Below are 54,534 nucleotides of genomic sequence, written 5' to 3' on the forward strand. Positions count from 1 at the left end.
GGCTGGATGACCAGTGCGTCAACCGGACTGCCGACCTGGGTGGTCCTCCTGCTGGCCACCATCATCGCGATGGTGGTCTGCGCCACGCTCAACTTCACCATCGAGAAACTGGCCTACCGGCCGCTGCGCAATTCCAACCGACTCGCGCCCCTGATCACCGCCATCGGCATGTCGCTGCTCTTGCAGACCTTCGCCATGATCATCTGGGCGCCGAACCCGAAGTCCTATCCCTCCATGCTGTCGCGCGAACCGATCGCGTTCGGTGGCGCGGTGATTTCGGTGACGCAGGTCGTCATCCTGGCCACCACGGCGGTCACGCTGGCCTTCCTGATGTGGCTGGTCAACCGCACCAATCTGGGCCGAGCCATGCGGGCCACGGCCGAGAACCCGCGTGTGGCCGCGCTCATGGGCATCAAGCCCGACGTGGTCATCTCCGCCACCTTCATCATCGGCGCCATGCTCGCGGCCATTGCCGGCGTGATGTGGGCCTCCAACTACGGCACCGTGCAGCACGCCATGGGCTTCATGCCCGGCCTCAAGGCCTTCGTGGCCGCGGTGATGGGCGGCATCGGCAACCTCGCCGGTGCGGTGGTCGGGGGCATTGCGCTCGGCCTGATCGAATCCCTGGGCGCCGGCTACCTCGGCAAGCTCACCGGTGGGGTGCTGGGCAGCCAGTACACCGACATCTTCGCCTTCATCGTGCTGGCCATCGTGCTCACGCTGCGTCCCTCGGGGCTGCTGGGTGAACGTGTGGCGGACCGTGCCTGACCGTCCGGGAGAAACACCATGATGAACACCAAAACCGGCAAGCTGATCGTCTTCCTGATCGCGGCGGTGGCTTTGCTGCTGCTGCCCATCATCCTGCAGTCCACCGGCAGCAACTCCTGGGTGCGCATTGTCGATATCGCGCTCATGTACGTGCTGCTGGCCCTCGGCCTGAACATCGTGGTCGGCTACGCCGGCCTGCTGGACCTGGGCTACATCGCGTTCTTCGCGGTGGGGGCCTATGTGTTTGCCTTGCTGGGCTCGCCCCACCTCGCCGACACCTTCCCGGCCATCAAGGCCATGTTCCCCAACGGCCTGCACTACAACATCTGGCTGGTGATGATCCTGGCGGCGGCGATTGCGGGGGTGGTTGGCATGATCCTGGGGGCACCCACGCTCAAGCTGCGTGGCGACTACCTCGCCATCATCACCCTGGGCTTCGGCGAGATCATCCGCATCTTCCTGCTGAACATGGACCGCCCGTTGAACATCACCAACGGTCCCAAGGGCATCAGCCAGATCGACACCATCTCGGTGTTCGGCCTCGACCTCGGCAAGCGCCTGACCATCGGTGACTACACCTTCCAGCCGGTCACGCTGTACTACTACCTGTTCCTGTTCTTCGTGGTGCTGGCCATCGTCATCTCCTACCGCTTGCAGGATTCGCGCATCGGCCGCGCCTGGATGGCCATTCGTGAAGACGAGATCGCCGCCAAGGCCATGGGCCTGAACACCCGCAACCTCAAGCTGCTGGCCTTCGGCATGGGCGCGTCCTTCGGTGGCGTGTCCGGCGTGTTGTTCGCCTCGTTCCAGCGCTTCGTTTCGCCCGAGTCCTTCTCGCTGATGGAGTCGGTGATGGTGGTGGCCATGGTGGTGCTGGGCGGCATCGGGCACATCCCCGGGGTGGTGCTGGGTGCCCTGTTGCTGGCGGGCCTGCCCGAGGTGTTGCGCCATGTGGCACACCCGCTGACCGAACTGACGGGTGGTCGCCTTGGCCCCGAGATCCTGCGCCAACTGCTCATCGCGCTGGCCATGGTGGTCGTGATGCTGCTGCGCCCCAGAGGCTTGTGGCCCTCGCCCGAGCACGGCAAGTCCCTGACCAAGTAAGCGGAGCATTCACATGAGCGACACCATTCTCAAAGTGGCGAATGTTTCCAAGCGCTTCGGGGGCCTGCAGGCCCTGAGCGATGTGGGCATCGAAATCAAGCGCGGTCAGGTCTATGGCCTGATCGGCCCCAACGGCGCCGGCAAGACGACCTTCTTCAACGTGCTGACCGGGTTGTACACGCCCGACAGCGGTTCCTTCGAACTCGCGGGCAAGCCCTACACGCCCAGCGCGGTGCACGAGGTGGCCAAGGCCGGCATCGCCCGCACCTTCCAGAACATCCGGCTGTTCGCCGAGATGACCGCGCTGGAAAACGTCATGGTCGGGCGCCACGTGCGCACCCATTCGGGCCTGATCGGCGCCGTGCTGCGCACGCCCGGTTTCAAGCGCGAAGAGGCCGCGATCACGGCGCGCGCGCGCGAGCTGCTGGCCTACGTGGGCATCGAGAAGTTCGCCGACTACAAGTCACGCACGCTGAGCTACGGCGACCAGCGCCGCCTGGAAATCGCGCGCGCCCTGGCGACCGACCCGCAGCTGATCGCGCTGGACGAACCGGCCGCCGGCATGAACGCCACCGAAAAGGTGCAGCTGCGCGAGCTGATCGACCGCATCCGCAAGGACAACCGAACCATCCTGCTGATCGAACACGACGTGAAACTGGTGATGGGCCTGTGCGACCGCGTGACCGTGCTCGACTACGGCAAGCAGCTCGCCTCCGGCTCACCGGCCGACGTGCAGAAGGACCCCAAGGTGATCGAGGCCTACCTCGGCACCGGCGGCCACTGATCAAGGATTGACGCAAATGGCAAACACACTCCTCAAAGTCAGCGGTCTGAAGGTCGCGTACGGCGGCATCAAGGCCGTCAAGGGCATCGATCTCGAGGTGCGCGAGGGCGAGCTGATCTCGCTCATCGGCTCCAACGGCGCCGGCAAGACCACCACCATGAAAGCCGTCACCGGTTCGCTCGCCTACGAGGCCGGCGACATCGAGTACCTGGGCCAGAGCATCAAGGGCAAGGGCGCCTGGGATCTCGTGAAGCAGGGCCTGGCCATGGTGCCGGAAGGCCGTGGCGTGTTCACCCGCATGACCATCACCGAGAACCTGCAGATGGGTGCCTACATCCGCAAGGACAAGGCCGGCATCGCGCAGGACATCGAGAAGATGTTCGGCATCTTCCCGCGCCTGCGCGAACGCAAGGACCAGCTGGCCGGCACCATGAGCGGTGGCGAGCAGCAGATGCTGGCCATGGCGCGCGCGCTCATGAGTCAGCCCAAGGTGCTGCTGCTCGACGAGCCGTCCATGGGCCTGTCGCCCATCATGGTGGACAAGATCTTCGAGGTCGTGCGCGACGTCTCCGCCCAAGGCGTGACCATCCTGCTGGTGGAGCAGAACGCCCGCCGCGCGCTGCAGATCGCCGACCGCGGCTACGTGATGGATTCGGGCGAAATCATCATGACCGGCGTGGGCCGCGACATGCTCGACGACCCCAAGGTGCGCGCCGCCTACCTCGGCGAATAACGAGAATTCGGCCCCGATCGGGCCGAAAACTACAATCATGGGTTGCGCACCTCGGTGCCCAACCCATTTTTCATTCATGACCCAAGCCCAAACCCCCCCCACCGCCGAGACCGGTGCGCCTGCGGCGCACGACGACAACCAGCTCATCGCCGAACGCCGCGAGAAGCTCAAGGCGCTGCGCGAGGCGCAGAAACAGGGCCAGGGGGTGGCGTTTCCCAACGACTTCAAACCCGCCGACAAGGCTGCCGACCTGTTCGCCCGCTATGGCGAGACCACCAAGGAAGCGCTGGAAGCCGAGCCGGTGCGCGCCAGCGTGGCCGGGCGCATGATGCTCAAGCGCGTGATGGGCAAGGCCAGCTTCGCCACGCTGCAGGACGCGTCCTTCGGCCCCTCGGGCGGCCGCATCCAGATCTACCTGAACAACGACGGCGTGGGCGAGGCGCAGCACAGCGCCTTCAAGCACTGGGACCTGGGCGACATCATCGCGGTCGAGGGCGTGCTCATGCGCACGCGCACCGGCGAACTCACCATCCAGGCCGACCGCATCCGCCTGATCACCAAGAGCCTGCGCCCGCTGCCCGACAAGTTCCACGGCATCGCCGACCAGGAAATCAAGTACCGCCAGCGCTACGTGGACCTGATGACCGACGAAACCGCCCGCAAGCGTTTCGTCGCGCGCAGCCAGGCCCTGGCCAGCATCCGCGACTTCATGGTGAGCCACGGCTTCCTCGAGGTGGAAACGCCCATGCTGCACCCGATCCCGGGCGGTGCCAACGCCAAGCCGTTCAAGACCCACCACAACGCGCTGGACCAGGAGATGTTCCTGCGCATCGCGCCCGAGCTCTACCTCAAGCGCCTGCTGGTGGGCGGTTTCGACCGTGTGTTCGAGATCAACCGCAACTTCCGCAACGAAGGCATCAGCGTCCGCCACAACCCCGAGTTCACCATGATGGAGTTCTACGCGGCGTACTGGAACTACCAGGACCTGATGGACTTCAACGAGGAACTCATTCGCCACGTGGTGCGCCGGGTGCGCGGTGACGAGCCGCTGACCTACCAGGGCCAGCCGGTGGACATCCTGTCGCCCTTCGAACGCCTGACGATCCGCGAAGCCATCGTCAAGTACACCGAGGCGGGCGACAGCGTGGACGATGCCGCCTGGCTGCTCGCGCAGCTCAAGAAGCTCGGCCTGAGCGAGGAGAAGCACCAGCTCTCCAGCCGCAGCCTGCCCAGCCTGCAAGTGCTGTACTTCGAAGAGAAGGTCGAAGACAAGCTCTGGAACCCGACCTTCATCATGGACCACCCGACCGAGATCTCGCCGCTGGCGCGCGCCAACGACGCGAACCCCGCGGTCACCGAGCGCTTCGAGCTCTACATCACCGGGCGCGAATTCGGCAACGCCTTCTCCGAGCTCAACGATGCGGAGGACCAGGCCGCGCGCTTCCAGGCGCAGGCCTCGGCCAAGGACGGGGGTGACGAGGAGGCCATGTTCTACGACGCGGACTACATCCGCGCGCTGGAGTACGGCATGCCGCCCGCCGGTGGTTGCGGCATCGGCATCGACCGCCTGATGATGCTGCTGACCGACAGCCCCAGCATCCGCGACGTGATCCTCTTCCCTGCGCTGCGCCGCGAGGGCTGATCAGAAGTTCAGTTTCAGGATCGCCTTGCGCGGGTCCTTGCGCAGGGCGTCCAGCGCCTGGCGCAGCCAGTCCAGGTGCGCCTGGGCGTCCTGCTGAAGTTCGGGCGTGGGATCGGGCAGCAGCGCCACGACGATCTTGAACTTCAGCGTGGTGCCCACGGGCAGTTGCACCGAAGGGCGCAGGCCGCCCGCGACGATGCTGGTGGCCGCGGCCAGGGCCTGCGCCTCGCGCACCGGCCCTTCCATCAACAGCGCCAGGGTGCTGTCGTCGACCCGGCTTGCCGTGTCCACGTCGCGCGCCACCGAGCGCAGCAGCGAGCCGGTGATCACCAGCGCGCGGTCGGCCACCTCGCGGCCGTGCTGCTCGGCAAACCAGCCGTGGTTGTCCAGGCCGATCAGCAGCAGCGCGCTCTGGTGCCCGTAGCGCTGGGCCCGCACCACGCTGTCGTGCAGCCGCAGCATGAAGTTGTGCCGGTTCGTGAGGCCGGTGAGCGGTTCGGTCAGGGCCAGTGCGCGGGCGCGGGCCTGGGCCTCGTGCTGCAGGGACGAGCGTTGCAGCAGGCCGTAGATCAGCAAGGGCGCCTCGAGGGCGGCGGCGATCACCATGCCGTACTGCGACAGGAAACCCGATGAGATCAGGCCGAAGTTGCGCATCACCGGCAGCGCCCCGGCCAGCAGCACCGGCAGCATGCCTAGCGCGATCCAGCGCACCCAGCGGTCCCCCGTGCGCCAGGCCGCCCAGAGCATGGCGTAGACCAACGCGAGCGTGGCCGCGGAGGCGGCCGTCACGGCCTGCAGGCTGCCATGGGTGGGGTACAGCGTGTCCCACAGAATCAGGCCCGCCAGAACCGCGGGCAGCGCCAGGGCGGAACGGTCCAGCCAGCGACCGATGCGCCTGGGTTGAACCACCTGCCGCACAAACAGCAGACCGAACACCGCCGCCATCGGCATCAGCACGAATTCGGCCAATCCGTTCCACTGCGCCGAGTTCGGCCAGAGGAACTGGCCGGCCACACCCAGCGACGCGGCCATGGCCAGCCCGAGGACTGTGATGTAGATGGCATAGGCGGCAAAGCTGGTGTCCCGGAACACCAGCGCATTGGCCACCGCGGTCGCGGTGAGCAGCAACGCCATGCCGAAGTAGGCGCCCAGCAGAAACTGCTGGTGGATGCGCAGCTCGCGCAAGGTGTGGTGGTCGTGAATCTGCAGCGTGCCGGAGAACGGCACGCGAGCGTGTTCGATGCGCACCCAGTAGGTCACTACAGCGTCGGTGCGGGGGTCGAGCGAGAACACCGGGTAGCGGTCGGGAAAGGCCCAGTGGCTCACCGCGAGGCGGTCGCCAGCGTGTTGCGCTTTCCATTCGCCATTGGACAGCCGGTGGTAGAGGCTGATGCGGTCGGTGCCCGAGCGCGCCAGTTCCAGCTCCCAGCGCGAATGGTCGTCGCGGGCCTGGGCATCGAAGCGAATCCACAGCGCGCCGCCGTCCGGAAGGAGGAGGCGGTGTTCGGCGCTGCGCACCGCAAACGGCAGTTGGTCCTGTTGGGCTTCCACCTCCTGCACCGTCAGCTGGCCGCCGGTATCCACCCAGTACAGGCTGCGCTGGGCCAGGGGCACGCTGGGTTGTGTGCCGTCGAGCACCACAGGCGGCAGCTCGGCGGCCACTCCGCGCAGGACAGGAAAAAGGGAGAAGAAGGCCAGCGCCAGCCAGGCGGCCAGCCTGCGAGCGCGACGGATCCCGGGCGTCGCGCCCTTCCACAAAACGTCAGACATCCCCCGATTGTGTCGCCTGTGACATTGGCCGGGCGTGACGCAGGTCCGGCGACGGGCACCGTTCGTAAAAAAGAAGCCCCGGGGTCGCGAAACCGCCGGGGCCGTGGTGGCAATGGGGGTCGTGGATCAGGCGTAAGCGGCCAGCGCCTTGCGCATCTTCTTCATGGCCGCCACCTCGATCTGGCGCACGCGTTCGGCGCTCACGCCGTACTCGGCCGCCAGTTCGTGCAGCGTCATGCCGCCCGAACCGTCGTCGTTCACCTTGAGCCAGCGCTCGCTCACGATGCGGCGCGAGCGTTCGTCGAGTTCGCTCATGGCGCGCGCCACGCCTTCGGTGGCCAGCGCATCGCGCTGGGCCGATTCGAGCACCGCGGTGGGTTCGTGGGTGGCGTCCGCAAGGTAAGCGATGGGGCCGAAGCTGTCTTCGCCGTCGTCGCCCGGGGCCGGGTCCAGCACCACGTCGCCGCCGGAGAGGCGCGTTTCCATTTCGCGCACTTCTTCGGGTTTCACGTTGAGTTCGCGGGCCATCACGCCCACTTCGCTGTCGGACAGCACCTCGCGGTGGGTGTCGCCATCGACCGCATCGGCACGGAAGCCCTGCTTGCGCGAGCGCAGGTTGAAGAACAGCTTGCGCTGGGCCTTGGTGGTGGCCAGCTTGACCATGCGCCAGTTCTTCAGGATGTATTCGTGGATCTCGGCCTTGATCCAGTGCATGGCGTAGCTCACCAGGCGCACGCCTTGGTCGGGGTCGAAGCGCTTGACGGCCTTCATCAGGCCGACATTGCCTTCCTGGATCAGGTCGCCATGGGGCAGGCCGTAGCCCAGGTACTGGCGCGAGATCGACACCACCAGGCGCAGGTGGGACATCACCAGCTGGCCGGCGGCGTCCAGGTCGTTGTCGTCGCGCAGGCGGCGGGCGGCCTGCTGCTCCTGCTCCAGCGTGAGCAGCGGCAGGCGGTTGACCGCGGAAATGTAGGCGTCCAGGTTGCCCAGGGGCGGCACGAGCGCCCACGGATTCGCCACGGCGATCGAGCCGGTGGTGGCGGTGGCAACAGGAGCAAGCGTGTGGGACATGTGAACCCTCCTCAGGTGTCTGCTAAGAATATTAGCACTCTCTAGGAGCGAGTGCTAAAGCAGAAGTTCCTTGCCCTTGGCCGGGTGCGGTTTTGCATTCACCGCCATTTAGTTGGTAAAAAGGTATTCATTTTTGGAGGTTGCGCCACGGCGACTGCAGGCCTTGGCCCATGCACCGACAATCGGGCCATGCCCATTGCCATCAATTCCGACGAAGTGCTCACCCCGCCCGTGGCCGCTGCCACCGTGATGGTGGTGCGCGACGGGCCCGCTGGCCTGGAGGTGCTGCTTGTGCGCCGGCATGGCAATTCGGGCGTGCTCGGCGGCGTGCATGTCTTCCCGGGTGGCAAGCTGGACGCGGCCGACCGGCAGACCGACCCAGCGGCGCTGGACCGCCCCGCCACCACCTGCCTCGCTGGGCTGGGCGAACTCGGCCTGGATGTGGACACGGCCCTGGGCCTGCACGTGGCGGCGTTGCGCGAGACCTTCGAGGAATGCGGCCTGCTGCTGGGCCAGGCGAACGGCGCCAGGCACGTGCAGCCCGTGCGCGAGCAGACGGCCACCGGCATCGCGTTCGCCGCCGCCCTGCAGGCCCAGGGCCTGCCCATTCCCACCGCCTGTGTGCTGCCCTGGTCGCGCTGGGTCACGCCGCGCGTGCCTTCGGTGACCAACAAGCGCTTCGACACGCGCTTCTTCGTGGCCGTGGCACCCGATGACCAGACGGTGGAGCACTGCGCCCACGAAGCGACGGAAGCCGTGTGGCTCTCGCCGCGCACTGGCCTGGAGCGCTACTGGGCCGGCGAGATCGACCTGGCGCCGCCGCAGATCATGAGCCTGAGCGAGCTCAGCCGCCTGGCCGACGTGGCGCAGGTGCTGGCCACGGCGCGCAGCCGCCCGCCCTCGCTGATCGAGCCCGAGCCGTTCGACGAGGACGGCCGGCGCGTGATCTGTTATCCCGGCGACCCCAGGCACAGCATCGCCACCCGGGTCTGGCCCGGTCCGACGCGCCTGCTGCACCGCAACCACCGCTTCGAGCCCGAGAACGGCCTGGCCGCGCTGCTGGGCTGAACGGCAGGAACTCGCCTCCCTGAAAACCATCGAAATGGCTTGAGCCACCGAACAGGAGCTGTCCATGCGTTTGCGCTTGTGGTGTTTGATCGGTGCGACCTTCCTGAGCGCGTGCGCCGGCTACGGACCGACGGCCGACATGGCCGGCCAGAACCGCGACCAGGTCGTGGCGCGGATGGGTCCGCCGGAAACCACGCGCCGGATCGACGGGGGCACCCGGCTGGAATATCCCCGGGGTCCTTATGGCCTGCACACCTGGTTCGTGGACCTCGATGCCTCGGGCCGCGTGGTCCGCTCGGAGCAGGTGCTGACCGAGGCACGTTTCACCCAGATCAACCCCGGCATGAGCGCCGACGAGGTTCGCGCCAGGCTGGGGCGCCCGGGCGAGGTGCAAGGGCTGGGGCGGGAGCGGGGCATGGTCTGGAGCTACCGCTTCGTGAACCCGTTCTGCCGCTGGTTCCAGGTCGAGATCTCCCTGGAGAACGTGGTGCGCTCAGCGGGTTATGGCGAGCCGCCGGAGTGCGTCCGACGGGAGCCGGTGTTCAATCGTTGACCGTGCCGAAACGATAGACCGTGGTGGCGCGGTAAGGCCGGCCGGGCGCCACGGTGTTCTGCGGCAGCGCCGGGCAGTTGGGGGCGTTGGGAAAATGCTGGGGCTCCAGGCAGACGGCCGAGCGGGGCCGGTGCCGCACGCCCCACTTGCCGAGGTCGGGGCGCTCCGCCACCCCGAGCTGGCCGGCGGTGTACACCTGCAGCAGCGGTTCGGTGGTCCACACGGCCAGGGTGCGGCCGCTGGTGTCGCTGCGCAGTTGCGCGCACGGGCGTGCGGCGGATGTGGGCAGGGGTTCCAGCACGTAGCTCAGGTCGATGTCGGGCAAATCACCCAGCACCTGAGCCGTGCGCAGGTCCTGCGGGTGGCCGTCGAGCGAGACCAGGGCCCCCGTGGCGATGCCGTCGGCCCCCGTCGCCAGCACCTCGCGCGAGCCGGGCACCTGCAGCACGTGGCCGTCGATGCGCTGGCCCTGGCCCACACCATCGAGGTTGAAGTAGATGTGGCTGGTGAAGCTCGCGGGGCCTGGTGCGTCGAGCGCGGTGGCCGTGTGTTCGAGCACCAGGGCGTTGTCGTCGTCGAGCCGGTACGTGAGCTGCAGGTCCAGCGTGCCGGGGAAGCCGTCTTCGGCGGTGAGAAAGCGGTGGTGCAGCTGCAGGGTCTGGGCGTCGGTCTGCGTGGCGTCGAACACGCGGTGGCGCGAGCCGCGTGGCCCGCCGTGGATGCAGTGCGCGCCCGCGTTGGGCGTGAGGTGGTGCTCGTGCCCATCGAGGGTGAAGCGCGCGCCGCCGATGCGCCCGGCGTAGCGGCCCACGAAAGCGCCCATGGAGGGTGAGCCGGTGATCACGTCGGCCAGCTGGTCGTAGCCCAGCGCCACGTCGTCCAGCGCGCCCGAGCGGTCGGGCACGACGATCTGCAGCACCTTGGCCCCGAGGTTGGTGATGGCCACCACCATGCCGCGCGCGTTGCGCAGGAAGAAGAGGGCGGTGGGCCGGCCGTCCACTTCGCCTTGGAAGCGCGCCGGGTCGAGCAGATAAGGGAATGCGGCAGGGTTCATCGGCCCTATTGTGGGCCGAGCGCGTGAATCAGCTCGCCCAGGCGCTCGCGCTCGGCGGGCTGCAGGTCGGTGAGCGGCGCGCGCACCGGGCCGGCGCCGCGGCCCACGAGCTGAGCGCCGGCTTTCACGATGCTCACCGCGTAGCCAGCGCCCTTGTTGCGGATGTCGAGGTAGGGCATGAAGAAGGACTTCAGCAGGCGGTGCTGCGTGGCGTGGTCGTCGCGGCGCACCGCCTCGTAGAAGGCCATCGCCGTCTTCGGGATAAAGTTGAACACCGCCGACGAGTACACCGGGGTGCCCAGCGCCTTGTAGGCCGCCGCGTACACCTCGGCCGTGGGCAGGCCGCCCAGGTAGGAGAAACGATCGCCCATCTTCAGGTAGATCGACATCATGAGCTCGATGTCACCGATGCCGTCCTTGAAGCCGATCAGGTTGGGGCAGCGCTCGGCCAGGATGGCGAGCGAGTCGGGCGTGAGCTTGCAGACGTTGCGGTTGTAGACGATCACGCCGAAGTCCACGCTCTTGCAGACCTGCTCCACGTGGGCGATCAGGCCGGCCTGGCTGGCTTCGGTGAGGTAGTGCGGCAACAGCAGCACGCCGTGCGCGCCCAGGCGCTCGGCCTCCTGCGCGTGCGCGATGGCGGTGCGGGTGGGCCCGCCCGCGCCCGCGATGATGGGCACCTTGCCGCGGCAGGTGGTCACCGCGGTGCCCACCACCTCGCTGTACTCGGCGCCCGAGAGCGAGAAGTACTCGCCGGTGCCACCCGCGGCGAACAGCGCGCTGGCCCCGTAGGGCGCGAGCCACTCCAGGCGCTCGGCATAGCCTCGGGCGTTGAAGTCGCCCTGCGCATCGAAGTCGGTCAAGGGGAAGGACAGCAGGCCGCTGCCGACGATGGATTGGAGTTCCTGGGGGTTCACGGGGCAGCTCAGTCCAGTTTGATGTTGGCCTCGGCGACGACCGCGCCCCAGCGCTTGCGTTCGGCGTCGAAGAAGCGGTCCTGCTCGGCCGACTGCATGGTCACCACCTCGGCGCCCTGGCCGGTCAGGCGGGCGCGCACGTCGGGGCTGCGGATGGCCTTGATCAGCTCGGCGTTCAGGCGCGCGATGAGCGCGGCCGGTGTGCCGTTGGCCACCAGCACGCCCTGCCAGGTGCCGGACTCGAAGTCCTTGACGCCCTGTTCGGCCAGCGTCGGCACCTCGCCCACCAGCGGCATGCGCGTCTTCTTGGAGATGCCCAGCACCTTGAGCCGGCCGCTCTGCACGTGCGGCAGCGTGGCCAGCATCCCGTTCATGATGACCTGGGTCTGGCCGGCCACCGTGTCGGTCACGGCCTGCGAGCCGCCCTTGTAGGGCACGTAGGTCCACTTGGCGCCGGTGGCGCGCTCCACGGCCACGCCGGCCACGTGCGGTGCGCTGCCCACGGCCGTCACCGCGAAGTTCAGGTCGGTGGTCTTGGACAGGGCCACCAGTTCCTTAAGGTTGTTGGCCTTGACGGAGGGGTGCACGGCCAGCATGTGCGGCGAGTACGCCAGCATGGTCACGCCGCGCAGGTCCTTGCTCGGGTCGAACGAGAGCTTGGTGTAGACCGCCGGGCTGATGGCCAGCGCGCCCACGTCGCACAGCAGCACGGTGTGGCCGTCGGGCGCGGATTTCGCCACCAGATCGGCCCCCAGGTTGCCGTTGGCGCCGGGCCGGTTCTCCACGATCACCGGCTGCCCCAGGCTGTCGGACAGCGGCTGGCTGATGGCGCGCGCGATGATGTCCGAGGAGCCGCCCGGCGGGTAGGGCACGATGATCTTCAGCGGCTTGTTCGGAAAGCCCTGCGCGTGCGCGGCGGGCAGGCCGGTCACGGCGAGCGCGGCGGACGAGGCGAGCAGCTGTCGGCGGTTGATGGACATGGTGATCTCTCCTTGAAGGGGCTTACTTGACCAGGCCGGGCAGCCAGAGCGAGAACGCGGGCACGTAGGTGACCAGCATCAGGCAGATGCCCAGCGCGCCGTAGAACGGTGCGATGGTGCGCATCACCTGGCCGACCGAGATGCCGCCGATGGCGCAGCCCACGAACTGCACCGAACCCACGGGCGGGGTGTTGAGACCGAGCGCGCAGTTGATCAGCATCACGATGCCGAACTGCGTCGGGTCCATGCCGAACTGCATCGCGATCGGCATGAAGATCGGCGTGCAGATCAGGATGGTGGCCGCCATGTCCAGGAAGGTGCCGAGCACGAACAGCAGCAGGTTGATCATGAGGAAGATCACCCAGGGCTTGTCCGACACCGACTTCATGAGTTCGCCGGTGAGCTGCGGCACTTCGTAGAGCGCCATGAAGTAGCCGAAGGCGGCCGAGATGCCGATCAGCAGCAGCACCACGCCGGTGGTCTTGCAGGCCTTGGCGCAGGCTTTCAGGAAGTTGTGCCAGGACAGCGTGCGGTACACCAGCACGGTGATGGCCAATGCCCAGGCCACCGCGATGGAGGCCGACTCGGTGGCGGTGAACGCGCCCGAGAGAATGCCGGCGAGGATGATCACGATCACCAGCAGGCCCGGCAGCGCGGCGCCGAAGGCGCGCAGCACCTCGCCCCAGCCGGGGAACTTGCCGTGCGTGGGGTAGCCGCGCTTGACGGCCACGTAGTAGGCCGCGCCCAGGTTGCAGATCGTGAGGATCAGCGCCGGGATCAGGCCGGCCAGGATCAGGCTGAGCACGCTCACCGAGGCGATGCCCGAGGTGGCCAGCGTGAAGATGATCATGTTGTGCGAGGTCGGCATGATGGCGCCGACCAGCGAGGCGTGGGTGGTGACGTTGACCGCGTAGTCCGCGTCGTAACCCTCCTTCTTCATCAGCGGGATCATCACCGAGCCGATGGCCGAGACGTCGGCCAGCGGCGAGCCGGCCACGCCGCCGAACAGCGTGCAGCCCACCACGTTGCTCATGCCCAGGCCGCCGCGCACGTGGCCCACCAAGCTGTTGGCGAAGCGCACGATGCGGTCGGCGATGCCGCCGTACAGCATCAGCTCACCGGCGAACACGAAGAAGGGGATGGCCAGGAAGCTGAACACCTGCATGCCGCCGACCATCTTCTGGAACACCACCGCCACCGGCAGGCCGGCCACGAGGATGGTGGCGACCGAGGACAGGCCGATGGCGAAGGCCACCGGCACGCCGAGGATCAGGAACAGGGTGAAGCTCAACCCCAGGACAGTCAGTTCCATGCGGGCTCCACGAGGGTGCCGCGGATCAGCGCGACGATGTGTTCGATCGAGAACAGCACGATGAGCGCGCCGGCGATCACGATGGGCAGGTAGTCGATGCCGTCGGGCACCGGCAGCATGGGCTTCTTCTCGCCCCACTTGGCGGTCATCCACAGCCAGCCGCTCTGCACCATGAGCGCGCCGAAGATCGCCACCAGGGCGTGGATCACGTACTCGATGCGGCGCTGCCAGCGCAGGGGCAGCAGGCTTACCAGCGACTCCAGGCCGATGTGGCCCGCGTCGCGCACGCCCACGGCCAGGCCGAAGGCGGTGACGAAGAGCACCAGCAGCATGGCCAGGGCCTCGGCCCAGGTGGGCGTGTCGTTGAAGACGTAGCGGCCGATCACCTGCCACTGCACGCACAGGACGACCGCGATCAGCCCGGCCACGGCCAGCATCAGGCACAGCTTGGACAAGCCGGCACACAATTTGGTGAACATGGGAAACCTTGCTCCCCCGCCCGCCGGAGCGGACGAGGGCTGGAGGAGGGGGATGGAAAAAGAGGACGCCGTTTACTTGGTGTCCTGGATCGCCTTGACCAGGCGCTTCATGTCCGGCGTGGTCATGAACTTCTCGTACACCGGGCCCATCACGGCCTGGAAGGACTTCTTGTCGACCTCGACGATCTCGGCGCCGGCGGCCTTCACGTTGGCGAGCGACTTGGCTTCCTGCTCGTCCCACTTCTGGCGCTCGAACGCGACCGACTCCTTGGCGGCGGCGCGGATCATGTCCTGCTCGGCCTTGGGCAGCTTGTCGTAGACCACCTTGGACATCACCAGGATCTCGGGCGCCATCGAGTGCTCGGTCTTGGAATAGATCTTCACGGCCTCGACGTGCTTGGCGGTGTCGAACGAGGGGATGTTGTTCTCGGCGGCGTCGATCAGGCCGGTCTTCAGGCCGGTGTAGACCTCGCCATACGGCATGGGCGTGGCGTTGGCGCCCATGGCGCTGACCAGCGCGACCCACAGGTCGGACTGCTGCACGCGGATCTTCAGGCCCTTGGCATCGGCCACGGTCTTGATCGGCTTCTTGGCGTAGATGGAGCGCGCGCCGCTGTCGTAGAAGGCCAGGCCGATGAAGCCGGCCGACTCGCAGCTCTTGAGGATCTCGTCGCCCACCGGGCCGTCCAGCGACTTGCGCATGTGCGCGATGGAGCTGAACAGGAAGGGCATGGTCGGCACCTGGGTCAGCGGGCAGATGGCGTTCATCGGGCCCACGTTGACGCGCGTGAAGTCCAGCGCGCCGATCTTCACCTGGTCGATCGTTTCCTTCTCGCTGCCCAGTGCCTGCTTGTTGAAGACCTTGATCTTGTGCTTGCCGCCGCTCTTCTTCTCCAGCAGCTCGCTCATGTGTTTCACGGCGGCCACGGTGGGGTAGTCGTCGGCGTTGTGCGTGTCGGCCGAGCGGAACTCGGTGGCCTGGGCCGCGAGGGCGGCACAGGCGGCCACGATGGTCAGGAGGGGTTTGATGTTCATGTCGTCCTCAGCGCTTTCGGTTGGGTGGTTGAAAACAGGGGCTTGGGCCTGGGGCCTCTTGTGGGAATGCAGGGCTCAGAAAATCGTGCAGGTGGGTTCGGGCAGCCCGCGCACGCCGGGGCGTAGCGCGAACACGCCGCCCGCCAGCGGTTGGTCGGACAGGTCGCCACCGGGCCGGATGGAGGTGACGAACAAGGTGTCGAGCCCGCTGCCGCCGAAGGCGCACATGGCTGGCTTCTTCACCGGCACGGCGAGCGATCGGTCGAGCCGGCCGTCGGGTGTGAAGCGGTGCACCAGGCCGGCGTCGTTGCCGCAAATCCAGTAGCCGCCGTCTTCGTCCACCGCCGCGCCATCGGGCCGGCCGGGCAGGGCCTTCATGTCGACCCAGGCGCGCGGGTGGTGCGGCGTGCCGCTGTCGGTGTCGTACTCGTAGGCCCAGATGGTCTGCACGCTGGGGTGCGAGTCCGAGAGGTACATGGTCTTGCCATCGGGGCTGAAGGCCATGCCGTTGGGCGTGATGAAACCGCCCTGCAGCGCGCGCAGCGCGGCGCCGTCGAAGGCGTACAGGCTGCCCGCGGGCGCGGCCAGCGACATGTCCATCACCATGGTGCCGGCGCGCAGCCGGCCCTGGCGGTCGCAGCGGCCGTCGTTGAAGCGCATGCCGCCCTGCGGGTGCCGCACGCGGGCGCGCGCTTCCTGGGTGAGCGTGCCGTCGTCCTGCGGCGTGAGCACCGCCACGCCGGTTTCCATGGCGGCCACCCAGCGGCCGTGCGGCGTCGCTTCGCTGCCGGCGGCCAACGCCATGCAACCGGCCATCTCGGGCGTGGCCCACTGGCGCGATTGCCCGGTGGCCGCGTTCCAGCACCAGAGCGCGCGGCCGGGAATGTCCAGCCAGAACAGGGATTGGCGCTGCGCGTCCCACACCGGGCTCTCGCCCACGCCGTTGCGCGCGTCGAGCACCAGTTCGGCCTGCGTGGTCATGGTGGGCGTGCCGTTCAGAACGGGCCGGCCTTGACGAAGCCACCGCCCTGGTAGATCGCGGCGGGGTCGTTCAGGTCGGGTGCGCTGGTGCGCGCGAAGACGGCCTCGCGGAACACGTCCGAGGTGTCCCGGGGCACGTAGCCCACGTGGCGCGCGCGGCTGTTGTCCCACCAGGTCACGGCGTTGTCGGACATGCCGAACACGATGCTGTGGCCCAGCACCGGCGTGCTCAGGCAGGCGCTGATGAGGCGGTGCAGGTCGTCGAAGCTCAGCCAGGTGGCGAGCATGCGGCGGTCCCTGGGCTCGGCGAACGAGGAGCCGATGCGCACGCAGGCGGTCTCGATGCCGTGGCGGTCGTAGTACAGGCGCGCCAAGTCCTCGCCGAAAGCCTTGCTCAGGCCGTAGAAGCCGTCGGGCCGGGCCGGGTGGTCGGCGTGGATGGTCTCGCTTTGCTTGTAGAAGCCGGTCACGTGGTTGGAGCTGGCGAACACGATGCGCTTGACACCGTGCCGCCGCGCGGCCTCGTACAGGTGGTACGCGCCCAGGATGTTGGCCTGCAGGATGGCGGCGAAGGGCGCCTCCACCGAGATGCCGCCCATGTGCACGATGGCGTCGCAGCCGCTCACCATGGCGTCGACCTCTTCCGCGTTGGCCAGGTCGGCCAGCGCGATTTCCTCGCCGGCCTGTGCCGAGCCCAGGTCGGCGCGGTCCGAGAGGCGCAGCACTTCGCAATTGCGCTTGAGGCGATTGCGCAGGGCGGTGCCCAGGCCGCCGGCGGCGCCGGTGAGCAGCAGGCGGTGGTGGGTTTTGAGAATGACGTCCATGGTGTGTGCGGTCTTGTCTCGAAGGGCTTGGACTTTCGCGAGGGGTTTGCTACAGTCCGTCCATCTTGTTGTCTGTTGTCGGTTGTCAGACAACTTGGGCGAATTGTGTGAACGCCACAATGGCGTGTCAAGGAAAAAACAATGCTCCCCGTGAAAACCCTAGGAGACGAGGCGATGCCGATGGCAGCGCCGCCACCGCGCCCCCGCCGGCAGCGCGGCCTGGTGCCCGAAATCGTCGATACGCTGACGGCCGATGTGCGCGAAGGCCGCCTTCAGACGGGCGACAAGCTGCCCACCGAATCCGAGCTGATGGCCCGTTTCGCGGTCAGCCGCACCGTGGTGCGCGAGGCCATCTCGCGCCTGCAGGCCTCGGGCCAGGTGGAGACGCGCCACGGCATCGGCACCTTCGTGATGGCGCCGCCCGAGCAAAGCAACTTCCGCGTCGCGCCGGAGGACTTCGCCACCGTGGCCGACGTCATCTCGCTGCTGGAGCTGCGCATCAGCCTGGAGAGCGAGGCCGCGAGCCTGGCCGCGCAGCGCCGCGACGACGGCCACTTGCACAACATGGCCGCCGCGCTCGCGGCCTTCGAGGCCTCCATCGACGACGTCTCCGACGCCGTGCCCTCGGACTTCCAGTTCCACATGGAAGTGGCGCGCGCCACCGGCAACCGCCACTTCGCCGACCTCATGACCTACCTGGGCACGATGATCATTCCGCGCACCCGCCTCAACACCGCCAGCAGCGCGCCCGAAGGCCGCCTGGCCTACCTGCGGCGCGTGCACGGCGAGCACCAGAGCATCTACAACGCGATCCGCCTGCGTGAGCCCGAGGCCGCTCGCCAGGCCATGCGCCTGCACCTCTCCAACAGCCGCGAACGCCTGCGCCGCGCCCAACCCGACAGCCCGGCATGACGGACCGCCTCGGCGGCGCGGCCTTCTTCAGCCGGCCGCGCAACGTGGTGCTGCTCGCCACCCTGTGCTGCCTGCTCTGGGGCAGCGCCTACCCGGCCATCAAGAGCGGCTATGCGCTGCTGTCCATCGGCCGCGACGACACCGCCTCGCAACTCGTGTTCGCGGGCTGGCGCTTCCTGCTCGCCGGCGTGCTGCTGCTCGGCATCGCGCGCGCCATCGGGCGGCCGGTGTTCGCGTTGCCGCGCGCCAGCATCGGGCGCATCGCCTTGCTCGGTCTGGCGCAGACCTCGCTGCAATACGTGTTCTTCTATGTCGGCCTGGCCCACACCACCGGCGTCAAGGCGTCCATCCTCAACGCCACCGGCACCTTCTTCAGCGTGCTGCTGGCGCACTTCATCTACCACAACGACCGGCTGGATCACCGCAAGGCACTGGGCTGTCTGGTGGGCTTCGCGGGCGTGATGGCGGTGAACCTGCGGAGCGGCGGCCAGGGGCTGGACGCGGGCTTCACGCTGCTGGGCGAGGGCTTCATCGTCATCGCGGCCTTCGTGCTCTCGGCCGCGAGCATCTACGGCAAGCGGCTGTCGCAGCGGATCGACGCCATGGTCATGACCGGCTACCAGCTGGCCATCGGCGGCCTGGCGCTGCTGCTGGCCGGCCACGCCTTCGGCGGCGCGCTGCACGGCATGTCGCTTGCGCCGGCCGTGCTGTTGCTCTACATGGCCGTGCTCTCGGCGGTGGCCTTCGCGCTGTGGGCCGCGCTGCTGAAATACAACCGCGTCGGCATGGTCTCGGTGTTCAACTTCCTCATTCCGGTGTTCGGCGCGCTGCTCTCCGCGCTGTTCCTGGGCGAGCAGATCCTGGCCTGGCGCAATGCCGTGGCCCTGCTGCTGGTGTGCGGCGGCATCTGGCTCGTCACCGCCGACCGGCGCCCACCGCCCAGCGCCACCACCCCGGCGGGTTGACCGCCGCGCCAGCGGCGCTACAGTGCCCTTTCGCCAACGCGGCGCCGGGTGGTCTGGTGCCGCACCAGCCAAAGGGGTTGTCATGACGTGGTTGATCATCGGCCTGGTGTTGTTCCTGGGTGTGCACTCGGTGTCCATCGTTTCGCCGCAAGGCCGCGATGCGCTGGCCGGGCGCATGGGCGAAGGCGGCTACAAGGGCGCGTACGCGCTGGTCTCCTTCGTCGGCCTGGCGCTGATCGTCTGGGGCTACGGCCTCGCGCGCCAGGCCCCGGTGCTGCTCTACACGCCGCCCACCGGCCTGCGCCACCTGGCGCTGCTGCTCATGTTGCCGGTGTTCGTGCTGCTGTTCGCGGCCTACCTGCCCGGGCGCATCCAGCGCGCGGCGAAACACCCCATGCTGCTGGCCGTGAAGTGCTGGGCGCTGGCCCACCTGCTGGCCAATGGCACGCTGGCCGATGTGCTGCTGTTCGGCGGTTTTCTGGCCTGGGCCGTGGCCGACCGCATCTCGGTCAAGCGCCGCGCGGCGGCCGGCCTGTTGCGCAGCCCGCCCGCGCTGCCCGGCAGCACGGCCAACGACGCGATCGCCCTGGTCAGCGGGCTGGTGGTCTACCTTCTCTTCGTGTTCTGGGCCCACGCCTGGCTGTTCGGCGTGCGCCCCATGGGCGGCTGACGGGGAACCCTGAGCGGTTCGCGCGCACCAACCGCCTTGCCGCCTCTTTTTCCGCCATCCCTTCCACACCACCATGACCCGTCCCTTCACCGCCCCCCTGCTGCCCCTGTGCGCCCTCCTGGGCACGCTGCTTGCCCCTGCCGCGCATGCACAAGCCCCCGCTGTCACCACCGAAGTCGTCGCGCGCGGCCTGCACAACCCCTGGGCGGTGGCCTTCATCGGCGAGGGCCGCATGCTGGTGACCGAGCGGCCCGGCCGCATGCGCGTGATCGGCACCGACGGCCGCGTGGATGAGCCCCTGAAGGGCGTGCCCGACGTGGACGCGGTGGGGCAGGGCGGCCTGCTCGATCTGGTGACCGACCGCGACTTCGCGCGCAACCGCACGGTGCACTTCTGCTACGCCGAGCCCGGCGCGATGGGCATGCGCAACTCCACCGCGCTGGCCTCGGCGCGCCTCTCGGCCGATGCCCGGTCGCTGGAAAATGTCAAGGTCATCTTCAGCCAGCAACCCAAGGTGAGCAGCCGGCTGCACTTCGGTTGCCGCATCGCGCAGGCCGAGGATGGCAGCCTGTTCCTGGCCCTTGGTGACCGTTTCCAGCGCATGGCCGATGCGCAGACGCTGGACAACCACCATGGCAAGGTGGTGCGCGTGCGCCCCGATGGCCGCGCGCACCCCGACAACCCCTTCATCGGCCGCGCCGGCGCCCTGCCCGAGATCTGGAGCCTGGGCCACCGCAACGTGCAGGGCGCGGCGATCGGCCCCGATGGCCGCCTCTGGACCATCGAACACGGCCCGCAGGGCGGCGACGAACTCAACCGCACCGACGCCGGCAAGAACTACGGCTGGCCCGTCATCACCTACGGCGAGAACTACGGCGGCGGTCAGATCGGCGACGGCCTCACCAGCAAGGACGGCCTGGAGCAGCCACTGCTGTACTGGAAACCTTCCATCGCGCCCTCGGGCATGGCCTTCGTGAAAGGCGGCCCCTATGGCAAGGACTGGCAGGGCAACCTGCTGGTGGGCTCGCTCAAGTTCCAGTACCTCGTGCGCCTCGTGATGGACGGCGACCGCGTGGCGCGCGAAGAAAAACTGCTGCCCCAACTGGCCCAGCGCGTGCGCGACGTGCGCCAGGGCCCGGACGGCTTCATCTACCTCCTCACCGACGACCGCGACGGCCAGCTGTTGCGGCTCAAGCCCGGAAGCTGACACCATGAACCCCACGCCCCGACCGGTTGCCCCACAGCGTTCTTCCGACCCACGGCCCAACCGCGCGGGGCTCGCGCGCCACTACGCATCGGTGCGCGAACGCAGCCGCGCGCTCGCCGCGCCGCTCTCGCCCGAGGACTGCCAGGCCCAGTCCATGCCCGATGCCAGCCCGACCAAATGGCACCTCGCGCACGTCACGTGGTTCTTCGAGACCTTCGTGCTTGAACGCTTCGAGCAGGGCTTCAAGCCGTTCGACCCCGCGTTCCGCGTGCTCTTCAACAGCTACTACCAGGGCGTCGGCGAGCCCTTCTCGCGACCGCAGCGCGGCCTGCTCACGCGGCCCGACCTCGCCACCGTGTGGCAGTGGCGCGAGCAGGTGGACGCGCGCATCGCCCACCTCATCGAACACACCGACAGCGCGGACGCGCTGCGCCTGATCGAACTCGGCCTGCACCACGAGCAGCAGCACCAGGAACTGCTGCTCACCGACGTGAAGCACCTGCTGTCCATCAACCCCTTGCGCCCGGTCTACCAGCGCCACTGGCCGCTGGTGTCCGTGACCACGGTGGCGCCGCGCTGGGTGGAGCAAGCCGGTGGCCTCGTCGAGATCGGCCACGCGGGCGAGGGCTTCGCATTCGACAACGAGCTGCCGCGCCATCGCCAGTGGCTGGAGCCTTACGCCCTCATGAACCGGCTGGTGACGCACGGCGAGTGGTGGGCCTTCGTGCAGGACGGTGGCTACACCGAGCCGCGCTGGTGGCTCGCCGCCGGCTGGGACTGGGTGCGGGCCCAGGGCCTGCGCGCACCGCTGTACTGGACGCTGCCGCCCGAAGCCTCGGCCACCTTGCCCACCGTGTTCACGCTGCACGGCGAAGCGCCGCTGGACCCGCACACCCCGGTCACGCACATCAGCCACTTCGAAGCCGACGCCTTCGCGCGCTGGGCCGCCGCCACGCACGCCGACTGGCGCGGCGCGCGCCTGCCCACCGAGGCCGAGTGGGAAGCGGCCGCGGCCGCGCTGCCCGTGCAGGGCAACCTGCAGGAAGGCCGCGCGCTGCACCCGCTGCCCGCGCGCGCCGCCGGCGATGGCCTGCTGCAGATGTACGGTGATGTGTGGGAATGGACCAGCAGCAGCTACAACGCCTACCCCGGCTACCAGCCCGCCGAAGGCGCGGTCGGCGAGTACAACGGCAAATTCATGATCAACCAGTACGTGCTGCGCGGCGGCTCGTGCGCCACGCCGGCGTCGCACCTGCGCGCCAGTTACCGCAATTTCTTCCCCACCGACGCGCGCTGGCAGTTCAGCGGCCTGCGGCTGGCGCGAAGCGCCTAGGAGACTTCCCATGCGATACATCGACCAGGCGCCGCACTTTGTCCAGCTGCACCACCCGCGCCCCAGCGCCACGCACCCGGAACTCATTGCCGGCCTGCTGGCGACACCGGCGCGCATCGCGCCCAAGTTCTTCTACGACGCATTGGGCTCGCGCCTGTTCGATGCCATCACCGAACTGCCCGAGTACTACCCCACACGCACCGAGGCCGCCGTGTTCGCCGAGCATGGCGCCGACATGGCGCGCCACGTGCCCGAGGGCGCGGTGCTGGTCGATCTGGGCGCAGGCAGCTGCGCCAAGGCCGCGCGCCTGTTCCCCGTGCTGCAGCCCTCGGCCTATGTGCCGGTGGACATCTCGGTGGACTACCTGCGCGACACGCTCGCGGCCCTGCAGCAGCGCCACGCCGACCTGCCCATGCTCGGCCTGGGCATGGACTTCTCCACGCGCTTCGCGCTGGGCGCCGACGCCACCACCTGGCTGAGCGAACGCGCGCTGGCCCAACAGCCGCGCGTGGTGTTCTACCCCGGCTCCAGCATCGGCAACTTCCTGCCAGACGAGGCCCTGGCGCTGCTGTGCCAGGCGCACGCGGTGTGCGAAGCCGGCGGCACCGGCGGCGGGCTGCTGATCGGCGTGGACCGCGTGAAACCGCTCGCCGTGCTCGAACCCGCCTACGACGACGCGCTGGGCGTGACCGCCGCCTTCAACCGCAACCTGCTGCGGCACGTCAACCGGTTGCTCGACGCCGACTTCGCGCCCGCCGCGTGGCAGCACGTGGGGCTGTACAACGCGGGCGAATCGCGCATCGAGATGCACCTGCAATCCATGGGCGCACAGACCGTGCACTGGCCTGGCGGCGAGCGCCGTTTCGCCGACGGCGAGCGGCTGCACACCGAGAACTCGTACAAGTGGATACCCGAGGATTTCGAGACGCTGCTGCGCGAAGCCGGCTTCGGCGCGCCCCGGCACTGGACGGACGCCAATGGGTGGTTCAGTGTGTTCTGGGCGCCGGCCTGATCCGTTCGCCTCGGTTTCGGTGAGGCCGGTGGCTGCCGCACAATGGCGGGCATGACCACTCCCACCCTCTCATCCCCCCGCGCAGAACCCCGCCTCACCAGCCTCTCGCACGGTGGCGGCTGCGGCTGCAAGATCGCGCCCGGCGTGCTCAGCGACATCCTCAAGGGCACCAGCGCGATGCCCATCCCCAAGGAACTGCTGGTCGGCATCGAGACCGCCGACGACGCGGCGGTCTACCAGCTCAACGACGAGCAGGCGCTGATCGCCACCACCGATTTCTTCATGCCCATCGTCGACGACCCCTTCGACTTCGGGCGCATCGCCGCCACCAACGCCATCAGCGACGTGTACGCCATGGGCGGCACGCCCATCATGGCGCTGGCGCTGGTGGGCATGCCGATCAACGTGCTCTCCACCGAGACCATCGGCCGGATCCTGGCGGGTGGCCAGAGCGTGTGCCAGGCCGCCGGCATCCCGATCGCGGGTGGCCACACCATTGATTCCGTCGAGCCCATCTACGGCCTGGTCGCGCTGGGCCTGGTGCACCCGAAACGCGTCAAGCGCAACGCCGACGCGCGCGTGGGCGACCGCCTGGTGCTGGGCAAACCGCTGGGCGTGGGCGTGCTGTCGGCCGCGCTCAAGAAGGATGCGCTGCCGGCCGTGGGCTACGCGCAGATGATCGAGCACACCACCAAGCTCAACACCGCCGGCCCCGACCTCGCCGCGCTGGAGGGTGTGCACGCGCTGACCGATGTGACGGGCTTCGGCCTGGCCGGCCACGCGCTGGAGATGGCGCGGGGCTCGGCCACCACGGTGCGCCTGGACATGGCCCGCGTGCCGCTGATCGAAGGCGTGCGCGGCCAGGCCTCGGCCGGCATGGTCACGGGGGCCTCGGGGCGCAACTGGGCCGCCTACGGCCATGAGGTGCGGCTGGGTGCCGGCCTGCAGCCGGTGGACCAGGCGCTGCTGAGCGACCCGCAGACCAGCGGCGGCCTGCTCGTGGCCTGCGCGCCCGAGGCCGTGGCCGACGTGCTGGCCGTGTTTCACCGCCACGGTTTTGGCGCGGCGGCCGAGATCGGCGAGGTCGTGGCGTCGAGCGCCGACGGCGCGCGCCTGCGGGTGGATTGAATGAACAAGGGACCTCACACCATGCAACGACAGCACTTCAGCTCCGGCTCGCCCTTCGAGGAACAGATCGGCTACTCGCGCGCCGTGGTCGCGGGCGATTGGGTCTTCGTCTCGGGCACCACCGGTTTCGACTACGCCACCATGAGCATCTCGGACGACGTGGTGCAGCAGGCCGAGCAGTGTTTCCTGAACATCCAGACCGCGCTGCAACAGGCCGGGGCGAGCCTGGACGACGTGGTGCGCGTCAACTACGTGCTGCCCGACGCCTCGCTGTTCGAGGCCTGCTGGCCGGTGCTGCGCAAGCACCTGGGCCGGGCACGGCCCGCGGCGATGATGGTGTCGGCCGGCCTGCTGGACCCGCGCATGAAGATCGAGGTCGAGGTCACGGCCCTCAAGGCGCACTGAACACCATGACCCCGTTGTCCACCACCACGCCCGTCCTGGTTTTCGATGTCTTCGGCACCGTGGTCGACTGGCACGGCAGCATCGTGCGCGAGGTGCAGGCGCTGTACCCGCAGATTGATGCCGATGCCTTCGCCACCGCCTGGCGCGCGGGCTACCAGCCCGCCATGCAGCGCGTGCGCTCGGGCGAGCTGGGCTGGACGCTGATCGACGACCTGCACCGCATGGTGCTGGAGGCGTTGCTGCCCCGCTTCGGCCTGACCCACCTGAGCGAGGCCGAGCGCGATCACCTCAACCGCGTGTGGCACCGGCTCGACCCCTGGCCCGACGCGGTGGCTGGGCTGCAGCGGCTGAAGGCACGCCACACCATCTGCACGCTGTCCAACGGCAATATCGGCTTGCTCACGAACATGGCCAAGCGCGCCGGCCTGCCCTGGGACTGCGTGCTGTCGGCCGAGGTGTTCCGCGCCTACAAACCCGACCCGCGCGCCTACCTGGGGGCAGTGGCGGTGTTTCGCCTGCGGCCCGAACAGGTGATGCTGGTGGCCGCGCACCAAGACGACCTGGTCGCCGCGCGCGCCTGCGGCCTGGCCACGGCCTATGTGGAACGACCACTGGAGTTCGGCGCCGCGCGGCCCAAGGACGTGTCGCCCGTGGCGGCCAACACCTGGCACGCCCGCGATTTCGGGCACCTGGCCGATCAGCTGGGCTGCTAGGGCCTTATTCGACGCGCACGCTGGCGCTGACCGCGTCGGTGAGCGCCTTGCCGGGTGCGATGTTGTCCAGCAGCTCCAGCTTGAGGCCGTAGCTGCCCGCTGGCGGCGAGAGCCAGACCTCGGTCTGCCCTTCGACGAAATCCATCACGACCGGGGCGCCCGATGCGGGCGAGATGGTCAGGCGGAAGTGCCCGGTCTCGGGCAGGCGCTGCGACTGGTGGGCCACGTTGAGCGACGAGGCGTGGAACTGCACCCGGAACGGCCGCTTGACCACCGGGCCCTCCAACTGCAGGGCCACGCCCTTGGCCGACAGCGTCTTGGGATCGGTCGGGTTCTTCTTGGTCACCGTGATGGTGGCGGGCTTGCTGTAGACGAAGTGGGGCAGGTGGTTCTGGTCGGCCAGCAGCATGCGCAACGTGTAGGTGCCGGGCTCCAGGGTGAGCACGGTTTCCATCTGGCCCTTGCCGAAGTGGATGTACTGGTCGTTGAACGGCAGCGCTTCCTTGAAGTTCAGCGGCAGGTCGCGGTTGACGAGCAGGTGGTGGTGTCCGCTTTTGGCCCGGCCCGGTTGCGCGATGGGCGCCAGGCCCCAGCCGCCGGACAGGCCGAACTTGAGCAGATAGGGCGTCTCGATGCGGTCGCCGTCCTTGAGATTGGTGAAGTAGGCCTCGGCCGTCAGGCGCGGCGGCGCGGCTTGCCAGGGGTGGGTCGTGCCAGGCGGGGTCTGCGCGAGGGCGGGCAGCACCGCGGCCGCGGCGAGGAGGAGAGAGGCAAGTCGGGTGGAGGCGCGCATGGCGGGCGGATCGGTGGTGAGCGGGGACGCCGTCGCGAAGTCTATCCAATCCGGCCCATACCCGGGGGGGTGTGGGCATGGCCAGGCGCCGGGGCCTGGCGGGGCCGTCATCAACGTGTCACGCGGTGCTGTTCCAGAAAACCGCGGTCGATGCGGTCTTTCCAGCCCCAGACCCAGCCGCCGGCCAGGGTCATTGGCCCCCAGCTCGCGATGGCGTGGCCCGTGCCGCAGGCGAGCAGGGCCATGCGCGGGCGCGAGGGGGGCAGGGCGCGCAGCGCGGTGCCCTCGTGCGCGGCCAGCAGGTTGTGGGCCAATGCCGCGCCGGCGTGCATGTCGCCAGGCGCCCCATCTGCACGGGCGGCCACGCTGCCGGTGGCGAACACCTGCGGGTGGCTGGTGCTTTGCAGGGTCGGGCCGGTCGACACCTGCCCGCTTTCGTTGAGCGCCAGGCCGCTGGCGGGCAACCAGGTGGGGGTGCGCACGCCCATGGCCAGCAGCGGCACGTCGCAGGCCAGGCGGGCGCCATTGCCCAGGTGCACCTGGCCTTCGCTCATGCCCACGCAGGCCTCGCGCAGCACGGTGATGCCGCGGCGCCGGAGCTGGCGCAGCACGCGCTGACGCACGCCGGGTGGCAGGTCGGTGCCGACCTCGTCACCTCCGGTGATGAGCGTGAAGCGGGCCCCCGGCAAGCCGTGTTCGCGGATGCCTTGTTCGGCCGCGAACACGAGTTCGATGCCATCGGCCTCGGCGCCCACGACGGCCACCGAGACGGCCTGTTGCTGCGCCAGTGCCATCACCTGGGGCCACAGCGCCACGAAGGCCTCCATGGGGCTCAGGTGCAGGGCATGGTGGTTGGCGCCCGGCATCTCGGCGTCGAGCCAGGCGCGGTCGGGCACGGTGCCGGTGTCGATGGACAGCAGGTCGTAGCCCAGCGTGGCCGGCACGCCTTGCGCGCCGCCCGTGGCCGCGACCTGCACCTGCCGCGACGCCACATCGAGCCCGGTGCAGCGGCCCTGCAGCCAGCGCGCGCTGGCCGCGCGCACCAGCGGCTCGAGCGCGACGCGCCCTTCGTCCGCCGTGTGCTGGCCAGTCATGAAGCCGGGCAGACAACCCTGGCCGGTGTGGTGCGCGAACGGTGTGAGCAGGATCACGTCCAGGTTGCCCGGGTGGTGCCGCGCCAGGCGCGCCAACACCTGCAGATGGGCCTGGCCGGCACCGAGCAACAGGAGTTTCTTGATGCCGTGGTGCATGGCTGCTTCAGACCACCAGCATGGCCGCGAACCAGGCGCAGCCGGCGAGCTTCACCGGCGCGGGGCGCCCGGGCGTGCGCCAGAGCGAGGCGAGCAGGAAACTGTTGTACGGCAGGGGAGCGAAGTGCACCGCCAGGGCCCAGGCGATCGGCTGGCCTTGCGAGACCAGCATCAGCGCCGCGAAGCCCGTGCAGAGGTTGATGATGCTGCCCACGGCGAGCATGTCGCGCCAGAACAGCGTGCGCCAGGCGACCTGGCCCTGCCAACGCCGGCCCCAGAACCCGGTCGTGGTGGGTGCTGGGCCGGTCATGAGCAGGAGGGTGTTCAATGGGCGCTCAGGATGCCGGCGCCGAGCAGGCCGAAGACCAGCAGGCCCAGCGCGATGCGGTAGTACACGAAGGCCATGTAGCCGCGCGTGGACACCAGCTTGAGGAAGACCACGATCACGCCATAGCCCACGCCGAAGGCGATCAGCGTGGCCAGGGCGGTGGGGCCGGGCGCGACCGGGCTGCCGTGCTGCCAGCTGCGCAGCAGCTGGTAGAAGCCCGAGCCCATCACGGCGGGAATCGCCAGCAGGAACGAGTAGCGCGCGGCCGCTTCGCGCGTGTAGCCCATGAGCAGGCCGGCGGTGATGGTGCCGCCCGAGCGCGAGACACCGGGGATCAGCGCCATCGCCTGGGCCAGGCCGAACAGCAGGCCGTGGCCCCAGGTGAGCTGGTTCAGTGGGCGCTCGCGCCGGCCGTAGCGGTCGGCCACGCCCAGGATGATGCCGAACACGATCAGCATGGTGGCCGTGATGTAGAGATTGCGCAGCGAGCCTTCGATCGCGTCCTTGAACAGCAGGCCCAGCACCACGATGGGCACCGAGCCGATGATGATCAGCCAGCCCATGCGCGCGTCGGGGTCCTGGCGCTTCGCCGGTTGCGTGAGCGAGGCCCACCAGGCGAGGAAGATGCGCACGATGTCGTGCCGGAAGTACAGCAGCACGGCGGCTTCGGTGCCGATCTGGGTGATGGCGGTGAAGGCCGCGCCCGGGTCGCCGCCCGAGGGCAGCAGCGGGCCGATGATGCGCAGGTGCGCGCTCGACGAGATGGGCAGGAATTCGGTCAGGCCCTGGATCAGGCCCAGGAAGGCGGCTTCGAGCCAGGCGGTGGTGGGGCTCATGGGTGGGGCAGGCAATGCGGCATGGTGCGCGAAGTATAGGGATGCGCTGCCCGAGGGGCTCAGGCCAGCAGGGCCTGCGCGAATTCGCGCGCGTCGAAGGTTTCGAGGTCTTCGAGTTTTTCGCCGACCCCGATGAAGTAGACCGGCACCGGTTTCTCGCGCGCGATCGCGCAGAGCACGCCGCCCTTGGCGGTGCCGTCGAGCTTGGTGATGACCAGGCCGGTGAGCTGCAGCGCCTCGTCGAAGGCCTTCACCTGCATCAGCGCGTTCTGGCCGGTGTTGCCGTCGATCACCAGCAGCACTTCATGCGGCGCGCCGGCATCGGCCTTCTGCACCACGCGCTTGATCTTGCGCAACTCTTCCATCAGGTGCAACTGCGTGGGCAGGCGCCCGGCGGTGTCCACCAGCACCACGTCGCGCCCGCGCGCCTTGCCGGCGGTCACGGCGTCGAAGCTCACGGCGGCTGGGTCGCCGCCTTGCTGGGTGATGATTTCCACCGTGTTGCGGTCGGCCCAGACAGCCAGCTGCTCGCGCGCGGCGGCGCGGAAGGTGTCGGCCGCCGCGAGCAACACCGAGGCGCCGCTGTCGGCCAGGTGGCGCGTGAGCTTGCCGATGGAGGTGGTCTTGCCCGCGCCGTTGACGCCCGCGACCATGATCACGGTGGGTTTGTGCTCGCCGATCACCAGCGGCTTCTGCAGCGGGGCGAGCAGGTCGGCGATGGCATCCGCCAGCAGACCTTTGACGGCGGCCGGGTCGGTGGTCTTGCTTTCCTTCACGCGGCGTTTCAGGTCACTGAGCAGGTGGGTGGTGGCTTTCACGCCGGTGTCGGCCATCAGCAGGGCCGATTCCAGCTCTTCGTAAAGGGCATCGTCGATCTGGGTGCCGGTGAACACCGTGGCGATGCCCGAGCCGGTCTTGCGCAGGCCGGCCTTGAGTTTGTCCAGCCAGCCCTGGCGCGGCGCGGCCGCGGGCGCAGCCGGCGTGGGTGCCGCAGCGGCTGGCGCGGGCGCCGCAGGCGAGGGCGCGGGGGCCTCTGGCAGGGCGGGCGTGGGCGGGGTGGGGGCTTTTTTGCGAAAGAACGAGAACATTTTTCCAACTCTAGAATCCATTGCATTCTATGAAACGCCTTATGCCGCTGACCAAGCAGCGCTGTTCTGCACTCCTGATGGTCCTGGCGATGGCGGGCGGCACCGCGCTGGCCCAGTCGCCCGCCACCCCGGTTTCCCCTCCACCGAGCACCGCCCAGGCACCCCTGGCGCAGCAATTCACACTGGCCAATGGCCTGACGCTGATCGTGCGGCCCGACCGCCGCGCACCCACCGTGGTCCAGATGCTGTGGGTGCGCGTGGGTGCCATGGACGAGGTCGATGGCACCAGCGGCGTGGCGCACGCGCTGGAGCACATGATGTTCAAGGGCACGCCCGACATCAAGGCGGGCGAGTTCTCGCGCCGCGTGGCCGCCTTCGGCGGCATGGACAACGCCTTCACCACGCGCGACGCCACCGCCTACCACCTGCAGATCCCCGCGCGCCGCCTGGAGACCGCGATGCAGCTGGAGGCCGATCGTTTCGCGCGCAACCAGTGGGACGACGACGAGTTCAAGCGCGAGATCGAGGTGATCAAGGAAGAGCGGCGCCAGCGCACCGAAGAGTCGCCGCGCGCCCGCATGTTCGAGGCGCTCAACGCCATGGTCTACCAGGCCCATCCGTACCGCCGGCCCGTGATCGGCTGGATGAGCGACATCGAGGCGATGACGCCCGACGACGCGCGCGCGTTCTACCGCCGCTGGTACGTGCCGGCGAACGCCGCCCTGGTGATCGCGGGCGACGTGGACGTGGCGCAGGTGCGCGCGCTGGCCGAGAAACACTTCGGCGCGTTGCCCGCCGCGGCCGTGCCCTCGCGCAAGCCGCGCGAGGAGCCCGCCCAGGCGGGGCCGCGCCGGCTCGAGTACCGCGCCGTGGCCGACCAGGCCCTGGTCGCGCTGGCGTACAAGGTGCCGCAGTGGCGCGGCGCCGAGGTGGACAACGAGACCGACCGCGATGCCCTCGCCCTGACCGTGCTCTCGGCCGTGCTCGACGGTTACGATGGTGCGCGCCTGGACCGCGCGCTGGTGCAGGGCGTGGGCACGGGCGGCAAGCGGCTGGCCGACAGCGCGGGCTCGTCCTACGGCCTCATGGGTCGGGGCCCGCAGCTCTTCATGCTCACGGCGGTGCCTTCGGCCGGCGTGACGACCGAGATGGCCTCGGCCGCGCTCAAGGCCGAGGTGGCGCGCATCGCCCGCGAAGGCATCCAGGAAGCGGAACTGCAGCGTGTGAAGACGCAGTGGACCGCTGGCGAGATCTACAAGCTCGACTCCGTGGCCAACCAGGCGCGCGAGCTGGGTGGCTACTGGATCAACGGCATGGGCCTGGACGCGGGCGACCGCCTGATGGCCCGCCTGCGCACGGTCACGGCGGCCCAGGTGCAGTCGGTGGCACAGCGTTATTTCTCCGACGAACAGCTCAGCACCGGCGTGCTGGTGCCCGATCCCTCGCGCCGCGAAGCGGCTCCTGCGGCCCCGGCCGGTCCTCGGCCCGCGCTGACGCGCCACTGAAGCGAGCCGCGTACACCATGACCCTGTTCACCCTGCTGCGCCGAACCCTGCCGGCCCTGCTCTTGCTGAGCACCCTGGGCACCGCCCGGGCCACCATCCCCATCGAACAGTGGACGCACGCCAGCGGCGCGCGCGTGCACCTCATTGCGAGTCCCTCGATCCCCATGCTGGACGTGCAGATCGATTTCGATGGCGGCCGGCGCCGCGATCCTGCGGCCCAGGCCGGCCTGGCAAGCGCGACCGCCGGGCTGCTCTCGGGCGGTGTGGCCGCGCAGCCCGGACTGCCCGCGCTCGACGAGAACCAGCTCAGCGAGGCCTGGGCCGACCTGGGCGCTCAATTCGGTGCCGGCATCACCCTGGATCGCTTCAGCGTTTCACTGCGCACCCTGACCGAACCCGATCTGCTCGACCGCGCGGTGGCATTGGCCGCGCGCCAGCTGGCCGCACCCGCCTGGCCCGAGCGCGTGTGGCAGCGCGACCGCGAGCGCCTGCTGGCCGCGCTCAAGGAGGCCGAGAATCGACCGGGCACGCAGGCCAGCCGCGCGTTCGGCCGTGCCGTGTATGGCGACCATCCCTATGGGTTCCGGGCCGATGCCAGCACCCTCAACGCGATCCGGGTGGCCGACATGCGCGCGTTCTACCGCCGCCATGTGGTGAGCTGCCGCGCCCAGGTATCGATGGTGGGGGCGGTGGACCGCGCCACCGCCGACCGCATCGTGGGCCGGTTGATGGCGGCCGTGCAGCCGCATGGGTGTTCGGCCTTGCCCGATCTGCCGTCCGTGCAGCCGCTGGCGAAGGCCGTGGATCAGCGCCTGCCCTTTGCCGCCGCGCAGGCGCAGGTGCTCATCGGCCAGCCCGGCGTGGCCCGCGCCGATCCCGACTTCTTTGCGCTCTACGTGGGCAACTACGTGCTGGGCGGTGGTGGCTTCGTCTCGCGGCTGATGACGGAGGTGCGCGAGAAGCGCGGGCTGACCTACGGTGTGTCCAGCTACTTCCTGACGGCGCGCCAGGCCGGCGCCTTCCAGATCGCCCTGACCACGCGGCCCGACCAGGCGGCGCAGGCGGTGGACGTGGTGCGAGAAGTGGTGCGCGACTTCGTCGCCAAGGGTCCGACCGAGGCCGAGCTGCAGGCCGCCAAGGACTACCTCATCAACGGCGAAGCCCTGCGGCTCGACAGCAACCGCAAGCTGCTGGACAACGTGGCCAACATCGCCTGGAACGACCTGCCGCTGGACTATCTCGACACCTGGACGAAGGAGATCGAGCGCCTGAGCGTGGCCGACATCCAGCGGGCCTTCGCGCGCGTGCTGCAGCCCGACCGCATGGTCACCGTGGTGGTGGGTGCGCAACCCTGAGGTCGCGTAAGCTCGCTGCCATGAAAAAGCCTGCCCCCAGCGCCGCGCGCGCCGCCGCGAGCGCCCCCCACGAGGTGCGCATCATCGGCGGCCAGTGGAAACGCACCAAACTGCCCGTGGCCGACCGCCCGGGCCTGCGGCCCACGCCTTCGCGCGTGCGCGAAACCCTGTTCAACTGGCTCGGGCAGGACCTGAGCGGCTGGCGCTGCATCGACGCCTTCGCCGGCACCGGGGCATTGGGCCTGGAGGCTGCCTCGCGCGGCGCGGTGGAGGTGGTGCTGGTGGAGCAAGACAGCGCCTTGCTCGCCAACCTGGGCCGCATCACCACCCAGCTCAAGGCCACGGGCGTGCGCGTGGAGCGGGGCGATGGTGTGGCGGCGCTGCGCCAGCGGGCCGGGCAAGGGCTGGATGTGGTGTTCCTGGACCCGCCTTTTGGTGAGGGCCAGAACGAGGCCTTGTATGCCGCCGCGCTGGCCGCCGCGCGCCAGGCGGTGCAAGGGGACGGCCTGATCTACCTGGAGGCCCCACGGGCCTGGAGCGAGGACGAACTGGCCCAGATCGGCCTGCAGGTGCACCGGCAAGGCAAGGCCGGGGCGGTGGCCTTTCACCTGTTGCGGCCATTGCCGGCCCAGTGAGGCGCGGCGTGGGGCCCCTCGCGCATAATCTTCGGCATGAGTTCAGCCCTTGCTTCAACCGGCGGTGGTGGCCGCGTGGCGGTCTACAGCGGTACCTTCGACCCCATCACCCTGGGCCATGAGGACGTGGCGCGCCGCGCCGCGCTGCTGTTCGACGAAGTGGTCATCGCGGTGGCCATCGCGCACCACAAGCAGACCCGCTTCACGCTGCAGGAGCGGCTGGACATGGCCGCCGAGGTCGCGTCCCGCATGCCGGGGCGGGTGCGGGTGCTGCCATTCGAAGGCCTGATCATGGACTTCTGCCGGCAGCATGGCGCAACCGCCGTGGTGCGTGGCATCCGCAACCTCACCGACTTCGACTACGAAGCCCAGATGGCGGCGATGAACCGCAAGCTGAATGCGGCGGTGGAGACGGTGTTCCTGCTGCCGCAGGCCGAGTTGCAGTGCATTTCCAGCACGCTGGTGCGCGAGATCTCGCAGCTGGGTGGTGATGTGTCGCAGATGGTGAGCGGCGCCGTGGCCGCGCGGCTCGCGCCCAAGCCTTTGCAGGCCTAGGGACCGTCACCATGGCCCTGTTGATCACCGACGAATGCATCAACTGCGATGTGTGCGAGCCCGAGTGCCCGAACCAGGCCATCTCCATGGGCGAGGACTTCTACGAAATCGACCCGGCGCGCTGCACCGAGTGCGTGGGGCATTTCGACGAACCGCAGTGTGTGCAGGTCTGCCCGGTGAACTGCATTCCGATCAACCCGGACCACGTCGAGTCGCGCGAGACGCTGTGGGAGAAGTACCAGCGCCTGCAGAAAGCCGGTCAGCCCTTGTCGGCCGCCGGTGACACGGCAGCCCCGCCACCCGCCTCGGCCTGAGGCGCTGACGTGGTGGCCGGCCGCGGTGGCTTGGGCCGCGGCGGCTTGCTGGTGTGGATCAAGGCCGTGGCCTTGTCCATTTCGCCCGCGATCAACTGCGGCAAGGCCTTGAGCGAGCGATCCAGCGCCTGCGCGATCGCGATGCGGTCATCGGGCGAGGGCTTCTTCAGCACCCAGTTCGCCACTTCGTTCTTGTTGCCCGGGTGGCCGATGCCCACGCGCAGGCGCCAGTAGTCGGCACTGCCGAGCTGCGCGTGGATGTCGCGCAGGCCGTTGTGACCCGCGTGTCCGCCGCCCTTCTTGAGCTTGGCCTCACCGGGCGCCAGGTCCAGTTCGTCGTGCACCACCAGCACCTCTTCGGGCGCGATCTTGAAGAAGCGCGCGACCGAGGCCACCGACTTGCCCGAGAGGTTCATGAAGGTCTGCGGCTCCACCAGCCAGACGCTCTGGCCACCCACGTTGGCCCGCGCCACCAGGCCGAAATGCCCACGCTCCATCTGCAGGGACACCTTGAGCAGGCGCGCGGCCTCGTCCACCCACCAGAAGCCGGCGTTGTGGCGCGTGTGTTCGTATTCCGGCCCCGGGTTGCCCAGGCCGGCGATGAGTTTGATCATGGGATCGGATTATCGAGGCGGAAAACAAAAAGGCCCGCGGGTGCGGGCCTTTCTGACAGCAGGGGCTGGAATTACTTCTTGCCCTTGCCCTTGGCGGCCTTCTTGTCGTCGGCGGGAGCGGCCACCGGTGCGGCGACCACTTCTTCCACCGGTTCCACCACGGTGGCCACGGTGATGTTCTTGCGGCCGTGCGTCACGAGCTTGACGCCCTTGGCCAGCTTGATGTCGCCGGTGTGCACGGTGGCACCCTTGGTGACTTCACCCAGGTCCACTTCGATGAACTCGGGCAGCTGGGTGGCCAGGCACTCGATTTCGATGTCGTTGAGCACGTGGCTGATCACGCACTTGTCGTTCTTGACGGCCGGCGAGTTGTCGGCGTTCACGAAGTGCAGCGGCACCTTCTTGCGCAGGCGGGTCTTGTCGTCCACGCGCTGGAAGTCCACGTGCAGCACTTGCGGCTTGTACGGGTGGTATTGCACATCGCGCAGCAGAACCTTCTGCACCTTGCCGGCGAGTTCCATGTCGAGGATGGACGAGTGGAACGCTTCCTTCTTCAGGGCGTGCCACAGGGCGTTGTGATCGAGTTCGATCGTGGCGGCCGGCGTTTCACCGCCGAAAACGATACCGGGCGCGCGACCGGTGTTGCGCAGACGGCGGCTCGCACCCGTACCCTGCTTGGCGCGCTCAAAAGCGACGAATTGCATGACTGACTCCTGTGGAGGGGTTCCGCGACCAGAACGCCTCTGTTTCAAAAAAGCCGCCCCCACCATGGAGACGACCCGCTTTTTGCTGCCTTCAGCCTCTTAGAAGAGGTTGTCCTGATCGGCAAACAAACTCATGACCGACTCACCCGAGGCGATGCGCGCGATGGTCTCGGCCATCAGCGGTGCCACGGAGAGCTGGCGAATCTTGGAGCAGGCCTGCGCGGCCTGCGAGAGAGGAATGGTGTTCGTCACCACCACCTCGTCCAGGGCACTGCCCTTGGCGATGCGTTCGATGGCCGGGCCCGAGAAGATCGGGTGCGTGCAGTACGCATACACGTTCTTCGCGCCGCGCTCCTTGAGCACCTCGGCGGCTTTGACCAGCGTGCCGGCGGTGTCGATCATGTCGTCCATGATCACGCAGTTGCGGCCTTCGATGTCGCCGATCACGTGCATCACTTCCGACACGTTGGCCTTGGGGCGGCGCTTGTCGATGATGGCCATGTCGCAGTTGAGCTGCTTGGCCAGCGCACGGGCGCGCACCACGCCACCCACGTCGGGCGAGACGATGAGCACGTCGGGGTAGTTCTTCTGGCGCAGGTCGCCCAGCAGCACGGGCGAGGCGTAGATGTTGTCGACCGGAATGTCGAAGAAGCCCTGGATCTGGTCGGCGTGCAGGTCCATGGTCAGCACGCGGCTCACGCCCACGGTCTGCAGCAGGTTGGCCACGACTTTGGCCGAGATCGGCACGCGGGCCGAACGCGGGCGGCGGTCCTGGCGGGCGTAGCCGAAATAGGGGATGACGGCGGAGATGCGCTCGGCCGAGGCGCGCTTGAGCGCGTCGACCATGATGAGCAGCTCCATCAGGTTCTCGTTGGTCGGCGAGCAGGTGGACTGGATCACGAACACGTGGCGCGCGCGCACGTTCTGCGTGATCTCGACCGTGACTTCACCGTCGGAGAAGCGACCCACATTGGCCGCGCCGAGTTGCGTGCCCAGGTGTTGGGCGATTTCGGAGGCCAGCACCGGGTTGGCGTTGCCGGTGAAGATCATGAAATCCGGGGGCTGAACTTGCATGGTATTCCCAGCTGTCTGAACGACGGACCCAGAAGATCGCCGTCAAAAAAGGCCACCCGGGGGTGGCCGTTCCGGTGCTTGATGTGTTGAAACAGGGTGGCAGGGGAGGAAGGACTCGAACCCTCGCATGCTGGAATCAAAATCCAGTGCCTTTACCAACTTGGCGACTCCCCTACGCAGGTCGATGGTTCGGCGTGATGCCGGACAACCAACCAAAAACGTCGCAGGTTGCGCAACCACTGCCTGGGCTGTGCGCTGCCGATTCTAATCGGTGCACCAGTCGAGCAATGGATGTGCATCCATGTTGCCGCATTCTCGAACCATCCAGCCGCCGGGGGCGTCTGTCAGGTCCACTGCCTGCGGCAGCTGTGCAAACACCGCGGTTCCCGATCCGGTCATTCGCCCTTGCAATCCATGGCTGTCGAGCCATCGAATGCAATGCCCCACATCGGGACAGAGCGCCTGCGCCACGGGTTGAAGATCGTTGTGTCCGACGGCCAGAACTTTCTGGAGATCGATCACCGCGCCTTCACGCGAGTCATTTGCAGCAAAGCCTTGGATTGTAGCAGTTTTTGTGTCGCGCTTGAGCTCGGGCGAGCCAAAGATGCGTTGGGTGGAGGCGCCCGTGGGCGGCTTGACCGCGAGGAAGCGGGTGGGCGGCAGGGCCACGGGGGTGAGCTGCTCGCCCACGCCTTCCACCCAGGCGTTGCGCCCGCCGATGAAAAACGGCACGTCGGCGCCCAGTTGCAAACCGATCGCCGCCAGCTGCGACCGCTTCAACCCCAGCCCCCAGAGCCGGTTCAGGGCCAGCAGGGTCGTGGCCGCGTCCGAGGAGCCGCCGCCCATGCCGGCCTCGGCGGGCAGGCGTTTTTCCAGGCCGATGTGCACGCCGTGAGCACAGCCGGTGGCCTGTTGCAGGGCCCGTGCGGCCCGCACAGACAGGTCTTCGGCCGGCAGGTGGCCGGGCGTGAGGTCCTCGCGGCTGATCGCGCCATCGGCCCGGCGCTCGAAATGCAGGTGGTCGCACCAGTCCACCAGCATGAAGATGGACTGCAACAGGTGGTAACCGTCGGCCCGTCGGCCGGTGATGTGCAGAAAGAGGTTGAGCTTGGCGGGCGCAGGCACGTCCAGCAGGCGCCGCACGGGGGCGTGGGAGGTCATGGCTGGAAGACGACGCGCAGTTCGGCGGTGGGCAAGGGGGTGGAGCGGCGTGCCGTGATGCGGCCTTCGGCCTGACGCGACAGATCGGCCTGCCAACCGGGCACATCGCCTTGCTCGCCGCGCAGCCAGCCGAACAGCGCCGCGACCGGCACCGCCGTGCCGCTGAGTTCGGTGGTGAGCTCGTCCAGGTTGCCGCGCCGGGTGACCTGGCCGCCCTGGCGCAACTCGGCGCTCTGGGGCGTCCACACCACGGTCGCCAGCGTGTTGCCCAGGGGCGAGGTGAGTTGCAGCTCGCCTTCGGCGGGGGCGCCGCGCAGGTCGAAAGCGGCGGAAAACGACTGGGGTGGCGCGCTGTCGACTTGAAGGGACAGGCGGCCGCTCCACACCGTTTCGCCAGGCAGTGCCGAGCGAGGCGGTGTGGCGCAAGCCGAGAGCACGGCGGCCAAGGCCAGCACGGCCAAGCGGCCCTGCAGCCTGGGCCAGGGGAAAGCCCGCACGGTCATGGTTTGACTTGCAGGCGTTTGAGGGTGGCCTGCAGGGTTTCGTTGTCGGCCGCGAGAAGCAGGCCTTCGCGCCAGATCTTCAGCGCCTGCTCGCGCTGGCCTTGCACCCATAGCACCTCACCCAGGTGCGCGGCGATTTCCGGGTCGGGCCGTTTGCCGTAGGCCGCCTGCAGGATGGACAGGGCGCGCGCGTTGTTGCCCATGCGGAATTCGACCCAGCCCAGGCTGTCCTGGATATAGGCATCGCCCGGCGCGAGCGAGACCGCCTTCTCGATCAGCTGTTTGGCTTCCGGCAGGCGCATGTTGCGCTCGGCCAGCGAGTAGCCCAGCGCGTTGTAGGCGTGGTGGTAGTCGGGCTTGAGGGCGATCAGCTGGCGCAGCAGGCGCTCCATGTCGGCCAGTTTCCCAGCCTTCTCGGCCATCATGGCCTGGTCGTAGATCAAGTCGGTGTCTTCAGGGAAGCGGGTGGCGGCCTCGTTGTAGACCTCGTAGGACTGCTGGTAGGCCTTGAAGTCGCGCAGCAACTGCGCTTCGGCGACCAGCTTGAGGCGCACGTCTTCGGGCCGGCGTTCGGGCTGGCCGCGCAACAGCGCGCGGGCCTGGGGCAATTGGCCCTGGCGGGCCAGCAGCGAGGCGCGCCGCATCTGGGCGGCCATGATGTCGTCGGCGTTCTCGATGCGGTCCAGCCAGGCATTGGCGGCGGGAAAGTCGTTCTGCTTTTCCGCGATCTGCGCCATCAGCAGGTAGGCCTGCGTCAGGCCGCGCGCGGTGCGCTCGTCGCCCGACTGGCGCGCCAGCGCCATGTACTTCTGCAGCGACGCCGTGGCGGGCGCCAACGCGTTGTCTTGCGCCTGCAGCGAAGCCAGCAGCAACCAGGGTTCGGCCTGGTCGGGTTGGCGCGCGGTGAGCGCTTCGAGTTGCGCACGCGCTTCGCTGTTGCGTTGCAGGTCCACCAGGATGCGGGCATAGGCCAGCGCCACGGCGGTGTCGCCCGGCGTGGCGGCATTGCCGGTCTGCAGCTGTTGCCGCACGATGGCCTCGGCGTCGTTTTTCCCGCGCTCCATCAATTCCAGCGCGAGCAGGGCCGGGTAGGGCGATGCAGGATCGATCGCATGGCCTTCGCGCGCCGCCGCGAGGGCCGGGGGCAACTGGTCCTGCGCCAGCTCCATGCGGCCCACGGTGGTCCAAGCCGCCGCGGCATGGAAGGGTTGTTTGAGCGAGGGCGCCAGGGCCTCGCGCACCACGTTCGCCGCCAGGGCCTTGTCGGCAATGCGCCCGTAGGTTTGCGGAATGGCGTTGATGGTGTCGTTGCGCTCGGTCACCGGGCTGGCTTGCAGGATGGCCTGCAGCACCGGGCCGGTCTCGCCCACGCGGTTGAGCGCCAGCAGGATCTGCAGCACGAAGCGGTTGGCTTCCGGGCTGTTCGGAATTTCCTGGGCCCAGGCGCGCGCCGCGGTCAGCGCGGCCTCGCCCGAACGGGCCTGCAAGGCCACATCCACCGCGCGCCGGTACAGCTCCGGATCCTTCTGGCGGCGTGCCGCGTCCAGGATGAGCGAATAGCCCGTGCCCGGCTCACCCGCGCTGACATTGAGTTCGCCCAGCAGCAGTTGGTAGAAGAGGGGCGCGTTGAGGGCCGAATTGACCACGGCGGGCCCGCTTGCGGGGGGCCGGGCGGCGGCTGCGGGTGGCGCGGCCGGTGGGGCAGGCTGCGCGGCCGCGCCAAAAGCCAAGCCCAAGAGAACCAGGGTCGCGGTGCGGTGCAAGGTGTTCATCGGGTCATGATAATGGGAAGGGTTCAGGGGCACGGGGGTGTGACCCCAAGACCGCACCGGCGTTCCGGACCCCTGCAGAAAAACCACCCGCCATGCCCGAATTGCCCGAAGTCGAAGTCACGCGCCGCAGCTTTGCCGACCGCATCGCGGGCGCCCAGGTGCGTGCGCTGTCCCTGGGCAAGCCGCTGCGCTGGCCTCTGGGCTGTGAGCCTTCGAGCCTGGCCGGGCGCCAGGTGCGCTCGGTGGCGCGGCGCGGCAAGTACCTTCTGGTGCATCTGGACGAGGGGGTGTTGCTGTTGCACCTGGGCATGTCGGGCAGCCTGCAGTTCGCCCCCAGCCTGCCGCCGCGCGGCGTGCACGACCACTTCGAACTGTTGACCAGCCACGGGGTGCTGCGCCTGCACGACCCGCGCCGCTTTGGTGCGGTGGTCTATGCCCCGTCTCTGGAGGACGCCCGGGTGCTCAAGCTGTTGGGCGGCCTGGGGGTCGAGCCCCTGGAGATCGGCTTCGATGCAGTGAGTTTCCACCGGGCCCTGAAGCTGCGGCGCTCCGCCATCAAGCAGGTGCTGATGGCGGGCGACATCGTCGTGGGCGTGGGCAACATCTATGCGTCGGAGGCGCTGTTCATGTCGGGCATTCACCCCGCGCTGCGCGCCGATCGCCTGAGCAAGCCCCGCGCGGCGCGGCTGCACGCGGCCATTGTGTCGGTGCTGCAGCGAGCGGTGGCGTTGGGAGGCAGCACCTTGCGCGACTTCTCCAGTGCCGAAGGGCAGAGCGGCTACTTCCAGCTCGATGCCATGGTCTATGGCCGCGAGGGCCAGCCCTGCCGGGTCTGCGGGACGCCGGTCAAGGCGATGCGGCAGGGCCAACGGTCCACATTCTTCTGCCCCGTGTGTCAGAAAAAGTGACGCGCCAGCGGTGCGGTTTTGTGCCCGGGCGCCCGGCTGTCGGTCTTTCCGACCGGTCAGCTTTCTCCTGTGTGCCGATGCTATATTGACCTATTGACAGAGACACAAGGCCCATGAGCTTCAACCAGGAATTCGATCAGCACGGTGTGTGGCGCAAGCAGTTTGCCTTGCGCCTGAAGCTGTTGTCCGAATGGTTGACCGACCACGACCTCATGGAGTCTGGCGTGCGAGAGCGCCTCGACCAGCTGCATGCGCAGGTCAAGAACGACAAGATCATGGTGGCCTTCGTGGCCGAGTTCTCGCGTGGCAAGTCCGAGCTGATCAACGCGGTGTTCTTCGCCGGTTATGGCCGTCGCATCATGCCCGCCAGCGCCGGGCGCACCACCATGTGCCCCACCGAGCTGGGCTATGACGCGGAAGTGCCGCCGTGCCTGCGCCTGCTGCCCATCGAAACCCGCCTGCAGCCGCAATCGCTGCTGGACTGGCGCAATGCGCTGGAGAAGTGGGAGCGGGTCGATCTCGACGTGAACGACCCCAAGCAGCTGGCGCGCGCGATCCAGAAGGTGGCCGAGGTGCGCCGCGTGACGCAGGCGGAAGCGGCGGCGCTGGGGTTCTGGCACGACGAGGTGCCCGAAGACAACCCCTTGCCTGGCCCGGACGGCCTGATCGAGGTGCCGAAATGGAGGCATGCGCTGATCAACATGGCGCACCCCTTGCTCAAGCAAGGCCTGGTGATTCTCGATACCCCGGGCCTCAACGCCATCGGCGCCGAACCGGAGCTCACCGTGAGCCTGCTGCCGCAGGCGCACGCGGTGGTGTTCATCCTCGCGGCCGACACCGGCGTGACCAAGTCCGACCTGACCATCTGGCGCCAGCACCTTGCGGTGCTGGGCGAGGGGCGCGAGTCCCGGCTGGTGGTGCTCAACAAGATCGACACCATGTGGGACGCACTGAGCTCGCCCGAGCAGGTGCAGTTGCAGATCGCTTCGCAGCGCACCGACTCGGCCGAGATCCTTGGCCTGTCGCCGCGCCAGGTGCTGGCGGTGTCGGCGCAGAAGGGCCTGCTGGCCAAGGTGCACCGCGACAAAAAGCTGCTGGCCGCCAGCAACCTGATGGAGCTGGAGACCGCTCTGGGCGTGGATCTGCTGGGTCAGCGCCGCAAGATCCTGGGCGCGGCCGTGGCCAATGGCATCCAGGCGCTTCGCTCGGAAACCGGCCGCATGGTGCACACCCGAGCGCGCGACCTGGTGGAGCAGATCCAGGAACTCGAAGGCTTGCGCGGCAAGAACACCGGTGTGATCAAGCAGATGCGCCTGCGCATCGAGCAGGAGCAGGCCGACTTCGATGCGAGCGGTGCCAAGATCCAGGCGGTGCGCTCGGTGCACCTGCGCCTGCTCAAGGACCTGTTCGCGATGCTCAGCTCTTCCCATCTCAAGGCCGAGGTGGCGACCCTGGGCAAGGCCTTGAAGCAGCCCGGCATCAAGCTGGGCGTGCGCCGCGCCTACGACCACACCTTCGACCGCCTGCGCACCGACATGGGCAAGGCCGATCGCATGGCGGGTGATATCCAGTCCATGCTGGAAGGCAGCTTCAAGAACCTCAATGCCGAGTACGGTTTCTCGCTGCAGGCGCCCACGCCGCCGCGCCTGGGACAGTACGTGAAAGACCTCGACCTGATCGAGAAAAGCCACCTGCAGTACCTCAGCCTGGGCAACGCGCTGCGCCTGGCGCAGCCCGAGTTTGCCGAGCGCCTGGCGCGTGCGCTCATGAGCCGGCTGCGCGTGGTGTACGACACCGCGGTCAACGAGGTGGAGCTGTGGAACAAATCCGCCGCCGCCCAGCTCGATGCGCAGTTGCGCGAGCGCCGCCGCAATTTCAGCCGGCGCATCGAGGCCGTGTCGCGCATCCAGCAGGCCGCTGGTGGTCTGGACGAACGCATCCGGGAGCTGCAATCGCACCAGGCCGAGCTGAATCAGCTCGACGTCAAACTGGCCGAGCTCACCGACCACCTGCTGGCCGCACCCGAAGAAGAACCCTCCGACGAAGCGCTCGCGGCATGAGCGCCGAGGCGATTTCGGTGAACCCCGTGGGGGCGGCACTGCCCATCACTTTTGCGCCCCTGCTCATTGAATGGCAGCGCCATTCGGGCCGCAGTGGCCTGCCCTGGCAGAACACCCGCGATCCCTACCGGGTGTGGCTGTCGGAGGTCATGCTGCAGCAAACCCAGGTCAGCACCGTGCTGTCCTATTACCCCCGTTTCCTGGAGCGTTTCCCGGACGTGCGCGCCCTGGCCGCCGCGTTGCCCGATGACGTGATGGCCCTTTGGAGCGGCCTGGGCTACTACAGCAGGGCGCGCAACCTGCACCGCTGCGCGCAGGCGGTGGTGAAGGACCACCACGGTGTGTTCCCCGACACGGCCGAGCAACTCGAGACCCTGCCGGGCATCGGTGCCTCCACCGCCGCGGCGATCGCGGCGTTCTGCCACGGCGAGCGCATCTCCATCCTCGATGGCAATGTGCGCCGGGTGTTGTCGCGCCTGCTTGCCTTCGAAGGTGACCTGGCGCAGGCCGGGCCGCAGCGCGAACTCTGGTCGCTCGCCCAGGCCTTGTTGCCGGACGCCCCCACGCGCGAGGACATGACGGCCTACACGCAGGGTTTGATGGACCTGGGCGCGACGGTGTGTCAGCGCACCAAGCCGCTGTGCGGGCGCTGCCCGGTGCAGATGGTGTGCCGCGCGCACGGGACGGATCAGATTTCGCGCTTCCCGGTCAAGACCCGCCGTGTGGCACGCCGTTTCGAGAACTGGTGGCTGTTGCTGGTGCGGGGCACCGGTGCCGATGGGCAACAAGCCTTCTGGCTGGAGCGCCGGCCCGCACCGGGCATCTGGGCCGGGCTGTACTGCCCGCCCGTGTTCGCCGATGAGCCGGCCTTGCAGGCGTCGCTGTCATCCGGGTTTGCCCGGCGGCTACAGCCGCTCGAGCCGGTGTCGCACAGCCTGACCCACCGGGAGTTGCGCCTGCACCCCTTGCTGCTGGATCTGCGGGAAGGTCAAGGGTCTGACGGTTTGCCCGAAGGCCAATGGGTGCCCGCAGGCGCCTTGATCGACCACGGTCTGCCGACGCCTGTGCGCCAGCTGTTGTCGGCCTTGAGTTAACTCAGCTCGGCCGCCTGGCTCGCCGGCCCGGGCCAGTTGTCGTCTTCGCGGTGGCGCACGCGCGTGAACCAGTCGGGCGCGAAGGTGTCGGCCAGCCGCTCCACCAGGTACACCGAGCGGTGCTGGCCGCCGGTGCAGCCGATCGCCACCGTCACGTAGCTGCGGTGGTCGCGCAGCATCTGTGGCAGCCAGTGGCGCAGGAAGGCGGTGATCTGCTCTTCCATCTGCCCCACCTCGGGCTGGGCCGCGAGGTACGCGGCCACCGGGGCATCGAGCCCGCTCAAGGGTTTGAGTTCGGGTTCGTAGTGCGGGTTGGGCAGCATGCGCACGTCGAACACGAAGTCGGCGTCCATGGGAATGCCGCGCTTGAACGCGAAGGACTCGAACACCAGCGTCAGGGGCGCCTGCGTCGCACCGAGCAGGTCCTTGATCTGGCTGCGCAGGCGCGTGGGACGGATCAGGCTGGTGTCGAGCACGAGCGCCTGCTCTCGCAATTCGGCCAGCAGCTCGCGTTCGTGTTCGATCGCGTCGGTCAGCGCGCGGTGCTGGTCGTGGGCCTGCTTGAGCGAGAGGGGGTGCAGGCGGCGCGTTTCCGAGAAGCGGCGCACCAGCGTGTCGGTGGTGGCGTCCAGGAACACCGTGGTGAGGTGCACCGGCCGGTGGGCTCGGCGCTGCAGCTGGGCCAGGCGTCTGGGCAGGCCTGGCAGCGAGGCGGCACTGCGCACATCCATGGCAATGGCCACCCGGGGGGCCTGGTTGCTCTGCTCCAGTTCGATGAAGGACTCGAGCAATTCGGGTGGCAGGTTGTCCACGCAGTAGAAGCCCACGTCTTCGAGCGCGGTGAGTGCCACCGATTTGCCCGAGCCGGACATGCCGGTGATCAGGACCAGATGGATTGGGGTGTCGTCAATCGGGTTCATCGCAACGGCTGCGTATTTCACACGGCCAGCATTTCGCGGGCATGCGCCAGCGAGATTTCGGACTGTTCGCCACCGCCCAGCATGCGGGCGAGTTCGCGCACGCGCGCGTCGGTGGCGATGGGCTCGACGGTGCTTTGGGTCTGGCGGCCCACGGCCTGCTTGCTCACGAGCAGGTGGTGGTCGGCGCAAGCGGCCACCTGGGGCAGGTGGGTCACGGCAAGCACTTGGCGGTCCTTGCCGAGTTGGCGCAGCAACTGGCCCACAGTGTGGGCCACGGCCCCACCGATGCCCGAGTCCACCTCGTCGAAGATCAGCGTGGGCGCCTGGCCCAAGCGGCTGGTGACGACCGAGATGGCCAAGGCGATGCGAGACAGCTCACCGCCCGAAGCCACCTTGCCGACCGGCTTGGGTGTGGCGCCCGCGTGGCCTGCGACGCGGAACTCGACCTGCTCCGCGCCCTGGGCCTGGGGTTCATCCAGCGGCAGCAAGGCGACTTCGAACACCCCGCCTTGCATGCCCAGCGTCTGCATGGTGGCTGTGACGGCCTTGGACAGCTTGGGGGCTGCCTTCTGCCGTTCTTTGCTGATGGCCTGCAAGGCGGTGCCAAAGGTTTTCCAGTCGGCGCGCTCGGCGCGTTGCAGGGCTTCGATGTCCAGCGCCTGGTCAACCTGGGCGAGTTCTGCCTTCCATTGCGCGTGCACCTCGGCCAGCTCTTCCGGCGTGCGGCGGTAGCGCCGCGCCAGCGAAACCCAGAGCGACAGGCGCTGGTCCAGCGCCTCCAGGCTGGCGGGGTCCTGTTCGGTGTGACGGCTGTACTGGTGCAGGCTGTGCACGGTGTCTTGCACCTGAGCGAGCGCGGCCTCCAGCGCTTCGATGGCGCTGGCGAACTGCGGTTCGATGTGGGCCTGTGCCTGTAGGGCCGAGAGCGCACGGTGGACCAGGGCTGCGGCGTTGGTATCGTCTTCGCCCAGCGCGTTTGCGGCGACCCGGGCCGCGTCAAGCAAGCCCTGGGCGTTGGCGAGCCGGCTGTGCTGGGCATTGAGCTCCTCCCATTCGCCGGCCTGAGGGCTCAGCTTGTCGAGTTCCGCGATCTGCCAGGCGAGGCGTTCGCTTTCCTGCTGCAGCGTGGCCTGTTTTTCGATGGCGGCATCCAGCGCCTTGCGGCGTTGGCGCCACTGTGTCCAGGCTCGGGCCGCCGGCGCGGTGTCGATGCCGGCATAGGCGTCGAGCAGGTCGCGCACCGCATCGGCGCGCGTGAGGCTTTGCCAGGCGTGCTGGCCGTGAATGTCCACCAGGCCATCGGCCAGGGCCTTGAGCTGGGTCACGGTGGCCGCGCTGCCATTGATCCAGGCCCGACTGCGGCCCTCGGTGTCCACGGTGCGGCGCAGCAGCAGGCCGTCTTCGACGGGAAATCCCTGTTCCTCCAGCCACGGCGTGAGCGAAGCGGGGGCATCGAACTCGGCCGCGATGTCGCAGCGCGCCGCACCTTCGCGCACCACGCCACTTTCCGCGCGCGCGCCCAGCGCGAGTTGCAGGGCGTCGATCAGGATGGACTTGCCGGCGCCCGTTTCCCCGGTGAGCACACCAAAGCCGGAGCCGAGCTCCAGTTCGAGGGACTGCACGATGACGAAGTCGCGCAAAACGATGCGTCTGAGGCTCATGGGTGTAAGAGGCGCGGCGTTGATGAAATGGGAGCGCAGCCGCTATTCTGACCGGGCTTTCAGGCCCCTTCGTTCCAGTGCAGCTTTTTGCGCAAGGTGTCGAAGTAGGTCCAGCCCACCGGGTGCAGCAAGCGCAGCGCATGTTCGGAGCGGCGCACCACGATGCGGTCGCCATGCAGCAGGCTGGTGAGCGTCTGCATGTCGAAGTTGGCGCTGGCGTCGCGACCCGAGACGATCTCCACCGCGATCTCGCTGTGCGAAGGAATCACCACCGGCCGGTTGGACAGCGTGTGTGGCGCGATCGGCACCATCACCCAGCCGCCGATGCCGGGGTGGAGCAGGGGGCCACCGGCCGACAGGGCATAGGCGGTAGAGCCGGTGGGCGACGCGATGATGAGGCCGTCGGCGCGCTGGTTGGCCACGAAATGGCCGTCCACCTCCACGCGCAACTCGATCATGCTCGCCACGCCGCCCCGGTTGACCACCACGTCGTTGAGCGCCGTGGCCTCGAACACGCAACGGCCATCGCGCCAGACCGTGGCCGCCATCAGCGCGCGCGCGTCTTCCTCGAACTCGCCGCGCAGCATGGGGCGCAGCTTTTCCTGGTAGCTGTCAAAAGGAATGTCGGTGATGAAGCCCAGCCGACCCTGGTTGATGCCCACCAGTGGCACGCCATAACGCGCGAGCTGGCGCCCGATGCCGAGCATGGTGCCGTCGCCGCCGACCACCAGGGCGAGGTCGCAAGCCTTGCCCATGGCCGGCACGTCGAGCGCCGGATACTGCAGCAAGCCCGTGTTGGCGGCGGTTTCCTTTTCCAGCGAAACGTCGCAGCCTTCGTCGTGCAGGAAGTGCGCGATCTCGTCCACCGCATTGCGCGCACCGGGTGCGTGGTACTTGCCCACAATGACGACATGCGCAAAACGCAGGGGCCGGTTCCATCGGGCGGTCGTGGACCGGGTGTCGGTTGACATGCTCATTCGGAAATTACAACACAGCTTTCCTGTGGCGGAATGGCATAAAACCCTGTGCGTCGGCGGTACCGTCGGGGGCATCCGTCCTTAGAATGAAGCCATGTTGGATGACCGCGCCAAGTTGTTGCTCAAAGCCCTCGTCGAGCGTTACATCGCCGACGGCCAGCCCGTGGGCTCGCGCACGCTCGCCAGGGCCGCCGGCATGGAGCTGTCGCCGGCCACCATCCGCAACGTGATGAGCGATCTCGAGGAGCTTGGGCTGATCGCGAGCCCGCACACCTCGGCCGGCCGCATTCCCACGGCCCGTGGCTACCGGCTGTTTGTGGACACCATGCTCACGGTGCGCCGCGAAAGCCTGCCTACGGTGAGCGACATGGGTGCCCCGGGCATCGAGGCGGGGCAGCCGCATCGTGTCATCAGCAACGCCGCGCAGATGCTGTCCAACCTGTCGCAGTTCGTGGGCGTGGTCATGGCACCCCGGCGCGCCTCGGTGTTCCGCCACATCGAATTCCTCAGCCTGTCCGAACGGCGCGTGCTCGTGATCATCGTGTCGCCCGAGGGCGACGTGCAGAACCGCATCATCCACACGCAGGTCAACTTCACCCAGCCACAACTGCTGGAAGCCGCCAACTTTCTCAATGCCCATTACTCCGGTCTCACCATGGAGGCGGTGCGCGAGCGCCTCAAGACCGAGGTGGACGCCCTGCGCGGCGAGATCGCCGATCTCATGAAGGCGGCGGTCGATATCGGAGCCGAGGCCAGCGAGGCCCAGGACGAGGTGGTGGTGTCGGGCGAACGAAACCTGCTCTCCGTCAGCGAGTTCTCCAGCGATATGGGCAACCTGCGCCGCATGTTCGACCTGTTCGAGCAGAAGACCCAGCTGATCCGTTTGCTCGATGTGTCGGCCCAGGCCGATGGCGTGCGCATCTACATCGGTGGTGAAAGCCAGGTCGTGCCCTACGAAGACCTGTCCGTGGTGACTGCCCCTTATGAGGTGGACGGCCAGGTGGTGGGCACGCTGGGTGTGATCGGCCCCCAGCGCATGTCGTACGAGCGCATGATCCAGATTGTTGATGTCACGGCCAAGCTGGTTGGTAACGCGCTCAGCCACCACAAATAAGCCCCCCTACAATCCTTGGGCGGGCCGTTAGCTCAGTTGGTTAGAGCAGAGGACTCATAATCCTTTGGTCGTTGGTTCAAGTCCAACACGGCCTACCAAAAAAATGCTGCTATAATTCGAGGCTTCGCGGCTGTAGCTCAGTTGGATAGAGTACTTGGCTACGAACCAAGGGGTCGTGGGTTCAATTCCTGCCAGCCGCACCATATGGAAGCCCGCAGCCAAAAGCTGCGGGCTTTTTCATTTTTTGCCTGGGAATCGCCCACCATGAGCAAGGCCTTCACCCGCGAAACCGATTCGGACGATGAAGACGATCTGCCGGCCGCGGCGCCCGTGCCCGGTGGCAAGAACTACATCACCCGCGCCGGCTACGACCGGTTGCGCGCCGAACTGTTCTCGCTGATCGACGACGAACGTCCCAAGATCGTGGACATCGTTCACTGGGCGGCCAGCAATGGCGACCGCTCGGAGAACGGTGACTACCTCTACGGCAAGAAGCGCCTGCGCGAGATTGACCGGCGCATCCGCTTCCTGACCCGCCGGCTCGAGATCGCCGAAGTCGTCGACGCTTCGCTGCACTTTGGTGGCGATCAGGTGTTCTTCGGTGCCACCGTGACCTACGCCGACGACAACGGGCAGGAGACCACCGTGACGATCCGGGGCGTGGACGAAGCCGACAGCGCTCAGGCCCAGGTCAGCTGGATCTCTCCCGTGGCGCGTTCCCTGCTCAAGGCGCGGGTGGGCGATGTGGTGAAGCTCGTGGTGCCTGGCGGCGTGCAGGAGCTCGAAGTGCTGAGCGTGCGGTATCCGGCGCCAGGCGAGGGCGCCTGAAGTCAGGGCTTGTAGCGCTGCGCCTTGATGACCGAGGTGGTGCGTTTGAGGCTGCGCAACACATCGGCCAGGTGCTGGCGGTCGCGCACTGCCACCGAGAAACGGATGTCCGTCGCGGTCTGGGCGGGTTCATCGCCCATGTCCACATGGGTGATGTCGGCTTCGGCCGCTGCGATGCTGGACGCCACGCGCGCGAGCACCCCCTTGCCATTCGTGACGGTCACGATCACCGTGGTGTCGAACGAGCGCACGGGTTCGTCGGCCCACTCGACTTCCAGGAAGCGTTCGCCATCGCGCAAGAGCAGGCGTTTGCCGGTGGGACAGTCGTCCGCGTGCACCACGAGGCCCTCGCCACGACCGAGGTAACCGACGATGCGGTCGCCCGGGATCGGCTTGCAGCAGGGCGCGTACTGCACCGACAGGCCCTCGCTGCCGTCGAGCGTGACCACACCTTGCGAGACCGATTCGTCCCGGCCGCTGGCGTAGCGCTCGGTGCTGATCAGCAGGGCGTCGGGCTTGAGGCCGGTTTCGGCCAGCAGCACGGCCAGCTTCTTGCCCACCATGCTGGCGATGCGCTTGCCCATGCCGATGTCCGACAGCAGCTCCGCGCGCGACTTGTTCCCGGTGAAGCGCAGCAGTTTTTCCCAGGTCGCGTGGTGTGGGCCCACTTCGGACGGCAGGGTCGCGATGCCTTCGGAGCGCAGGGCCTGGCCGAGCATGCGTTCGCCCAGCTCGTGTGACTTCTCCTGTGCCACCGTCTTGAGGTGGTGCCGGATCTTCGAGCGCGCCCGGCCGGTCTTGACGAAGGACAGCCAGGTCGGGTTGGGCTCGGCCTTCTCGGCCGTGACGATCTCGACGACGTCGCCATTCGCCAACTCGGTGCGCAGCGGTCGCTGCTCGCCGTTGATGCGCGCCGACACCGTGTGGTTGCCCACGTCGCTGTGGATGGCGTAGGCGAAGTCCATCACGGTGGCGCCGCGCGGCAGCGCCATGATCTTGCTCTTGGGTGTGAACACATAGACCGCATCGGGGAAGAGGTCGATCTTGATGTGGTCCCAGAACTCCGCCGCATCGCGCGTTTCCTGCTGGATGTCCAGCAAGGACTGCAGCCATTGCGTGCCCAGCCGTTGCGAAGTGTCGCTGTTGGGTTCGCTGGCCTTGTAGAGCCAATGCGCGGCCACCCCCGATTCGGCCACCACGTCCATGGCGTGCGTGCGCAGCTGGAACTCGATGTTGGTGCCGAAGGGGCCGATCAGCGTGGTGTGCAGCGACTGGTAGCCGTTGACCTTGGGAATGGCCACATAGTCGCGGAACTTGCCCGGCAGCGGCTTGTAGAGCTGGTGCAGCACGCCCAGCCCGGTGTAACAGTCGGTCAGCTCGGGGACGATGATGCGAAAGCCGTAGATGTCGGTGACCTGCGAGAACGACAGGTGCTTGTTGTCCATCTTGCGGTAGACCGAATACAGCGTCTTCTCCCGACCCATGATGCGCACGCTCATGCCGTGCCGCACGAAGTCTGCTTCCACCTCGCGCTGGACGCGGGCGATCAGGTCGCGGCGGCGGTTGCGCGATTTATTGAGGGCCTTGGAGAGCACCTCGTAGCGCCAGGGATGCAGGAAACGGAACGCCAGGTCCTGCAGTTCGCGATAGGTGAAGTTCAGGCCCAGCCGGTGCGCGATGGGTGCGTAGATTTCCAGGGTTTCGCTGCTGATGCGCTGCCACTTCGAGCGCGGCATGTCGCCCATGGTGCGCATGTTGTGGGTGCGGTCGGCAAGCTTGATCAGGATGACCCGCACGTCCTTGGCCATGGCCAGCAGCATTTTGCGGAACGACTCCGCCTGGTTCTGCTCACGCGTGTCGAATTCCAGCTTCTCCAGCTTGGTGAGGCCGTCCACCAGCTCGGCCACGGGCGCGCCGAAGCGCTCCACCAGTTCTTCCTTGGTCACGCCGCAGTCTTCAATGGCGTCGTGCATCAGCGCCGCCATCAGCGCCTGGGCGTCCAGCTTCCATTCGGCGCACTGGGCGGCCACCGCGATCGGGTGGGTGATGTACGGGTCACCGTTCTTGCGCAACTGGCCCAGGTGGGCCTCGTCGGCGAACCGGTAGGCCTGGCGGATGCTTTCAATGTCGGTCGGACCGAGGTAATCCAACTTGCCCAGCAGCGCGGCAAAGCTCGCCGCAGCGGCGCTCGCGGCCGGATGCGCCTGCTCGGCTGGGGACTGAAGGGTGCCGTTGTCGGCCTCGGTGATCATCTGCATACTTTAGCGCGAGACGATGGATCCCGCTGAGTCCATGCACAGAGTCTGTGCAAGGCGCATGAATACGTCCGGAGCAGGGGCGAAAAAAAACACCGCAGCGCGGTGTTTTCTTTCGAGGGACCTGAAAGGCCTCAGAGGGGCACTTTCTTGAGCATTTCCAGGCCGACCTTGCCGTCGGCGATCTCGCGCAGGGCGGTCACGCCGGGCTTGTTCTTGCTCTCGATCTTGGGCGCATGGCCCTGGCTCAGCATGCGGGCGCGGTAGGTCGCGGCCAGCACGAGCTGAAAGCGGTTGGGGATCTTTTCCAGACAGTCTTCGACGGTGATGCGTGCCATGGGCGGGCTCCAGGAAATGGGCGGTGAATCAGAGGATGTTGAGCGCTTGGAAGGTATCGCCGCGGGCGATACGCTGAGCGGAAAACTTGAGCCGCTGGGCATGGACGATGGCCTTGAGGTCAAACAAGGCCCGCTCGAACAACTCGTTGATTATAACGAAGTCGAATTCCCTGGCATGGGCCATCTCGGTGGCGGCGTTCTGCAGGCGCAATTCGATCACCTCGGCGGTATCTTCCGCCCGGCGCTCCAGCCGCGAGCGCAATTCCTCCCAGCTTGGCGGCAGGATGAAGATCAGCACGGCGTTGGGAAAGATGCGCTTGACCTGGATAGCCCCCTGGAAATCGATCTCCAGCACCACGTCGGCGCCCTGGTTGATGCGCTGCTCGATGGCCATTTTCGAGGTGCCGTAGCGATTCCCATGCACCATGGCCCACTCCAAGAAGGCCCCCTGGATGACCATCTGGTCGAAGGTTTCCTTGCTTACAAAGTAGTACTCCCGGCCATGCAGCTCCTGGCCCCTGGGCGGGCGCGTGGTGTGCGAGACCGATGGCACGACGCGCGAATCGAGCTCCATCAAGGCCTTGACCAGGCTGGACTTGCCGGCCCCGCTGGGGGCCGCGACGACAAACAGGTTTCCGGGGTATTCCATTACGAGGCAAGAAGTTGGGTTTCGCCGCCGGGCCGCCCCAAGGCGAAACGCGCCCCCTTGGGGGGCAGCGACCCGCGCAGCGGTGGAGCGTGGGGGCCGTATGTCATTCGATGTTCTGGACCTGCTCGCGCATCTGTTCGATGAGCACCTTCATGTCCACCGAGATGCGGGTGAGTTCGAGGTTGGACGACTTCGAACCCAGGGTGTTGGCCTCGCGGTGCAGTTCCTGGATCAGGAAGTCGAGCCGCTTGCCGACCTCGGCGCCCTTCTTCAACAGGCGCTCGATCTCGGTCAGGTGGGAGTCGAGCCGGGTCAATTCTTCGGCCACGTCGATGCGGATGGCGAAGGCGGTGGCTTCCGTGAGGGCCCGGTCCTGCGCCATGTCGGAGGTGATGGCGCTGCCTTGCGCCGTGGCGGATGCACCCGCGCCCAGGGCCTCGTTCCAGCGGTCGATGAAGCGCTGGCGCTGCTGCGCGACCAGTTGCGGGATCAGGGGTTGCGCGTCCTTGGCAAGCTGGCGCAGCTGACCCAGGCGGTCGAGCAGCATGGTGGCCAGGCGTTTGCCTTCGCGTTCACGGGCGCTGGTAAGGCCGTCCAGCGCGGTCTGTGCCAAAGTAACCAGGGCCTCGTTCAACTCGCCGGGGTTGCCCTGCTGGCGCGAGGTGAGCTGCAGCACCTCGGCCACCGACAGGGGCGATGCCGTGGGCAGCCAGGCGCGCACGTTGTCCTGCAGGCCCACGAGTTTCTGCAGGTCGAGCGCGCTGGGCGTGCGCGGCACGGTGTCGGAGCGGCCTTCGATCCAGGCCCGCACCTCCACCTTGCCACGTTTGAGGCGTGCGCCCAGCAGTTCGCGCAGCGCGGGTTCGGTGGCGCGCAGGTCGTCCGGCAGCTTGAAAGTGAGGTCGAGAAAGCGGCTGTTGACGGAGCGGATTTCGACGCCCACACCGGCCTGGGACTCGCGGCTGGACTCGGCGCTGGCCGGGGCCGCAGACCCGCCCGAGTGGGCCGAGGCGTAGCCGGTCATGCTGTAAACTGCCATTGAACTTTGCCCATCAGGGTGAGTGGTCCAAAACGAGGCGTTCCGGAAACCATCCGAATTATGTCAAAGGTCAAACCCGCACCGCTGCCGCCGGACACCGTGATCGGTGGTTACCGCATTGTCCGCAAGCTGGCGGCGGGCGGTTTTGGCGTGGTGTACCTGGCCGTGGACACGGAAGGCCAGCAGGTCGCCGTCAAGGAATACCTGCCCTCGTCGCTGGCCTCGCGCGGCCCCGGCGAGCTGCTGCCCCAGGTGCAGCCGGAGAAGCTGTCGCTGTACCGGCTGGGCCTCAAGAGCTTCTTCGAAGAAGGCCGGGCCCTGGCCCAGATCTCCCACCAGTCGGTGGTCAGCGTGCTCAATTTCTTTCGCGAGAACGAGACCGTCTACATGGTCATGAACTTCCTGGAGGGCGCGTCCCTGCAGGAATTCATCATCACGGCGCGTGAACTCAAGAAACAGAAGGTGTTCCGCGAATCGACCATCCGCTCGCTGTACGACGAGGTGCTGCGCGGCCTGCGCATCGTGCACCAGCACAAGATGCTGCACCTGGACATCAAGCCGGCCAACATCTTCGTGACCGACGACAACCGCTCGGTGCTGATCGACTTCGGCGCCGCCCGCGAGGTGCTGAGCAAGGAAGGCAATTTCATCCGCCCGATGTACACGCCCGGCTTCGCCGCGCCCGAGATGTACCGGCGCGACTCCTCCATGGGCCCGTGGACCGACATCTACGCGATCGGCGCCTGCATCTACGCCAGCATGCAGGGCTACCCGCCCAACG

55 protein-coding genes and 3 tRNA genes (2 of these 58 cut by a window edge) are annotated in these 54,534 nt (G+C 67.9%); 29 read left to right on the forward strand and 29 right to left on the reverse strand.

Features of this window, described 5'->3' with window-relative positions; genetic code table 11:
- From AC1Q9M_RS14510 to lysS, 5 genes are all read left to right on the forward strand, one after another.
- Positions 1-768: the 3' portion of a branched-chain amino acid ABC transporter permease gene (locus AC1Q9M_RS14510; RefSeq protein WP_382155195.1), read on the forward strand. Its footprint begins 162 nt before the window's first position; only the last 768 of its 930 coding nucleotides appear in the window; its start codon lies beyond the left edge, outside the window; its stop codon occupies positions 766-768.
- A gap of 18 nt (positions 769-786) precedes the next feature.
- Positions 787-1,872 (forward strand): branched-chain amino acid ABC transporter permease, encoded by a 1,086-nt coding sequence (locus AC1Q9M_RS14515; protein ID WP_291121141.1) that lies wholly within the window; start codon positions 787-789, stop codon positions 1,870-1,872.
- 13 nt (positions 1,873-1,885) lie between these two features.
- Entirely contained in the window at positions 1,886-2,656 is a 771-nt protein-coding gene (locus tag AC1Q9M_RS14520) for an ABC transporter ATP-binding protein (protein ID WP_291121139.1), read from the forward strand.
- 16 nt (positions 2,657-2,672) lie between these two features.
- Positions 2,673-3,389 carry an ABC transporter ATP-binding protein gene (locus tag AC1Q9M_RS14525; RefSeq protein WP_382155199.1) on the forward strand — a complete coding sequence of 239 codons (717 nt, stop codon included), beginning with the start codon at positions 2,673-2,675 and terminating at the stop codon, positions 3,387-3,389.
- Between the two features lie 76 nt (positions 3,390-3,465).
- Positions 3,466-5,031, forward strand: a complete 1,566-nt coding sequence (lysS, locus tag AC1Q9M_RS14530; protein ID WP_382321441.1) for a lysine--tRNA ligase — start codon at positions 3,466-3,468, stop codon at positions 5,029-5,031.
- Here the strand turns inward: lysS and AC1Q9M_RS14535 are convergent, their stop codons facing one another.
- Together AC1Q9M_RS14535 and rpoH are read right to left on the reverse strand one after the other, a co-directional pair.
- Positions 5,032-6,801, reverse strand: a complete 1,770-nt coding sequence (locus tag AC1Q9M_RS14535; protein WP_444687235.1) for a 7TM diverse intracellular signaling domain-containing protein — start codon at positions 6,799-6,801, stop codon at positions 5,032-5,034.
- A gap of 126 nt (positions 6,802-6,927) precedes the next feature.
- Positions 6,928-7,875 (reverse strand): RNA polymerase sigma factor RpoH, encoded by a 948-nt coding sequence (gene rpoH, locus AC1Q9M_RS14540; RefSeq protein WP_382155205.1) that lies wholly within the window; start codon positions 7,873-7,875, stop codon positions 6,928-6,930.
- Positions 7,876-8,064: 189 nt separating this feature from the next.
- Between rpoH and AC1Q9M_RS14545 the strand changes: the two genes are divergently transcribed.
- The gene (locus AC1Q9M_RS14545; RefSeq protein ID WP_492434391.1) at positions 8,065-8,943 is read left to right on the forward strand and encodes an NUDIX hydrolase; all 879 of its coding nucleotides are present in this window, start codon (positions 8,065-8,067) and stop codon (positions 8,941-8,943) included.
- A gap of 64 nt (positions 8,944-9,007) precedes the next feature.
- Positions 9,008-9,496, forward strand: a complete 489-nt coding sequence (locus AC1Q9M_RS14550) for a hypothetical protein (RefSeq protein ID WP_492434393.1) — start codon at positions 9,008-9,010, stop codon at positions 9,494-9,496.
- On the opposite strand, the gene AC1Q9M_RS14555 is transcribed toward AC1Q9M_RS14550, so the two are convergent.
- The 8 genes from AC1Q9M_RS14555 to AC1Q9M_RS14590 all read right to left on the reverse strand — a co-directional run bounded on the left by AC1Q9M_RS14555 (position 9,486) and on the right by AC1Q9M_RS14590 (position 17,078).
- A complete protein-coding gene (locus AC1Q9M_RS14555) occupies positions 9,486-10,550 on the reverse strand; it encodes an aldose epimerase family protein (RefSeq protein WP_492434395.1) in 1,065 nt (354 codons plus the stop codon). The genes AC1Q9M_RS14550 and AC1Q9M_RS14555 overlap by 11 nt on opposite strands.
- A gap of 5 nt (positions 10,551-10,555) precedes the next feature.
- Positions 10,556-11,467, reverse strand: coding sequence for a 5-dehydro-4-deoxyglucarate dehydratase (kdgD, locus tag AC1Q9M_RS14560; protein WP_492434397.1), 912 nt, complete (start codon positions 11,465-11,467; stop codon positions 10,556-10,558).
- Positions 11,468-11,475: 8 nt separating this feature from the next.
- Complete coding sequence (locus AC1Q9M_RS14565; RefSeq protein WP_382321427.1) at positions 11,476-12,447, reverse strand: Bug family tripartite tricarboxylate transporter substrate binding protein; 972 nt, start codon at positions 12,445-12,447, stop codon at positions 11,476-11,478.
- Between the two features lie 22 nt (positions 12,448-12,469).
- Positions 12,470-13,759 carry a TRAP transporter large permease gene (locus AC1Q9M_RS14570; protein ID WP_382155221.1) on the reverse strand — a complete coding sequence of 430 codons (1,290 nt, stop codon included), beginning with the start codon at positions 13,757-13,759 and terminating at the stop codon, positions 12,470-12,472.
- Entirely contained in the window at positions 13,750-14,238 is a 489-nt protein-coding gene (locus tag AC1Q9M_RS14575; protein ID WP_492434400.1) for a TRAP transporter small permease, read from the reverse strand. Before AC1Q9M_RS14575 ends, AC1Q9M_RS14570 begins: the two co-directional genes overlap by 10 nt.
- Positions 14,239-14,310: 72 nt before the next feature.
- Positions 14,311-15,273 carry a TRAP transporter substrate-binding protein gene (locus tag AC1Q9M_RS14580; protein WP_382321422.1) on the reverse strand — a complete coding sequence of 321 codons (963 nt, stop codon included), beginning with the start codon at positions 15,271-15,273 and terminating at the stop codon, positions 14,311-14,313.
- Between the two features lie 75 nt (positions 15,274-15,348).
- Positions 15,349-16,254, reverse strand: coding sequence for an SMP-30/gluconolactonase/LRE family protein (locus AC1Q9M_RS14585; protein ID WP_382321419.1), 906 nt, complete (start codon positions 16,252-16,254; stop codon positions 15,349-15,351).
- 14 nt (positions 16,255-16,268) lie between these two features.
- Positions 16,269-17,078: an NAD-dependent epimerase/dehydratase family protein gene (locus AC1Q9M_RS14590; protein ID WP_382321416.1), complete on the reverse strand. Its 810-nt coding sequence runs from the start codon at positions 17,076-17,078 to the stop codon at positions 16,269-16,271.
- Between the two features lie 141 nt (positions 17,079-17,219).
- Between AC1Q9M_RS14590 and AC1Q9M_RS14595 the strand changes: the two genes are divergently transcribed.
- The 9 genes from AC1Q9M_RS14595 (at position 17,220) to AC1Q9M_RS14635 (ending at position 25,423) form a co-directional block, all read left to right on the forward strand.
- The gene (locus AC1Q9M_RS14595) at positions 17,220-17,990 is read left to right on the forward strand and encodes a FadR/GntR family transcriptional regulator (protein ID WP_382321414.1); all 771 of its coding nucleotides are present in this window, start codon (positions 17,220-17,222) and stop codon (positions 17,988-17,990) included.
- Positions 17,987-18,955, forward strand: a complete 969-nt coding sequence (locus AC1Q9M_RS14600) for a DMT family transporter (protein ID WP_492434404.1) — start codon at positions 17,987-17,989, stop codon at positions 18,953-18,955. Before AC1Q9M_RS14595 ends, AC1Q9M_RS14600 begins: the two co-directional genes overlap by 4 nt.
- 82 nt (positions 18,956-19,037) lie before the next feature.
- Positions 19,038-19,625 (forward strand): NnrU family protein, encoded by a 588-nt coding sequence (locus AC1Q9M_RS14605; RefSeq protein WP_492434406.1) that lies wholly within the window; start codon positions 19,038-19,040, stop codon positions 19,623-19,625.
- A gap of 73 nt (positions 19,626-19,698) precedes the next feature.
- Positions 19,699-20,832, forward strand: a complete 1,134-nt coding sequence (locus AC1Q9M_RS14610) for a PQQ-dependent sugar dehydrogenase (RefSeq protein WP_492434408.1) — start codon at positions 19,699-19,701, stop codon at positions 20,830-20,832.
- A 4-nt stretch (positions 20,833-20,836) separates the two neighbouring features.
- Positions 20,837-22,165, forward strand: a complete 1,329-nt coding sequence (gene egtB / locus AC1Q9M_RS14615; protein ID WP_492434410.1) for an ergothioneine biosynthesis protein EgtB — start codon at positions 20,837-20,839, stop codon at positions 22,163-22,165.
- A 10-nt stretch (positions 22,166-22,175) separates the two neighbouring features.
- Positions 22,176-23,177, forward strand: coding sequence for an L-histidine N(alpha)-methyltransferase (gene egtD, locus AC1Q9M_RS14620; RefSeq protein WP_492434412.1), 1,002 nt, complete (start codon positions 22,176-22,178; stop codon positions 23,175-23,177).
- Between the two features lie 51 nt (positions 23,178-23,228).
- Positions 23,229-24,305, forward strand: a complete 1,077-nt coding sequence (selD, locus tag AC1Q9M_RS14625; protein WP_492434414.1) for a selenide, water dikinase SelD — start codon at positions 23,229-23,231, stop codon at positions 24,303-24,305.
- 21 nt (positions 24,306-24,326) lie between these two features.
- Positions 24,327-24,710, forward strand: a complete 384-nt coding sequence (locus AC1Q9M_RS14630; RefSeq protein ID WP_492434416.1) for a RidA family protein — start codon at positions 24,327-24,329, stop codon at positions 24,708-24,710.
- Between the two features lie 5 nt (positions 24,711-24,715).
- A complete protein-coding gene (locus AC1Q9M_RS14635) occupies positions 24,716-25,423 on the forward strand; it encodes a haloacid dehalogenase type II (protein WP_492434418.1) in 708 nt (235 codons plus the stop codon).
- A 4-nt stretch (positions 25,424-25,427) separates the two neighbouring features.
- Here AC1Q9M_RS14635 and AC1Q9M_RS14640 read toward each other — a convergent pair whose 3' ends face one another.
- The 5 genes from AC1Q9M_RS14640 to ftsY form a co-directional block, all read right to left on the reverse strand.
- Positions 25,428-26,216 carry a DUF4399 domain-containing protein gene (locus tag AC1Q9M_RS14640; RefSeq protein ID WP_492434420.1) on the reverse strand — a complete coding sequence of 263 codons (789 nt, stop codon included), beginning with the start codon at positions 26,214-26,216 and terminating at the stop codon, positions 25,428-25,430.
- A gap of 110 nt (positions 26,217-26,326) precedes the next feature.
- Entirely contained in the window at positions 26,327-27,466 is a 1,140-nt protein-coding gene (locus AC1Q9M_RS14645) for an FAD-dependent oxidoreductase (RefSeq protein WP_492434422.1), read from the reverse strand.
- 7 nt (positions 27,467-27,473) lie between these two features.
- Positions 27,474-27,794 (reverse strand): hypothetical protein, encoded by a 321-nt coding sequence (locus AC1Q9M_RS14650; RefSeq protein ID WP_492434424.1) that lies wholly within the window; start codon positions 27,792-27,794, stop codon positions 27,474-27,476.
- A complete protein-coding gene (locus AC1Q9M_RS14655) occupies positions 27,791-28,630 on the reverse strand; it encodes an undecaprenyl-diphosphate phosphatase (RefSeq protein ID WP_492434426.1) in 840 nt (279 codons plus the stop codon). Before AC1Q9M_RS14655 ends, AC1Q9M_RS14650 begins: the two co-directional genes overlap by 4 nt.
- Before the next feature lie 59 nt (positions 28,631-28,689).
- On the reverse strand, positions 28,690-29,718 hold the full coding sequence (ftsY, locus tag AC1Q9M_RS14660) for a signal recognition particle-docking protein FtsY (RefSeq protein ID WP_382321390.1): 1,029 nt from the start codon (positions 29,716-29,718) through the stop codon (positions 28,690-28,692).
- Positions 29,719-29,747: 29 nt separating this feature from the next.
- On the opposite strand from ftsY, the gene AC1Q9M_RS14665 reads away from it, so the two are divergent.
- Genes AC1Q9M_RS14665 through AC1Q9M_RS14685 form a run of 5 tightly spaced genes read left to right on the forward strand, consistent with a single transcriptional unit; the run spans position 29,748 to position 34,082 of the window.
- Positions 29,748-31,223: a M16 family metallopeptidase gene (locus AC1Q9M_RS14665; RefSeq protein WP_492434428.1), complete on the forward strand. Its 1,476-nt coding sequence runs from the start codon at positions 29,748-29,750 to the stop codon at positions 31,221-31,223.
- Positions 31,224-31,240: 17 nt separating this feature from the next.
- Positions 31,241-32,578, forward strand: a complete 1,338-nt coding sequence (locus AC1Q9M_RS14670; protein WP_492434430.1) for a M16 family metallopeptidase — start codon at positions 31,241-31,243, stop codon at positions 32,576-32,578.
- A 20-nt stretch (positions 32,579-32,598) separates the two neighbouring features.
- Positions 32,599-33,213, forward strand: coding sequence for a 16S rRNA (guanine(966)-N(2))-methyltransferase RsmD (gene rsmD / locus AC1Q9M_RS14675; protein ID WP_444687220.1), 615 nt, complete (start codon positions 32,599-32,601; stop codon positions 33,211-33,213).
- Between the two features lie 36 nt (positions 33,214-33,249).
- Positions 33,250-33,768 carry a pantetheine-phosphate adenylyltransferase gene (coaD, locus tag AC1Q9M_RS14680; protein ID WP_492434433.1) on the forward strand — a complete coding sequence of 173 codons (519 nt, stop codon included), beginning with the start codon at positions 33,250-33,252 and terminating at the stop codon, positions 33,766-33,768.
- An 11-nt stretch (positions 33,769-33,779) separates the two neighbouring features.
- On the forward strand, positions 33,780-34,082 hold the full coding sequence (locus AC1Q9M_RS14685; RefSeq protein ID WP_291113989.1) for a YfhL family 4Fe-4S dicluster ferredoxin: 303 nt from the start codon (positions 33,780-33,782) through the stop codon (positions 34,080-34,082).
- Here the strand turns inward: AC1Q9M_RS14685 and pth are convergent.
- From pth to AC1Q9M_RS14720, 7 genes are all read right to left on the reverse strand, one after another.
- Positions 34,028-34,696: an aminoacyl-tRNA hydrolase gene (gene pth, locus AC1Q9M_RS14690; protein ID WP_492434436.1), complete on the reverse strand. Its 669-nt coding sequence runs from the start codon at positions 34,694-34,696 to the stop codon at positions 34,028-34,030. The two genes, AC1Q9M_RS14685 and pth, sit on opposite strands and share 55 nt — an antisense overlap.
- A 71-nt stretch (positions 34,697-34,767) precedes the next feature.
- Positions 34,768-35,400 (reverse strand): 50S ribosomal protein L25/general stress protein Ctc, encoded by a 633-nt coding sequence (locus AC1Q9M_RS14695; protein ID WP_444687219.1) that lies wholly within the window; start codon positions 35,398-35,400, stop codon positions 34,768-34,770.
- A gap of 99 nt (positions 35,401-35,499) precedes the next feature.
- The gene (locus tag AC1Q9M_RS14700; protein WP_291113981.1) at positions 35,500-36,474 is read right to left on the reverse strand and encodes a ribose-phosphate pyrophosphokinase; all 975 of its coding nucleotides are present in this window, start codon (positions 36,472-36,474) and stop codon (positions 35,500-35,502) included.
- A 97-nt stretch (positions 36,475-36,571) separates the two neighbouring features.
- Positions 36,572-36,648, reverse strand: a tRNA-Gln gene (locus AC1Q9M_RS14705).
- A gap of 90 nt (positions 36,649-36,738) precedes the next feature.
- Positions 36,739-37,617 carry a 4-(cytidine 5'-diphospho)-2-C-methyl-D-erythritol kinase gene (ispE, locus tag AC1Q9M_RS14710; RefSeq protein ID WP_492434458.1) on the reverse strand — a complete coding sequence of 293 codons (879 nt, stop codon included), beginning with the start codon at positions 37,615-37,617 and terminating at the stop codon, positions 36,739-36,741.
- A 14-nt stretch (positions 37,618-37,631) separates the two neighbouring features.
- A complete protein-coding gene (locus tag AC1Q9M_RS14715; RefSeq protein WP_382321385.1) occupies positions 37,632-38,138 on the reverse strand; it encodes a lipoprotein insertase outer membrane protein LolB in 507 nt (168 codons plus the stop codon).
- The gene (locus tag AC1Q9M_RS14720; RefSeq protein ID WP_492434439.1) at positions 38,135-39,910 is read right to left on the reverse strand and encodes a tetratricopeptide repeat protein; all 1,776 of its coding nucleotides are present in this window, start codon (positions 39,908-39,910) and stop codon (positions 38,135-38,137) included. Before AC1Q9M_RS14720 ends, AC1Q9M_RS14715 begins: the two co-directional genes overlap by 4 nt.
- Before the next feature lie 92 nt (positions 39,911-40,002).
- Here AC1Q9M_RS14720 and mutM point away from each other — a divergent pair, with 92 nt between their 5' ends.
- The 3 genes from mutM (at position 40,003) to mutY (ending at position 43,972) form a co-directional block, all read left to right on the forward strand.
- Positions 40,003-40,818, forward strand: a complete 816-nt coding sequence (gene mutM, locus AC1Q9M_RS14725) for a bifunctional DNA-formamidopyrimidine glycosylase/DNA-(apurinic or apyrimidinic site) lyase (protein ID WP_382155298.1) — start codon at positions 40,003-40,005, stop codon at positions 40,816-40,818.
- A 113-nt stretch (positions 40,819-40,931) separates the two neighbouring features.
- Positions 40,932-42,878 carry a dynamin family protein gene (locus tag AC1Q9M_RS14730; RefSeq protein ID WP_382155301.1) on the forward strand — a complete coding sequence of 649 codons (1,947 nt, stop codon included), beginning with the start codon at positions 40,932-40,934 and terminating at the stop codon, positions 42,876-42,878.
- Positions 42,875-43,972, forward strand: coding sequence for an A/G-specific adenine glycosylase (mutY, locus tag AC1Q9M_RS14735; RefSeq protein ID WP_492434442.1), 1,098 nt, complete (start codon positions 42,875-42,877; stop codon positions 43,970-43,972). The genes AC1Q9M_RS14730 and mutY overlap by 4 nt, the downstream gene beginning before the upstream one ends.
- On the opposite strand, the gene rapZ is transcribed toward mutY, so the two are convergent.
- The 3 genes from rapZ to AC1Q9M_RS14750 are packed head-to-tail and all read right to left on the reverse strand — an operon-like array spanning position 43,969 to position 47,524.
- A complete protein-coding gene (gene rapZ, locus AC1Q9M_RS14740) occupies positions 43,969-44,892 on the reverse strand; it encodes an RNase adapter RapZ (RefSeq protein WP_492434444.1) in 924 nt (307 codons plus the stop codon). The genes mutY and rapZ overlap by 4 nt on opposite strands.
- A 17-nt stretch (positions 44,893-44,909) precedes the next feature.
- Positions 44,910-46,553 carry a DNA repair protein RecN gene (gene recN / locus AC1Q9M_RS14745; protein WP_492434446.1) on the reverse strand — a complete coding sequence of 548 codons (1,644 nt, stop codon included), beginning with the start codon at positions 46,551-46,553 and terminating at the stop codon, positions 44,910-44,912.
- A 59-nt stretch (positions 46,554-46,612) separates the two neighbouring features.
- A complete protein-coding gene (locus AC1Q9M_RS14750) occupies positions 46,613-47,524 on the reverse strand; it encodes an NAD kinase (RefSeq protein ID WP_297394066.1) in 912 nt (303 codons plus the stop codon).
- A gap of 100 nt (positions 47,525-47,624) precedes the next feature.
- Between AC1Q9M_RS14750 and hrcA the strand changes: the two genes are divergently transcribed.
- From hrcA to greB, 4 genes are all read left to right on the forward strand, one after another.
- Entirely contained in the window at positions 47,625-48,644 is a 1,020-nt protein-coding gene (gene hrcA, locus AC1Q9M_RS14755) for a heat-inducible transcriptional repressor HrcA (protein WP_382155312.1), read from the forward strand.
- Between the two features lie 21 nt (positions 48,645-48,665).
- Positions 48,666-48,742 (forward strand) — tRNA-Ile (locus AC1Q9M_RS14760).
- A gap of 28 nt (positions 48,743-48,770) precedes the next feature.
- A tRNA-Arg gene (locus tag AC1Q9M_RS14765) sits at positions 48,771-48,847 on the forward strand.
- Between the two features lie 61 nt (positions 48,848-48,908).
- A complete protein-coding gene (gene greB, locus AC1Q9M_RS14770) occupies positions 48,909-49,472 on the forward strand; it encodes a transcription elongation factor GreB (RefSeq protein ID WP_382155687.1) in 564 nt (187 codons plus the stop codon).
- Between the two features lie 2 nt (positions 49,473-49,474).
- On the opposite strand, the gene AC1Q9M_RS14775 is transcribed toward greB, so the two are convergent.
- The 4 genes from AC1Q9M_RS14775 to AC1Q9M_RS14790 all read right to left on the reverse strand — a co-directional run bounded on the left by AC1Q9M_RS14775 (position 49,475) and on the right by AC1Q9M_RS14790 (position 53,753).
- Positions 49,475-51,724 (reverse strand): RelA/SpoT family protein, encoded by a 2,250-nt coding sequence (locus AC1Q9M_RS14775; RefSeq protein WP_444687500.1) that lies wholly within the window; start codon positions 51,722-51,724, stop codon positions 49,475-49,477.
- A gap of 137 nt (positions 51,725-51,861) precedes the next feature.
- The gene (rpoZ, locus tag AC1Q9M_RS14780; RefSeq protein ID WP_066268010.1) at positions 51,862-52,065 is read right to left on the reverse strand and encodes a DNA-directed RNA polymerase subunit omega; all 204 of its coding nucleotides are present in this window, start codon (positions 52,063-52,065) and stop codon (positions 51,862-51,864) included.
- A 28-nt stretch (positions 52,066-52,093) separates the two neighbouring features.
- A complete protein-coding gene (gmk, locus tag AC1Q9M_RS14785) occupies positions 52,094-52,714 on the reverse strand; it encodes a guanylate kinase (RefSeq protein ID WP_382155690.1) in 621 nt (206 codons plus the stop codon).
- Positions 52,715-52,817: 103 nt separating this feature from the next.
- Positions 52,818-53,753: a YicC/YloC family endoribonuclease gene (locus AC1Q9M_RS14790; RefSeq protein WP_382321371.1), complete on the reverse strand. Its 936-nt coding sequence runs from the start codon at positions 53,751-53,753 to the stop codon at positions 52,818-52,820.
- A gap of 60 nt (positions 53,754-53,813) precedes the next feature.
- On the opposite strand from AC1Q9M_RS14790, the gene AC1Q9M_RS14795 reads away from it, so the two are divergent.
- Positions 53,814-54,534, forward strand: the 5' portion of a protein-coding gene (locus AC1Q9M_RS14795; protein ID WP_066268004.1) for a serine/threonine protein kinase. Its footprint extends 287 nt past the window's final position; the window shows 721 of its 1,008 coding nt (coding positions 1-721); it begins with the start codon at positions 53,814-53,816; its stop codon lies beyond the right edge, outside the window.

The organism is Hydrogenophaga sp. GW823-FHT04C09 (assembly GCF_058796355.1).

Bases quoted from the DNA above. Each gene is read 5' to 3' on its own strand.
- AC1Q9M_RS14515 (WP_291121141.1), top strand. From the start codon at position 787: ATGATGAACACCAAAACCGGCAAGCTGATCGTCTTCCTGATCGCGGCG.
- AC1Q9M_RS14520 (WP_291121139.1), top strand. From the start codon at position 1,886: ATGAGCGACACCATTCTCAAAGTGGCGAATGTTTCCAAGCGCTTCGGG.
- AC1Q9M_RS14525 (WP_382155199.1), top strand. From the start codon at position 2,673: ATGGCAAACACACTCCTCAAAGTCAGCGGTCTGAAGGTCGCGTACGGC.
- lysS (WP_382321441.1), top strand. From the start codon at position 3,466: ATGACCCAAGCCCAAACCCCCCCCACCGCCGAGACCGGTGCGCCTGCG.
- AC1Q9M_RS14535 (WP_444687235.1), bottom strand. From the start codon at position 6,801: ATGTCTGACGTTTTGTGGAAGGGCGCGACGCCCGGGATCCGTCGCGCT.
- rpoH (WP_382155205.1), bottom strand. From the start codon at position 7,875: ATGTCCCACACGCTTGCTCCTGTTGCCACCGCCACCACCGGCTCGATC.
- AC1Q9M_RS14545 (WP_492434391.1), top strand. From the start codon at position 8,065: ATGCCCATTGCCATCAATTCCGACGAAGTGCTCACCCCGCCCGTGGCC.
- AC1Q9M_RS14550 (WP_492434393.1), top strand. From the start codon at position 9,008: ATGCGTTTGCGCTTGTGGTGTTTGATCGGTGCGACCTTCCTGAGCGCG.
- AC1Q9M_RS14555 (WP_492434395.1), bottom strand. From the start codon at position 10,550: ATGAACCCTGCCGCATTCCCTTATCTGCTCGACCCGGCGCGCTTCCAA.
- AC1Q9M_RS14565 (WP_382321427.1), bottom strand. From the start codon at position 12,447: ATGTCCATCAACCGCCGACAGCTGCTCGCCTCGTCCGCCGCGCTCGCC.
- AC1Q9M_RS14570 (WP_382155221.1), bottom strand. From the start codon at position 13,759: ATGGAACTGACTGTCCTGGGGTTGAGCTTCACCCTGTTCCTGATCCTC.
- AC1Q9M_RS14575 (WP_492434400.1), bottom strand. From the start codon at position 14,238: ATGTTCACCAAATTGTGTGCCGGCTTGTCCAAGCTGTGCCTGATGCTG.
- AC1Q9M_RS14580 (WP_382321422.1), bottom strand. From the start codon at position 15,273: ATGAACATCAAACCCCTCCTGACCATCGTGGCCGCCTGTGCCGCCCTC.
- AC1Q9M_RS14585 (WP_382321419.1), bottom strand. From the start codon at position 16,254: ATGACCACGCAGGCCGAACTGGTGCTCGACGCGCGCAACGGCGTGGGC.
- AC1Q9M_RS14590 (WP_382321416.1), bottom strand. From the start codon at position 17,078: ATGGACGTCATTCTCAAAACCCACCACCGCCTGCTGCTCACCGGCGCC.
- AC1Q9M_RS14595 (WP_382321414.1), top strand. From the start codon at position 17,220: ATGCTCCCCGTGAAAACCCTAGGAGACGAGGCGATGCCGATGGCAGCG.
- AC1Q9M_RS14600 (WP_492434404.1), top strand. From the start codon at position 17,987: ATGACGGACCGCCTCGGCGGCGCGGCCTTCTTCAGCCGGCCGCGCAAC.
- AC1Q9M_RS14605 (WP_492434406.1), top strand. From the start codon at position 19,038: ATGACGTGGTTGATCATCGGCCTGGTGTTGTTCCTGGGTGTGCACTCG.
- AC1Q9M_RS14610 (WP_492434408.1), top strand. From the start codon at position 19,699: ATGACCCGTCCCTTCACCGCCCCCCTGCTGCCCCTGTGCGCCCTCCTG.
- egtB (WP_492434410.1), top strand. From the start codon at position 20,837: ATGAACCCCACGCCCCGACCGGTTGCCCCACAGCGTTCTTCCGACCCA.
- egtD (WP_492434412.1), top strand. From the start codon at position 22,176: ATGCGATACATCGACCAGGCGCCGCACTTTGTCCAGCTGCACCACCCG.
- selD (WP_492434414.1), top strand. From the start codon at position 23,229: ATGACCACTCCCACCCTCTCATCCCCCCGCGCAGAACCCCGCCTCACC.
- AC1Q9M_RS14630 (WP_492434416.1), top strand. From the start codon at position 24,327: ATGCAACGACAGCACTTCAGCTCCGGCTCGCCCTTCGAGGAACAGATC.
- AC1Q9M_RS14635 (WP_492434418.1), top strand. From the start codon at position 24,716: ATGACCCCGTTGTCCACCACCACGCCCGTCCTGGTTTTCGATGTCTTC.
- AC1Q9M_RS14640 (WP_492434420.1), bottom strand. From the start codon at position 26,216: ATGCGCGCCTCCACCCGACTTGCCTCTCTCCTCCTCGCCGCGGCCGCG.
- AC1Q9M_RS14645 (WP_492434422.1), bottom strand. From the start codon at position 27,466: ATGCACCACGGCATCAAGAAACTCCTGTTGCTCGGTGCCGGCCAGGCC.
- AC1Q9M_RS14655 (WP_492434426.1), bottom strand. From the start codon at position 28,630: ATGAGCCCCACCACCGCCTGGCTCGAAGCCGCCTTCCTGGGCCTGATC.
- ftsY (WP_382321390.1), bottom strand. From the start codon at position 29,718: ATGTTCTCGTTCTTTCGCAAAAAAGCCCCCACCCCGCCCACGCCCGCC.
- AC1Q9M_RS14665 (WP_492434428.1), top strand. From the start codon at position 29,748: ATGAAACGCCTTATGCCGCTGACCAAGCAGCGCTGTTCTGCACTCCTG.
- AC1Q9M_RS14670 (WP_492434430.1), top strand. From the start codon at position 31,241: ATGACCCTGTTCACCCTGCTGCGCCGAACCCTGCCGGCCCTGCTCTTG.
- rsmD (WP_444687220.1), top strand. From the start codon at position 32,599: ATGAAAAAGCCTGCCCCCAGCGCCGCGCGCGCCGCCGCGAGCGCCCCC.
- coaD (WP_492434433.1), top strand. From the start codon at position 33,250: ATGAGTTCAGCCCTTGCTTCAACCGGCGGTGGTGGCCGCGTGGCGGTC.
- AC1Q9M_RS14685 (WP_291113989.1), top strand. From the start codon at position 33,780: ATGGCCCTGTTGATCACCGACGAATGCATCAACTGCGATGTGTGCGAG.
- pth (WP_492434436.1), bottom strand. From the start codon at position 34,696: ATGATCAAACTCATCGCCGGCCTGGGCAACCCGGGGCCGGAATACGAA.
- AC1Q9M_RS14695 (WP_444687219.1), bottom strand. From the start codon at position 35,400: ATGCAATTCGTCGCTTTTGAGCGCGCCAAGCAGGGTACGGGTGCGAGC.
- AC1Q9M_RS14700 (WP_291113981.1), bottom strand. From the start codon at position 36,474: ATGCAAGTTCAGCCCCCGGATTTCATGATCTTCACCGGCAACGCCAAC.
- AC1Q9M_RS14715 (WP_382321385.1), bottom strand. From the start codon at position 38,138: ATGACCGTGCGGGCTTTCCCCTGGCCCAGGCTGCAGGGCCGCTTGGCC.
- AC1Q9M_RS14720 (WP_492434439.1), bottom strand. From the start codon at position 39,910: ATGAACACCTTGCACCGCACCGCGACCCTGGTTCTCTTGGGCTTGGCT.
- mutM (WP_382155298.1), top strand. From the start codon at position 40,003: ATGCCCGAATTGCCCGAAGTCGAAGTCACGCGCCGCAGCTTTGCCGAC.
- AC1Q9M_RS14730 (WP_382155301.1), top strand. From the start codon at position 40,932: ATGAGCTTCAACCAGGAATTCGATCAGCACGGTGTGTGGCGCAAGCAG.
- mutY (WP_492434442.1), top strand. From the start codon at position 42,875: ATGAGCGCCGAGGCGATTTCGGTGAACCCCGTGGGGGCGGCACTGCCC.
- rapZ (WP_492434444.1), bottom strand. From the start codon at position 44,892: ATGAACCCGATTGACGACACCCCAATCCATCTGGTCCTGATCACCGGC.
- recN (WP_492434446.1), bottom strand. From the start codon at position 46,553: ATGAGCCTCAGACGCATCGTTTTGCGCGACTTCGTCATCGTGCAGTCC.
- AC1Q9M_RS14750 (WP_297394066.1), bottom strand. From the start codon at position 47,524: ATGTCAACCGACACCCGGTCCACGACCGCCCGATGGAACCGGCCCCTG.
- hrcA (WP_382155312.1), top strand. From the start codon at position 47,625: ATGTTGGATGACCGCGCCAAGTTGTTGCTCAAAGCCCTCGTCGAGCGT.
- greB (WP_382155687.1), top strand. From the start codon at position 48,909: ATGAGCAAGGCCTTCACCCGCGAAACCGATTCGGACGATGAAGACGAT.
- AC1Q9M_RS14775 (WP_444687500.1), bottom strand. From the start codon at position 51,724: ATGATCACCGAGGCCGACAACGGCACCCTTCAGTCCCCAGCCGAGCAG.
- rpoZ (WP_066268010.1), bottom strand. From the start codon at position 52,065: ATGGCACGCATCACCGTCGAAGACTGTCTGGAAAAGATCCCCAACCGC.
- gmk (WP_382155690.1), bottom strand. From the start codon at position 52,714: ATGGAATACCCCGGAAACCTGTTTGTCGTCGCGGCCCCCAGCGGGGCC.
- AC1Q9M_RS14790 (WP_382321371.1), bottom strand. From the start codon at position 53,753: ATGGCAGTTTACAGCATGACCGGCTACGCCTCGGCCCACTCGGGCGGG.